Source organism: Nocardia wallacei, assembly GCF_029868745.1.
Taxonomy (GTDB): domain Bacteria; phylum Actinomycetota; class Actinomycetes; order Mycobacteriales; family Mycobacteriaceae; genus Nocardia; species Nocardia wallacei_B.
Genome location: NZ_JARWOP010000131.1, coordinates 1 through 54311, shown reverse-complemented (window position 1 = coordinate 54311; position 54311 = coordinate 1). Strand labels below are relative to the sequence as shown.

The following is a 54311-nucleotide window of genomic DNA, read 5'->3' as shown; positions in this document are numbered from 1 at the left end:
ATCCCGCCTCGATCGATGAGCTGTTCGCCACGGTGCCGGACGTCGACGCGGTGATCTGCTGCGCGGCCAGTGGCAAACTCACGCCGCTGGATTCCGACGACGACTTCTACCGTGGCATTCAGGGCAAGCTGTTCGGCCAGGTCCATCTGGTCCGCACCGCGTTGCGCCGGCTGCGCGACGGCGGCTCGATCACCGTGACCTCGGGCGTCTTCGAGCGGGTGGAGACCGGGATGTCGTTCGGCGCGCTGGTCAATGCCGGGCTGGAGTCGTTCGTGCGGGCGGCGGCCGTCGAGATGACGCGCGGAGTGCGGGTCAACGCCGTCAGCCCGGGCTGGGTGGCCGAGACCCTCGAGTCGATGGGTCGCGACGGCGCCGACGGCACTCCGGTCCGCGACGTGGCCCGGGCGTACGTCGAGGCGGTCGAGGGATCGGGGCAGGGACAGGTGCTGCGCCCGAGCCGGACCGGCGTGCGGGTGGTCTGATCAGCCTCGGACGCGCTGCAACTTCGGTGCGTGGCGCACCGGCCGGAGCGTCTTGTCCAGGTTGGTTCGCATGGTGGTGGCCGAGTCGATCAGGTAGTTCTGACGCACTCGCCACGGGTGCCGGTCGCCCTGGCGCGGGAAATCGCCGATCGAACGCTGGATGTAGCCCGACGCCAGATCGAGCAGCGGATGCTGCTCCAGGTGGCCCTGCGGCTCGGGCACGACCGCCCGATAGCCGCGACGGTCCATGTGCGCCAGCACTTTACAGACCAGCCGCGAGGTGAGGTCGGCGCGCAGCGTCCAGGACGCGTTGGTGTAGCCGATGCACACGGCGAAGTTCGGCACGCCCGTGAGCATGGCGCCCTGCCAGACGAACTGGTCGGACAGCTCCACGGGCACACCGTCGACGGTCAGCGCGATACCGCCGAACGCCAGCAGTTTCAGCCCGGTGGCCGACACCACCACATCCGCCGGCAGCACCCGGCCCGAGCGCAACCGAATCCCTTCTGGCACAAAGGTTTCGATGTGATCGGTGACCACCTCGGCCTTGCCCTTCTTCATCGATTTGAAGAAGTCGGCGTCGGGGACGGCGCAGAGCCGCTGGTCCCACGGGTTGTACGAGGGCGTGAAATGCTCGGCGACCAGCCGCTCGTCTTTCAGGATGCGGGTGGACAGGTCCGTCAGCAGCTTGCGCGCCGCCTCCGGCCGCCGTCGGCAGTACTGGTAGAAGCCCACGTTGAACAGGATGTTCTTGGTGCGGATGAGCCGATGCGCGAGCTGCGGGGGCAGCAGATCGCGGATCCGGTCGGCGTATTTGTCGCGACCCGGGACCGGGGAGATCCAGGAGGGCGAGCGCTGCAGCATGGTGACCAGTTCGGCCTGCTCGGCCATCGCCGGGACCAGGGTCACCGCCGTCGCGCCGCTGCCGATCACGACCACGCGCTTACCGGCGTAGTCGAGATCCTCCGGCCAGAACTGCGGGTAGATCACCTGACCGGAGAACGATTCCACACCGGGGAATTCCGGCGCGTGGCCCTCGTCGTAGTCGTAGTAACCGGCGCAGCAGTAGAGGAAGCCGCACGTCAGGGTGTGCCGCTCGGTGCCCTGCTGCATGGTGACCGTCCACCGGGCGTCGTCGCTGGACCATTCGGCCCCGACCACCTTGGTGCCGTAGCGGATGTGCTGCCCGATGCCGTACTGGTCGGCGGTCTCCCCGATGTAGCGCAGGATCGACGGGCCGTCGGCGATGGACTTGGCGTCGCGCCACGGCTTGAACGGGTAGCCGAGGGTGAACATGTCCGAATCGGAGCGAATGCCGGGGTACCGGAACAGGTCCCAGGTACCGCCCAGCGCCTCGCGCGCCTCGAGGATGGCATAGCTGCGACCGGGGTGTTCGGACTGCAGTCGATAGGCCGCGCCGATCCCCGAGAGACCCGCCCCCACGATCACGACGTCGAGATGTTCACCTGCCACGGTCATGGTTCCAGTGTGCGCGGCGCAACGGCGTGCTTCTTGACTTCACACGACAACTATTTGATTCTGGACGACATGTCGGTGATCCGGTCCGCGGGCCTGCGCGGCTTCCGCGCCACAGTGGCCGAGCTGGGCGGCGACGCCGAGGAGTTCGCCGCCGCGGCCGGGCTGCCGATCGCCGCGCTCGACGCTGACGATCTGCTGGTCGCCGACGAGGCGATGGCGCTGGTGCTGGAGATCGCGGCGGAGCAATTGCGCTGCCCGGATCTCGGATTGCGCATCGCGAGGCGGCAGGACCTCGGCATGCTCGGCCCGCTCGCGCTGGCCATCCGCAGCTCCCCCACCCTCGCCGACGCGCTGGAGTGCACGTCCCGCTATCTTTTCGTGCACGCCCGGTCGCTGAGTCTCACCCTGGAACCCGATCCGTACGGCGACCGCGGCGTCACGGCGCTGCACTACGGCGTGCGGCCGGGGCTGCCGATTCCCGTGCAGGGCACCGATCTCGGGCTGGGTTTCCTGCACCGGGCGCTGTGGCGGCTGGCGGACGGGCCGTACGGGTTGCGCACGGTGGAACTGCCCTACCGGCCGATGGCGGCGCGCGGTGTGTACGAGGAGTTCTTCGGCGCTCCGGCGCGATTCGAGCGTCCGGCCGCCGTGCTCCGGGTGCCCAGCAGCCTCACCTCGATGGCCGTGGCAGGCAGCGACGAGACGCTGCGCCGGTTGGCGATGGCCTTCCTCGCCGAGCTGTCGACCGGCGCGGGATCGGCCTACGAACCCAGGGTGCGCGCGGCCGTGCGCCAGCTGCTCGGCACCACGACGCCCGAATTGACCGCTGTGGCACGGCTTCTCACCACCCATCCGCGGACCCTGCAGCGCCGCCTCACCGCCGAGGGCACGTCGTTCGCGACCATCCTCGACGATGTCCGCCGCACCGAGGCCCGTCGCTACCTCACCACGACCGACCTGCCGATGAGCCAGATCGCCTCCCTCATCGGACTGGCCGAGCAGTCCACTTTCACCCGCACCTGCCGCCGCTGGTTCCGCACCACCCCCACCGCGCTCCGCCGCGGGCAGCACACGGCGAACAACACGGCGTGGTGAGCCGCGAAGTCCTTGCAGGCCAGGCAAATTCACGTGAGGTCAGGACGCGGCGGGCGCCCAGTGGTTGGCCGTGAGGGTGAAGCCGGGTAGGGCGGACAGCGACATGGTGGCCTCGTACAGCCGTTCGTAGCCGGTATGCGCGATGCGCCACTGCCCGTCCGTCTTCCGGTAGCGGTCTTGATAGTAGGCCGCGCCCCGGATCGCCACGTCGAACTCCGGCACGATCACCGTGTCCTCCATACACCAACTGCCCGTGGCATTTTCGCCGTCCACCACGATCTCCGGATGGCTGCTCACATGCACGGTGATGATGTTGCGGTCCAGTGTGCCGCGCATGTAGTCCACGATGGCGGCGCGCCCGGTGAACTGCAGCGGCCGACCGCCCGACGGCGACCCGTAGTCACCGGTCGCATCCTCGGTGAGCGTGTCCCCGAACTCGTCCCACCGCTTCAGGTCCAGCGCCCGCAGATAGCGGTATTTGACCGCACGAATCTCTTCCAGCGCGTTCAGATCCACGCGCCACCTCCTAGTATTGCCCGCCGCCCACTCTAGAACACGTTCTCATTCCACTCGGGCGGTTTCGCCGACGGCGAGCGATTCTTCGCGGCCGTTCGAGACCGCGGAGACCAGCAGACCGGCGGCGTCGGCGGTGACGCGGACGGTGTCGCCGGGTTCGAGCTCCCCGCCGAGGACGAGGGTGGAGACGCGGTTCTCCAGCTCCTTCTGGACGGTGCGCCGGAGCGGGCGAGCGCCGAATTCGGGCTGATAGCCGTTGTCCGCCAGCCAGTCCCGGGCCGCGTCCGAGACGTCCAGCTCGATGTCCTGAGCGCGCAGGCGCCGACGCGGGCCGTCGAGCACCAGATCGACGATGTGGCGCAATTGCTCCTGATTCAGCCGGTGGAAGACGATGGTCTCGTCGATCCGGTTGAGGAATTCCGGCCGGAAGTGCTGCCGCAGCCGCTCCATCAGCTTCGGGGTGAGTGAATCGACGTCTCCCGCAGGGGCGTTCAGGATCAGGTCCGAGCCGATATTGCTGGTCATGATGACGATGGTGTTCTTGAAATCCACCGTCCGGCCCTTGGCGTCGGTGACGCGGCCGTCGTCGAGAAGTTGCAGCAGCACATTGAATACGTCGGGGTGCGCCTTCTCCACCTCGTCGAACAGGATCACCGAATACGGTTGCCGCCGCACCTTGTCGGTCAGCTGGGCGGCGTCGTCGTAGCCGACGTATCCGGGCGGCGCGCCGACCAGCCGCGACACCGTGTGCTTCTCCTGGAACTCGCTCATGTCGAAGCGGATCATCCGGTCCTCGTCGCCGAATACCGCCTCCGCCAACGCTTTCGCCAGCTCGGTCTTGCCGACGCCGGTGGGCCCCAGAAACAGGAACGAGCCGATCGGCCGGTTCGGGTCCTGCATGCCGGCCCGGGCCCGGCGCACCGCCTCGGCGACCGCGGTGATCGCCTCCTCCTGCCCGACCACCCGCTTGTGCAGCACATCCTCCAGGCGCAGCAGCCGCTGCTTCTCCTCCACCGTCAGCTCCGACACCGGGATGCCGGTCTGCTTCGACACCACCGCGGCGATGTCGTCGACCGTGACGTGCGGGAGATCGTCCGCGTCGTTCCCGAGGTGATCGACCCGTTCCCGCGCGGCGGCGATCTGATCCTTGAGTGAGTCGGCCCGCGCGTAGTCCTCGGCGGCGACGGCGGCGTCCTTCTCCCGCTTCAACCGGGCCAGCTCCTCCTCCGCCTCGCGCCGGTCCGGTCCGGGCATGCGGGTGCGCAACCGGACCCGGGCCCCGGCCTGATCGACCAGATCGATGGCCTTGTCGGGCATGAAGCGGTCGGTGAGGTAGCGATCCGAGAGTTCGGCCGCAGCGATCAGCGCCTCGTCGTCGTAGCGGACCTGGTGGTGCTCCTCGTAGACATCGGCCAGCCCGCGCAGGATCTCGACCGTGTCGGAGACGGAGGGCTCGGCCACCAGCACCGGCTGGAAGCGGCGCTCCAGGGCGGCGTCCTTCTCGATGTACCGGCGGTACTCGTCCACCGTGGTCGCGCCGATGGCATGCAGCTCACCGCGCGCCAGCGCCGGTTTCAGCAGGTTCCCGGCGTCCATCGAGCCCTCGCCACCGGACCCGGCGCCGACGATGGTGTGCAACTCGTCGATGAACAGGATCAGCTCGCCGGAATGTTCGCGCACCTCGTCGAGGATCTTGGTCAGCCGTTCCTCGAACTCGCCGCGATACTTGCTGCCCGCCACCAGCGATCCCACATCCAGCGCGATGACCCGGCGGTCGGCGAGGGTCGAGGGGACGTCGCCGTTGACGATCCGCTGCGCCAGCCCTTCGACGATCGCCGTCTTGCCGACACCCGGATCGCCGATCAGCACCGGATTGTTCTTGCGCCGACGCGACAGGATCTCGACGGTCTGTTCGATCTCCTCGGCGCGGCCCACGACCGGGTCCACCTTCCCCGCGCGGGCCTCGGCGGTGAGATCGCGGCCGTACTCGTCCAGGGTCGGCGTATCGCTGGACGGCTGCTGACCTTCGGCCTGCGGCAGTTTCGCCCCCGACAGCGCCTGCGCGGCGGTGCTGTCGCCGGCGGCGAGGCCGAGCAGGATGTGCTCCGGACCGATGTAGCTGGACCCGGCCTCGGCGGCGCTGCGCTGAGCGTTGCGCAGCACGAGCTTGGCGGCCGGACTCAGCACGATACCCCCGTCCGCCGTCGTGGCGGAGGCCGCGCCGCTGCCCGCCGCACCCCGCATCTGCGCCCCGACCCGGTCCGGGTCGAGATCCAGCTGGGCGATGACGCTGCGCGACGGCTCCACCTCGGTCGCCGCGTAGAGCAGGTGCTCGGGTGTGATCTCGGCATTGCCCCACTCCCGCGCCGCGTCGCGGGCCTCGGCGACCAAGGTCTTGGCGTTGTCGCTGAGCAGGCGCCCGAGGTCGATGCGCTGCACCGGAGGCTGGGCGGTCAGCCCCGACGAGCCGAAAAATCGATCGAAGATGTCGTCGAACGAACCGAGAGAACCAGGCCACGCTGCGGTCATATCCACACCTCGTCGTCTGTCGGCGCCGCGCCCGCGACGCACTGCCAAGGACACCGGGCACCGGCGAATCCTCGGCTACCTTGGCACCCGGTGATCGAACTCCACCGTACTCCGCGATGCAACCCTCACAGCCAGGCACCGAATCGCTGCCTAGCGAACTTTTGGCGACCGACCGGGCTCGCCATTCGGGCCAATTGATCTCCGCGCGGTGCCACACTCGAAACCGGTTGGGCTCGAGGAGAATCTGTGGCTACAGCATCGTCTCGCGGCGCCGCCGAGATCGCCGCCGTCAGGCCGTTTCCCAGCCATCGTGTTCGCCACCTTCGGCGGCATCTATTTCTGGTTCCCCAAGATGACCGGGCGCTTCCTGGACGAACGGCTGGGCAGGCTGCATTTCTGGTCCACGTTCTTCGGTTTCCACCTGACCTTCCTGGTGCAGCACTGGCTGGGCGCGCAGGGCATGCCGCGCCGGTACGCCGATTACCTGCCGACGGACGGATTCACCACGCTGAACACCATTTCCACCATCGGATCGTTCGTACTGGGGTTGTCGATGAACTGCCTCGAATATGTTCCGAGCGAACGGCTTTCGAGCTGCACTATCCGCACATGGTGGAGCGGATGCGGACCGAGGCACAGGTGGGCTGGGGCGCGAAGTGATCGGGTGAAGATCGGTATCGTCGACGTGTGCGCGCACTCCGACGAGCCGTGGTGACGCTCGTCGTCCTCGCCGCCGCGATCGCGGCGCTCGCGGTGGCGGGCGTGCCGGTGTACGTCCATCCGCAGATCGACCCGCTGCGCCCCGCCGACGCCATCGTCGTGCTGGGCGGAACTGCCTACGAGCGCTTCGACATCGGGCTCGACCTGGCCGCGCGCGGCCTGGCGCCCGAACTGCTGATCTCGCGGTCGACCGGCGCCGACGACTCCGTCATGGACCGCTACTGCGACGGCGGTTATCCCTTCCACGTCGACTGCTTCGTGCCGGACCCGTGGACGACGCAGGGTGAGGCGCAGGAGATCGCCCGGCGCGCAGAACGTTTCGGCTGGCATCACCTCATCGTCGTGACCAACACACCGCACGTCTCGCGCGCCCGCTACATCGTCGGCAACTGCTTCCACGGCGAGCTGACCATGGTCGCCAGTCCCGCGGAATCGGGTGTGCGGTACTGGGCGTGGATGTATGTGCGCCAGTCGGCGAGCTATGTGCGCGCCTTCTTCGCCTCGGCGTGCTGACGCGGCGGTTACGCTGTTGCGGAGCGTCCTTGTCGGGGTGGATGCGGGCGGAAGGACGCTGGCATGCGCATCGACTCCCTGCGCGAGGTCCCGGACATCGACCTCGAGACCGATATCTGCATCGTGGGCTCCGGTCCGGCGGGGCTCACCATAGCCGCGGAGCTGGCCGGAACACCTTGGCGGGTACTGGTTTTGGAGAGCGGTGGGTGCCTCCGCGATCCGGACATCGACCGGCTCAACGACATCGAGAACGTCGGCGCGGCGCGGGCGCGACCGCATCGCGACGCCCGCAACCGGGTGCTGGGCGGCAGCTCCGATACCTGGAGCGGTCGCTGCGGCTATCTCGATGAGATCGACTTCGCCTGTCGCCCCTGGGTTCCCGGGTCCGGTTGGCCGATCCGGGCCGAGGAGGCTGCTGGCGTCGCGACGCATCGTGCCGCACGGCGTGGGCAACCGTAACGACCTCGTCGGGCGCTATCTGATGGATCACCGCTGCGGCGCGGTGGGCGCCTTCGACACCACCACGTCGGCCGCCGTATGCGACCGCTTCGGCAAGTACGTCGTGCGGTCGCCGCGGGGCACCCACACCTTTCTGCACGGCCTGGCGCTGTCGGAACGCGTCCAACGCGCGGAGGGACTGCTGCACTGCGCCTTGTGGATTCAGGAGATGCCCGCCGACGACGACCCGTGGGACGCGCTGAAGCGGATGCTGCGCGGGCGGGCCGACCGGCACGACGCGCGGGTCGTGCTGGGCAACCCCGGCCTGCTGCTGGCGGGCGCCCGGCGGCGGTGGATCCAGCGCGCCGGTCTGCCGCATCGGCTCGCGGGCGTGGAATTGCGCTGCATGGTCGAGCAGCGGCCCGATCCCGACAGCCGGATCACCCTCGCCGACCACGATGACCGGCTCGGAATGCCCGTGGCCCGGATCGATTGGCGGACCAGCGCGCTCGAGGACGCCACGGTGCGCCGGGCGGCCGAGCTGGCGGTGCGCGAATTCGCGCGCCTCGGGTACGCCACTCCCGTCCTGTCCGACTGGGCTCGGACCGGCAGCACGGCGCCGGTGCGGCTCACCGACTGGGCGCACCCCACCGGGACCACCCGCATGTCCGCGGATTCCCGGCACGGCGTCGTCGATCCCGGCTGCCGCGTGCACGGTGTCGACAATCTTTATGTGGCAGGCAGTTCCGTGTTCCCCACCAACGGCCACGTCAACCCGACCCTGACGATCCTCGCCCTGGCCGTGCGCCTCGCCGACGCGCTCGGGACAGGATCCGGGACCCTGCGCACCCCGCCCGCCCGGGCTTCCTAGCCGAAACTTGTCGTACCCCTCCGGCATACTGATCTCGTCGGACGCCGATCCGGTTGCACCGCAGAGTAATCCGCAACCTGAGGAGAGGCATGTACATGGCCGAGTTCTACTCGTCGACGTCCGACGACCGCGCCGACGATCGGCTGGCAGCCGAGATCGAGCGGCATCGGGAACTGCTGCGCAAACCCGTCGCGGAGCACTGGCGACGGGTGGACCTGCGGATCCGATCCGCCGCGCCGGCGGTGCAGTACCTGCTGGTGAAGCAGGCGGGGCGGCTCGTCGACGGTCTGCTGATCGACGCCGAGCGGCATCGCGACCTCGACGTGGACGCCTACCGGGCCGTCCGCGACGGGGTGCCGCTGCGCTACGACGCGCGGCGGCGGGTCTTCGTCGCCCTGCGCGGGCGGCAGGAGATCCTGATCCGTCCCGACAGCAAGGAGCGGCGACTGGGCATCATCGCCCGGTTGGCCGCCGACCGCGTGGACGTGGACCAGATCCTCACCGTGGCCACGGTGGTGGTCTCCCACCCCGCGTACCCGGGCGTAGCGCCCGCCCGGGCACCCCGCCGTGACGACCCGATCCGGCAGGCGCACAGCCGGGCCACCACCGGCCGGTGAGCCGAGCGCCGGGGCGCATTGCTGGACTGCGCCCCGGCCCCGGTGCGAACGCGGGAGGGTGAGCGCGGGTGCGGGCTTTGCCAGGCACGGTGGGGATTTCGTCGTTCCGGCGTGTTTGTGGCCGGAACCCGGGTGGTGGATCCCGGCCACAAGCATGCCGGGATGACGTCTGGAGAACAGGCGGGCGTGGGTTGGATCGGTGTGCGTCGGTTCAGTCGGGGGCGCTTTCGGGGCGGGGGGATGGGGTGGCGAGGGAGCCGAGGCGGCGGTGGATCAGGTGTTGTTGCGCGAAGGTCCAGGTGTTGCTGGTGGCGAAGTAGACCAGGATGCCGACCGGCATGAGCACACCGGCGAGCGCCGCGCCCAAGGGGAACACCCAGAGGGTCAGCCAGTTGATCACACGGGTCTGCGGGGTGGTCTCGGTCTGCCGGGCGATGGCGGAACGCGCGGTGAAATGGGTGGCGACACCAGCGATCAGAACCAGCGGAATCACTACGGCGAGAACGGCGGTCAACGATCCGCCGGAGGTCGCGAGCGTCGCCGACAGCGGCGCGTCGAGCAGTTTCGCCTGGAGAAACGATTGCACCTGTTCGGGCGAGAACACATAGTTGGCGGTGGCCGCGTTCTCGGCGGCGGTCATCGAGGTGGAGTTGCCGAGCAACGGCACCTGTGAGACCGGCCCGGTGCGGTCGAACGAGCGCAGCACGTGGTACAGCCCGAGGAACAGCAGCAGCTGCCCGACCATCGGCAGGCAGCCGCGCAGCAGGCTGAAGTTGTGCTCCTGCTGCAATTTCCGGGTTTCGGCGACCAGTTTCTCGCGGTCGTCGGCGTACTTGGCCTGCAACTCGCGCACCTGCGGTTGCAGCACCGCCATGGTCCGGGAGAACCGCACCTGCGCCAGGAACGGCCGGACCAGCAGCATCCGCACGGTGACGACGAGCAGGACGATCGCCAGCACCCAGGCCAGGCTGCTGCCGGCGCCCAGCACGGCGGCGAATCCGGTGTGCCACAACCACAGCACGGCGGACACGGGGTAATACACGAAATCGAGCATGGGACAGCACCTCACGGTGGGGCGCCCCGCGGAGGGGCGAGGGGGAACAGGGTCAGCGAAGTCGCCGACCGCGTCCTACGACGCGGTCAGGCCCCGTGCCCCGGCGCCCTGGGCCGCGCCCGGCCCGCGGTGTCCGGATTGCTCTGGCGCAGAAAAGATCCCCGGCGGCGGCGCTGCGCGGAAACCGGCGGCCCGGCGTGGACGACGACCGGCACCAGCGTGGCCCGCGCGGTGTGCGCGGCCACCACGGCCAGCGCCACCACGGCGGCCGCGCCCACGGCCACCAGCGCGTTCGGCTCCCCGACCGGCATCACCAGGGCCGCCAGCGCGGACACGACCAGCGCGCACAGCACCAGCGCGGCCGACCGGATCCGGGAAGTCATGCCACGAGAGTACCGAACCCGTGCCGCCCCACCATGTCCTATCGCTCGGTCTACTGCTTGGGCAGTGCGCCGTTCATGCCGCCGACGTCGGTGACCTTCCAGCCGTCGGCCGGGTCGATGTCGACGGTGTAGGTGACGGTGGTCTGCGCGCCCTCGGGGGTCTGGGAACTGGTGGAGGTGACGTTCAGGAAGACGTTCACCCGGTAGTGGCCGTTGTCGGTCGACATCACCTTGGCGGTGATCGGCGTCGCGCTGGAGGTCCACTTCAGCGGGACCAGAATCTCCTGGAGTTTCGGTGCGGTGGCGTCGAATTTGGTCGCCAGTTGCGGACTGGTGTTCGCCTTCAATTTGGCGACCCAGCCGTTCACGTCCTGAAAATTGATGTTGGACGCCCCGACCGAGTAGTCGGTGGCGACCTGCTCGGCGTGCCGCTCGTCGGCGGCCCGGGTGTCGCGATCGTGCAGCGTGCCGCGCGCCGAAAGCCACAGCGCTCCGAACACGGCGGCCAGCGCGATCAGCGCCACGCCCGCGAGGGCGGTCGCGACCGTCGACAGCCGGACGGACACCGTGCGCGGATTCTCGGTACCACTGTCGTTCGACATCGATTCTCCTCTACTTGACGTTCACTCGCACGCGCACGGCCCCGTCGCTGTCGACGTCGTCGAGGGCCTGCGTGATCAGGCTGGAAATATCGATGCGCGGCGCCGCCGAGGTCCCCGCGTCGGTCAGCGGTTGCAGCGCCGGCGCCAGGGATTTCAGCTCCGGCCCCAGTTCCCGCAGCGCCGCGGTGAGCCGGTCCAGGAACGGGACCAGGCCGGTGCCCTCGGTGTAGGCCGTGGCCGGCTGGGTGTCCACGAGCCGGCCGACCGCGCCCACCAGGTCGTTCAGGGTTTGCGTGAACCGCACGAATTCGGGGGCGGCGGCGCTGGTCGCCGGTCCCGCCCAGTCGATGTCGGCGGCCGCGGCCTGGAAACTGTTGAGCAGGTCCGCGATTCGCGGGCTGCGGCTCATGATCGCCGCCGCGAGCAGATCGCCGGAGCGGGCCAGATTCGGGATCGCGGCGTCGGTGTCCTCGAACACCTGGCTCGCCGTGCCGACCAGGGAGCCGACGACCTTCGGATCGAGCTGGTTCATCGTCTTGGTGACCAGCCGCGCGACCTCCGGGATCGACAGCGGCGTACGGACATTCGCACTCGCCAGCCGCTGCCCGTCGCGCAGATACGGTCCGGCGCCGGTGCGTGGCCGGAACTCGACGTAGGGCTCACCCAGCGCGGACAGGTGCTCGATGGTGACCACGCTGTCGGTCGGCACGCTGCGGTCGGCGTCCACCCGCAGCCCGACCTCCACGCCGTCGGCGCTCTTGCGCACCGAGGTCACGCGGCCGACCTCGATGCCGGACAACAGGATCGGCGAATCGGCGCCCAGCCCGCCGGAATCGGCGAGCACCATGGTGGCGCGGGTGTACTCGGCGAACGGATCGGCGCGCACCACGCCGAATGTCAGGTAGCTCGCACCGAGCACGGTGATGGCGGCGATACCGCCGAGCGAGGCCAGCGCACCGATCCTCATCGCACCGCTCCGATCATCCGGAGAGTGCCGACGATCCGATCCGCCTGATCCGCGGCCGAAACATCGTTCGCGGCATCGGTTTTCACGCCGACGATGTTCACCTTGGGACCGTGCTCGAAAAACGGGATCACCTTGTCGCGCAGCAGTGCCACCAGCGTCTGGAGATTCGACGACCGACTCAGATCCAAGGGTTGCGATGACGTGAGCAGCGGCAGGAACGCCTGCGCCGCCCCGTCGGCGCCCTGCAGCACCGGACCGAGCCAGGTGAGCGACGTGCCGACCGGCCCGAGCAGGTCGAAGATCTTCGTCACGCCCACGATGGAGGCGACGATGCCGTTCATTTCCGCCACCGACTTCTCGCTCAGGATATTGTCCAGTTCGGGCCGGATGTCATGCAGCACTTGGGCATTGGTCCCGAGTCCGTCGAGCAGGGCATCGACGCTGTCGAGGTCGGCGGCCAGATCGACCACGTCGTCGGCCATGGTCTTCGAGATCTGTGCGGTGCGCGCGGGGTCACGCGGCAGGACGCCGTTGATCTGGTTGATGGTGTCCTGCAACTGCGTCACCGCGCCGCCCTGGGTGAACGCGGCGATGGCGGCCATCGTGTCCTCCAGCTGAACCGGCGGCTTGGTCTGTGCCAGTGGGATGGTGGCGCCGTCGGACAGCACCGTGCCGAACCCGTCCGGCGGAGTGAGGAGAGCGACGTGGATATCGCCGAGCACCGTGTTCTGTCGCAGTTCGGCGCGGGTGGTCGCGGGCAGCCGCACCGATTCGGAGAGGTCGGCGTCGACCACCACGTAACCGCCGCGCCCGCCCGACTGCGCCGCGCTCACCACGGAGACCCCGGAGACCGTGCCCACCTGCGCCCCGTTGGCCATCATCTTGGCCCGCGCGGGCAGATTCAACGCATTCGCGAACTCGATCCGCACGTGATAGGTCGGCCCCGACACGGTGGTGCCGGGCACGGGCACCGAGGAGGGATCGAACGCGCATCCCGCGGCGGTCGGAGTCGCGGCGAGCGCCACCGCGAGGCACGCGACGAGACGCCGCCTCGCCACCCGGCCACACGCGTGAGATGTCGGTTTCGCGATCCGAATCCAGCTCATCGGGCAGCCGCCAATCCGAATACGAGGGTGGCGGCGTCCATCTTCACCATGCCGCCCTCGGCGGTGCACTTGCCCGGTGCGAGGGCCTCGACAGCCGCGCACACCTGGTCCGCATTCTGTTGCGGCACCGCCACTTTGGGTGGCGCGTAGGAGATGCCCTCGCCCGCCACCGCGCGGAAGGCCTGGGTGAGCACGGGCGTCATGCCGATCACCTGGGTCAGCGAACCGACGTGCGCGCGCAGGAATTTGACCAAGGGCACCGTCGCGTCGAGCGTCTTCATGATCGGGTCGCCGAGGATCGTGGTGAGGTCGTTGAGCATGGGCACGACCTGCTGGAGCCCGTCGAACAGCCGCGCGCCCGGTCCGATCAGGTCGGTGGTGGCGTGGTCCAGCACCGGAGCCAGCCGGGTGAGCATGGATTTCAGGTCGCCCCAGTGCTGTTCGACCTTCTTCGACACCGAGGCGAAGGCGTCGAAGATGCCGACCAGGTGCGCGATGTCGGCGTCGGGCGTCGCCAACGCCGCACTCAATTTTTTCACGATGGCGTTGATCTGCGGCCCCGTGCCGACGGTCGCCGAGTCCAGCGCGGACAGCCCGCGGGCCAGCGCGTCCGGCGAATCCGGGTCGGGCCCTCGGATTTCCGAGGACAACTGCGCGAGCGCGTTCAACGTCTCGCTGATGCTCTTGGGGGTGAGGGTCTTGGTGATGCACCGGCCGGGATTCCAGCGCGCGGTGTCCTTGCCGCTGGACACCACGGCGAGTTGCCGCGCGGCGACGATGCTGTCCGACAGCGTGGTGGCGCCGGCGTCGGCGTACACGGGCTTGTCGGCCTCGACATCGAACTCGACCCGCACCGAATCACCCTGCGGTGCAATCGAAGTGACCGTACCGACGGGAATGCCACGCATGGTGACCTGGTTCCCGGTGTACAGCCCGACACTGTCGGGCATGATCGCGCAGTAGCTCGCGGTCGGCTTCGCCGGATCGAATGCGACGAAATATCCGGCGACGGTGAGCGCGACCAGCACCACGGCGCCACCGATCGACATCAGCCAGCGCGAGCCGAGCACACGATGCAACATCAGCAGTCCTTCCCCGGCACCGGCACACACACCCGCGCCTCGGGAGCGGGCGTCGGCACGGTGATCGTCGAACCGGATCGGTCGATCGTCACGCCGCCGTCGGTCAGCTCGACCAGCTTCTGCCCGAGGCTCTGCACCGCCGCGAGCACCGGTTCGAGCTGCGCGCCGAGGTTCTCCAATTGCGGTACGGCGTCGATCAATTGCCGCAGCTTCGGCTCCAGCGCCGAGTCCCAGGTAGGCGCCAGCCCGGCCACCCGATCGATGACCACGCGCAGCAACCGCACCCCTTCACGCAGTTCGGCGCGCTTGTCCAGGACGAGGGTCTCCATCAGGTTCACGTTGTCCATCAACCGGCCCAGATCGGTCTTGGCGCCGTCGTACATGGTCACGTACTCGTCGGCGACGGCGACCGCGTTCGACACCTGGGTGCGCTGCCGGTTGAGCGCGTCGATGTAGGCGCCGAGGGTGTCCAGGGTGGTGCGCAGCGCATCGGGCGCCTGCTCGAGGGAGCTGTCCAGCGCGGACAAGTTGCGCCGCAACGTGTCTCCGTCGATCTGTTGCAGGGGCTGTGCGGCGTCCTGAAAGGTCTGCACCAGGCTGTAGGGCAGGCGGACGCGCTCCGCCGGAATCGGCTTGTCGCCCAGCGGTTTACCGCCGGACGGGAACAGCGCGACATAGTTGCCGCCGACGATGGTCAGCATGCGCACGTCCAGCGACGACTCGCTGCCGACGAACACCTTCGAGTCGACGGTGAATCGCATCAGCACCCGATCCGGTTTCAGCTCCAGCGATTTCACGTTGCCTACCGGTACCCCCGCCACCCGGATGTCGTCGCCCGCCTTGACCGACTGGGCCTCCGACAGTTCGGCGGTGTAGGTCTTCTTGCCGACCGGCACGACGTACAGCACACCCGCCGCGATCGCGAGTGCCGCCACCAGCACCACACCGATTATCCCGTAACGGATTTCGCGCCGGTGCCGGGTCGCCTCGTCGGCCACCGCCCGGTCCCGGGGCAGGAACCGGCCCAGCCTCAGCCGTTGCATATCGCCACCTGCTGTCCCGCGATCAGCACGCCGAACACCTGCGGCACATCGGCGGTTCCCTTGGAGCACTGCGGTTTCCAGCCCGCCACGGACTTCGGGATGGCGGCGTCGAGCCCGGCCAGCAGACCCGGCAGCCGGTCGAGCACCTCCAGCGCCTGCTGCGGGTCCGGGAACAGGTTGCGCAGCAAGGCATCCACGTCGTCGCCGGTTTGCAGGCCCAGGGCGTCGAACAGGTTGTCCAGCGGCCCGAGCACCGACGGTGCGGCCATGGCGAACTGCGCCAGTCCGCCGATATTGGTCTGCAACGCCTGGAAGATGTCGGTGAGCCGAGCCAGCAGCGGCACCAGGTGGTGCACGCGGCCGCCGACCTTCTCCGACAGATCGGACATGTTGTGGATGAGCGTGCCGATCACCTGCTGCCGATTGTCGACATAGGCGGCCAGCTTGCCGATCGCGTCCAGCGCCGGTCCGACACCGCTGCCGTCGCCCTCGATGAGCGCGACCATGCTCGCGCTGAACTGGTTGATCGCCTCGGGAGATATGGTGGCCAGCACCGGTTTCAGGCCGTTGAACATGCTGGTGACGTCGAAGGAGGGCACGGTGCGCTCGGCGCCGATCGTCGCCCCGGCCGGGATGCGCGCACCCGGCTGCGGCTGCTGTTGCAGGTCGATGTAGCGCTGCCCGGTGAGGTTCTGATACCGGATGGCGAGCCGGGAGTTGTCGTAGACGGGCGCATCGGTCTTCAGCGACAAGTGGATTCGCGCCTGCGCGCCGTCGAGCGAGACGCCCTCCACCTTGCCGACCTGCACCCCGAACAGGCGCACGTCGTCACCCACCTTGAGCCCGTTGGCATCGGTGAACAGGGCGTCGTGGGCCTCGGTGTCCCCCGACACGGGCCGCTTGATGGCCGTGAACACCAGGGCGAGGACGACGACCATCACTCCGGCGAACAGCACCAGCCGCCACGCCGCGGCCCCGACCTTCATCGCGCACCTCCCAGCAGTGGCGCCAGCACGGGGACGCCGCGCAGGTCGATCTCGGCGTCGAGGACGGGGCCGTCCGGGGTGTCGGGCATCGCCGCGCGCAGTCGCCGCATCAGTTCGGCCAGTTCGGTTCCCGACTGCTGCGGACGCGGCACCATCTGTCCGAGCAGTGCGAGGACGGGCGCCAGCAGGTCGGTGGTGCCGGACAGACCGGCCCCCGCGGCCCCGCCGAGGTTCGCCAGTCCGGGTAGCAGCTGATCGGTCAGGACACGCACCCCGGCGTCATAGGGTTGCCGATTGTCTTGCAGCCGTGGGAGATCGCGGATCAGATCGAGCACCTGGATGGTGGCGCCGGCGAACTTGCCGCCGCCGTCGAAGGCGGGCCCGAGGCGGCCCACCAGTTCGGAAGGGGGCATCTTCTGGTTGTCGGTGATGGTCTGGGCGACGGTGATCATCGCCTGCGCCAGCGGGGTGAAGGCCTCGACATCGGTGGAGAGCTGCGCGATCACGGTGGCCATCTGCGGTGTCAGCACCGCGTCGCCGGTCTGCGACAGGCTGCGCAGCAGGCTTCCCATGGTGGCGTCGAAGAGTGCGGCGGAACGCTTTCCGGTCAGGTCGACGGTGCCGTTCTCGCGCAGCGGCGCACCACCGGGTCCGCGCCGCAGCTCGATCTCGCTGATACCGAACAGATTCGCCGGTGCGTAGTCGAGCTGGAGACTGTCGTCGATGCCGAACAGCTGGGAACGGTCCAGCCGCAACGAGATTCGCTGGGTACCGCGCTCGTCGGGCACGATCTCGGTGACCTTGCCGACCTGCACCCCGTCCACTCGCACCGGGGTGCCGGCCAGCACGCCGTCGCCGATCTGCTCGGTGTGCAGGGCGATGTGCAGTCCGTCGTCGTCGCGCAGTCCGCGATACAGCGACGCCGCGACCACCACGGCCGCGATCACGCCGAGCGCGACCGCGCCGATCAGCAGCGACCTCTTCTTGTCCACGGCGACGCCGGGCATTCCATATTTCGGCATCCGCTATCCCGTGAAACTGATCGTCGCGTTGAAACCCCACAGCGCGAGGGTGAGGACCATATCGATGGCGACGATCGCCACCGACGAGGCCCGCACCGCGCGACCGGAGGCGATGCCGACGCCCTCGGGGCCGCCGGTGGCGAAGAAGCCGTAGTAGCTGTGGATGAGGATCACCACGGTCGCGAACACGGCGACCTTGAGCACCGCCGCGATCACGTCGAAGCCGGAGACGAACTGGAAGAAGTAGTGGTCGTACACGCCCGCGGACTGGCCGTGCACCAGCGTGATCAGGCCGCGGCAGGCCAGATACGACAGGATCAGCCCGATCAGGAAGGTCGGCACGATCGAGATGGCGCCCGCGATGACGCGGGTCGTCACCACGAACGGCACCGACCGCAGCCCGAGCGCCTCGATGGCATCGATCTCCTCGGAGATGCGCATCGAACCGATCTCGGCGGTCATCCGGCAGCCCGCCTGCGCGGCGAAACCGATCGCGGCCACGATCGGGGCCAGCTCACGGGTGGTGGCGTAGGCCGACACGATGCCGGTGACCGGGCCCATGCCCAGCATGTTCAGGATCGTGAAGGACTCCACGGCGACCGAGGCGCCCATCACCAGGCCGAGCACGATCATCATCGGCACGGTGCCGCCGCCGACGATCACCGAGCCGCGACCCCAGGTCATATCGGAGATGAGCCGCAGTGCCTCGTCGCGATATCGCTTGAGCGTCAAGGGAATCGAGGACAGCACCTGCCACACGAACGCCAGCACGAAGCCGACGCCCTCGACCCGCGCCGAGACCAGCCCGCGCCGCCGGTAGAGGCGCGCGAACCAGCCCAGCCCTTTCGGGAAGTAGGTGGAGACGGCCATCAGACCAGCCTCGTGGGCAGGAACATCTCGACCACCTGGGTGACGCCGAGATTGACGATCGCGATGGACACCACCGACAGCACCACGGCCGCGTTGACGGCGTCGGCCACGCCGCGCGGCCCGCCCTTGGCCTCCAGCCCGCGCTGGCAGGCGATGACCACCACCAGGAAGCCGAAGACGACCGCTTTCAGCAGCGACACCCACACGTCGGCGGCCGTGGTGAACGACCCGAACGTCGCCCAGTAGCTGCCGGGCGTGACGTTCTGCCCGCCGACGGCGACCGCGTACCCGGCCACGATGCCGACGAAGATGATCAGGATGTTCAGCAGCGGCGCGACGAAGATCATCGCCGCCAGCCGCGGGATCACCAGCCGGTGAATCGGGCTGATGCCCATGGTGTTCAGCGCGTCGATCTCCTCGCGGATGGTGCGCGCGCCCAGGTCGGCGGCGATCGCGGCCGCGCCCGCCCCGCCGAGCAGGAAGCCGGTGGCCAGCGGGGCGCCCTGTTTGATGACGCCGAGGCCGCCGGTGGCGCCCAGCAGCGAGTCCGCGCCGAGGGTGTGGATGAGATTGCCGACCTGCACCGAGACGATGACGCCGAACGGTATCGCGATGAGGACCGCCGGAATGGCGGTGACGGTCACCAGCCGCCACGCCTGCAGAACGGCCTCGCGCCACTGGAATTCGCGCCGCGCGACATCGCTCGCGGTACCGACCACCGATTCGCGGGCGATATCCACGGCCCGGCCGAAGGTCCGCAGCGCCGACACCAGCGTGTCGGAGAAGTTCTTGCGAACGATACGAACGGCTGCTCGCTTGTCGGATATCGCGCTCGAGGGAGCCCGAGTCACCGGCGCCATGGGCGGTTCCGGTGTGGTCGATGTGTCTCGGGATTCAAGTCGCTCTCTCCGTGATCGGCAACACTGCCAACATGAAGCTAATCGTTACAACTAGTTACAGTAAAGTCGATCACGGTGTGAGCATCGCCTCGAAAGCGGTCGCTCGGAGCTTGCCCAACCGGCAGGTCGGAGCGCGACAATGGCCTGCCGACAACGATTCTGAAACGTGTTATCAGCGCAGATCCGCTATCGCTATGACGGCCGACACAGCCATGCAGTTAACGGATAGCGCACTCACGGGCTGACGGCTAGGAAGACGAATCCGGCGAACAACACGAGGTGAACGCCGCCCTGCAGCAGGGTGGCACGGCCCGGGACAACGGTCAGCACACCGACCACCACGGTCAGCGCCAGCAACACCATATACGGCGGCGAGGGGGGAACTCAGAGCATGCGGCGCGGGTGCAGCATGAGTCTGGCGCGGCGCACCGAGATCCGCGACCACACCGCCTGCTGCACGGCCAGCGTCGCCCAACCGGCCAGGGCCATGCCCGCCACGTTCACCAGCAATTGCAGGGAACTCTCCGCGATCGCCGAGCCGACGCCGAAGGCGATGCCCAGCGCGATATTTCCCGCGGCGGGAACCGTCGTCACGGAGATGAACACACCGGCCAGCCCGGTCGCCTTCGCGGAGGTCAGCGACAGCACCCCGGCGGCGCCGGCGACCAGCGCCACGATGAACGACCACTTGTCCGGGGAGTAGATGAAGGCCGTACCCGGCCGCGGGCCGACCACATCGTCGAGGGTGATCCAGCCCAGCGCCCGGCCGAGCACCGCCAGCAGCAGTGTGACGGCGATGGCCGCGACGAAGCCGAGCACCAATGTCCGGAACGCGAGCACGCCGAGCACGAACCGCCGCCGCACCATCGCCACGCCCAGTGCGGCGATGGCGCCGAACTCCGGGCCCAGCACCATCGCCCCGATGACGAGCACCTGCGAGTCGTTGATGATGGCGATACTCGCGATCACCGTCGCCAGGGTCATGAAACTCAGGTACGTCCAGTTGAGTTCGGTGGCCTCGTAGGAACGCTGCGCGACATCCGCCCACACCACCGAATCGGCGGCGCTACCCGGACAGCGCACCTCGGCCTCGAACCCGCCGCGCGACAACCAGGTGGGCACCGACTGGATCTCGATGCTCCCGCGCTGATGCACACCGAGGCCGCGCAGCCGGTCGACGATGTCGTTGGCCGCCTCCCGCGCGACATCCGCCATCACGACATCACCGGCCGGCCGCAGCGCCGCGCCGCGCATGACCGCCAGACCGCTGACGCCGTCGTCGCTGTCGAGGACACCGAGCACCCCGTCGGTCAGGTCGGCCGGCGCCAGAATTCGCAGGTGGAGCATGCCCCCAGTCTGCCGCGCAAACACCCGCTCCGCGCCGAACTTCGACCGACGACGCGCCGCCGAGGCCGGTGCGGCTCAGGCCAACTCGGCGACCGGGCCGAGATGGATCGCGCGGTAGACCGCGTTGCGCAGGGCGTTCGCCTCGGCATCGGTGAGCGTGCGAGTGAGCGGCCGGATGGTCACGCGGACCAGCGCATTGGTCTGGCCGGGCCGAATGGCGAGGCGGGCGCGGGCGCGGTCCGGCAATTCGGCGTACGGGGTGCGGGCCCGCACATGAACGGATTCGATATCGCCGGACCGCTCGCCCAGGGCGCCGCGCACGGCGTCGCCCAGGGTCTCGTCGTCGGTGTCGTCGGCGATGACCACCGACAGGTCGCGGCGCACCGGCGGCATGGCCGAGACCGGCCGCCACGGGCTCAGGTCACGCAGTTGCGCGGCACTGCGGGGATCCTCGGCGCGCAGATATCGGATGTCGGGAATGCTCTTGCGCAGCATGAGCGCTCGATCCACACCCATCCCCAGCGCCAGGCCGGACCAGCGCGCCGGGTCCAGACCGGCGCCGCGCAGGACACGGTCGGCGATCAGGCCACACTCCCCGAGCTCCAGCCATTCGCCACCGTGCCGGACGTCGATCTGACGGCCGTCGCGAGTGTAGGGATGTCGCGCGGCGACCATGCGCCAGCGGGCGCCCGGCAGCACGGCCTCGACCACGCGGGCGACCATGTCCCGCAACGTGTCCGCGCCCAGCGTCGAGCCCGAGCACAGCCGCCACAGGTCGACCTGCTGAGGTTCGCCGACGTGGATGCGGTCCACGACGTCACGGCGGTAGACGAGGCCGGGTAGCGCGATCAAGTCGTCGACCGAACAGTGTTGCGGCACAGCGGAATAGCCGCGCAGTACCGCCGGTATGTCCGCAGAGGTGTGGCTGCGGAGCATCGTGGTCGGGCTGAGATAGCGGGTGTAGCGCGCGTCGCGGGTGACGTCGGCGGGGTCGTAGCCGAGCAGGTCGTAGTTGTCGGCAATCGACACGACGGGCGGGTTGCGGACGATTCGTGTCCGCGCGGCGGGCCAGGCGACAGCGAGCGCGGTGAGCACGCCGTCCAGCAGCAGTTGCGTGGCGTGCGGTCCCTGCGCGGGGTCGGTGAGGTCCCGCACACTCAGGGCACGAGACAGCTCGGCGGGGGTGAGATAGGTGGGCATCGGGAAACTCCTTGCGGTGGACGGGATTCGGGCTGCCCCCGGCCGGTCCGCGGAGTTACGCGATCAACGCGTGCGGGCATACCCGCGGCCTGCCGGCCGGGGGTGCGGAAATCGCCTGCTCGTCTGCATGTGTCCAGAATACGTGCGGCCGCATCCGATTTTCCTCACGGCTGCGTCTCGCCGGTGGGTAGCAGCGCCAGGAAGTTGCGGACCAGGGGGCGGTCGTCGGCTACTCGGTGCGCGACGTAAACCGTTGTGGTGGCTTCGGTTTCGATCAGGGGCACGATGCGGACGGTCTGCGGGGCGGTGAAGGTCGCGCTGCGCGGTGCGACCGTGATGCCCAGGCCCTCACCGACGAGGTGGAGGATGGTGGTCCAGTTGTTGCCCTCCTGCACGATGCGGGGGCGGTGACCGGCTTCGATGAGGGGCCGGAGGTTCTTGTCGTGGGCGTGGCCACCGGCGGCGCGCGGGAAGAACACCAGTGGCTCGTCGGCGAGTTCGGCGCCGGTGAGCGCGTCGCGGCCCGCGAGCGGATGGTCGACGGGCAGCACCGCCATGAACGGCTCGGTGGCCAGCGGGGACACCACGGCGCCGGATTGCTCGTCGGGGTCACGCACGATCACCATGTCGAGTGCGCCGTGCCCGAGCTGCGCCATCATGTGCGTGGTGTAGCCCTCGACCAGGTCGATCTGCACCAGCGGATAGCGATCCCGGAACCGCCGCACGCTGCGCAGTGGCTGCAGCGGCAGCACCGACGGAACGAAGCCGAGATAGAGCCGCCCCTGGCTGCCCTGGCCGATCCGCGCCACCTCGTCGAGGTCGCGGCTCGCGTGCCCGAGGATCGCCGCGGCCCGTTCGCGCAGCACCTCCCCCGCCGGAGTGAGCGCGACGCTGCGAGAGGTGCGGTCGAACAGCCGGGTCGCCAGCAGTGTCTCCAATCGCTGGATCTGCTGGGTCAGGGCGGGCTGGGCGATGTGCAGGCGAGCGGCCGCCCGGCCGAAGTGCAGTTCCTCCGCGACCGCCAGGAAGTAGCGCAGATGACGCAGCTCCACACCGTCGTTCATAAGTTCAACGTATCAATCCGACCTATCAAGTATTGGACGTGATGATTCACGCGCGGGCATGCTGGCGGCGTGACACAGCAGATCGAATCATCCGCAGGGACCGGCACGATCGTGGTCGAGCCGATGTCGGGCCCGGCCGACGCCCGCGCGTTCAAGGAACTCAACGAGGCGTGGATCGTCGAGTTGTTCGCCCTGGAACCCGCCGACTCCGTCAAGCTCGACGATCCCGAACGCGAGATCGTCGGCAAGGGCGGGCAAGTGCTCATCGCCCGCGACGGCGCCGACATCGTCGGCTGCGTGGCACTGGTGCCGGAGGGGGACGGCGTCTTCGAGCTGTCGAAGATGGCGGTGGCCCGGGAGCGGCGCGGGCGCGGCCTCGGGCGCGTCATCCTGCGGGCGGCGATCGATTACGCCCGTCGCAGTGGGGCCACGGCGCTGTTCCTGGGCAGCAACAGCAAGCTGGCCGATGCCGTGCACCTCTACGAATCCATGGGTTTCGTGCACGTACCGAGCGACCGGATCGGGCCGATGCCCTACGCGCGGGCCGACGTGTTCATGCGTTACGACCTGGTCTGAGCTCGTCCAGGAAGTCGGCGATCGCGCGGGCCGTCCCGGCCGGGTCGTCGTCGTGAATCCAGTGGCCCGCGCCGGGGAACTCCACCAGGCGGCTGCCGGGGCGGCGGGCGACCATCCGGGTCGCCAGGTCCGCGGGCAGCAACGGGCTGTGCTCGCCGTGCAGAACCAGTGCGGGACAACTGGATTCGAGCCAGTCCGGCCACCAGTCGCCGACTCCGCCGGTCTGCACGGCCATCATGTCGTCCCAGTCGAACAGCAGCCGCCAACCGTCGTCCGCGGGTTCGGCGCTCTGCATGAAGTAGCCGGGATCGGGGACTCCGCGAGCCCGGATCGCCTCGGTGAGTTGCTCTTTCGTGGGCGCGGCGGCGGGCCAGCCGCGCACGTCGAGCACCGGGTGGGCGATCTCCGGCGCGCGCATCACCGGGCCGACATCCTCGATGATCAACGCCGACACCAGGTCCGGGCGGCGCGCGGCCAGCCGGTAGGCGGTGATGCCGCCGTGCGAATGCCCGAGCACCACCATCGGTCCCAGTCCGAGGCGCTCGATCAGCGCGGCGGCGTCCGCGACGAAGTCGTCGGCGGTGTAGGTGGCGGTGCGGCCGCTGTGCCCGTGGCCGCGCTGGTCGGGGGCGAGCAGGCGGGCCCGGCCGTCGAGTTCGCGGGCCAGCCCGGCGAATACCGCCGCGCGCCCGAAACTTCCGTGCAGCGCGAGCACCGGCGGTCCGTCGCCCCCGAAGTCCGTCACCCTGATCGGAACGCCGTCGACCGTCATCGTCGCAGAATCACACACCCGACCATCCTCACCGCGGGCGCAAGCGAATTTCGCCCCGGCGGTCAGCGGTTCTGGTACCGCGCAAGGGCTTCGGACAGGACTCGCAGCCGTTGGTGCCGGAACTCGGGCAGGTCGTGCTCCTGGGCGTGCAGCACGTCGAGGGCGGGGTCGGCGCAGGCCCAGAAGCGCAGTTTGGCCTCCGTGCGCGGGGTGAGTTCGGTACCGCGGCAACGTTGTACGCGGCCGACGAAGTCGTGCCCGGCCTCCGGGTACAGGTAGCACAGGTCGTAATCCGGGTCGCCGATCGTCACGTCGCCGAAGTCGATCAACCCGGTGATCTCGACGCCGGTGACGAGCAGGTGATCCAGGCTCACATCGGCGTGGATGAGCGTGGGGCGATAGCCGAAGTTCGCGTCGTCGTCGAGGTAGCGTTCCCAGGCGGCCAGCAGCAGCGCCGCGTCGGACCGATCGAGCAGCGGGATCACCTCGGCGCGAATGGTTTTCAGATCGTCGGCGAATTCGCCGCGCAGATCCCAGGTTCGGATGCCCAGCTCGCGCGCCCGGTCGACCGGGAAGGCGTGCACACCCTCGAGCGATTCCGCGATGCGGCGGTGGATCTCGGGTCGGTCGAGCAGTCCCCGCTCGTGCCACTGCTCCTCGGAGAGCGATTCGCCCGGGACGGCCGGGTAGACACAGAACTCGCCGGGGCCCAGTGGATTCGGCGCGGTGAACAGAAACCGCGGGATCGGCAGCGGCAGCCGAGCGGCCAACTCCGGCAGCAATCGGTGCTCCCGCGCGATGCCCTCGGCTCCGTGCGGATCCTGCGGCAACCGCAACACATACTCGCCCTCACCCCATTCGACCAGCAATGCCACGCTGTCCATCCCGGCGCCCAGCAGCTGCAACTCCCCGTCCGCCAACTCCGGCCGCGGCGACCCGGCCAGCGCCTCCCGAACCCGACCCGCCCAGCCGTCGGGAAGCACCACACTCGCACTCATATCCACCCCCGAATCCTACGGGCCGATAGGGCTCAGGCTGGGCGGGCGACGAGTAGGTGAGCGGGGATGGGTCCGTTGCCGAGGGGGCGGTCCTCGACGGTGAAGCCGGCCCGTTCCAGGGCGTCGATCAGCTCCGGGACGGGGCGCAGCCGGAAACCGTAGGCGGTGAACGGCATTCGCGCCATGGCCGCGGGGTCGCCGATGCCCACGACGAGACGGCCCTCGGGGCGCAGCACGCGCGCGAGTTCCGCGCAGGCGCGGTCCAGTTCGGTGACGAAGTACACCGTGTTCACGGTGATCGCGGCGTCCAGGCTCGCATCCGCCAGCGGCAGGTCGGTCAGTGAGCCCTCGAGGGCGCGCAGGCGACCCGTGCCGATATCGGCGGAGAAGCGGGACTTGGCCCGCGCCAGCATGTCCGGTGAGATCTCCACCCCGTGCACGGTGCCGTTCGCACCGACGCGTTCGAGCAGCAGCGACAGCCCGACGCCGCCACCGAAGCCGATATCGGCTGCGGCCGAGCCCGAGCCGACCTCCGCGGCCGCCACAGCCGCCTCGATGACCGGACGATTGCCGCGATTGAGCATCGCCGCCACACCCTTGCCCAGCACTCCGTGCGGATTGCCGAGCTGACCTGCGACGGTGGACAACACGCGACCGACAAGGGGATTCACTCCACGCATGCTACCGGTGCCGCCCGCACGAGCGGTTCCGCGCGGCTTAGAGTCCGGTGCATGACGGATCTGTCGATCGGCGATCTGGCCGCACGATTCGGGATCGCCACCCACGTGCTGCGGCATTGGGAGGACATGGGCCTGTTGTCGCCGCGGCGCGACTCCGGCGGCCGCCGCCGCTACAGCCCGGCGGATACCGAGACGGTGGGGCTCATCCTGGTCGCCAAGCGGGTCGGGATGTCGTTGGACGAGATTCGCGCCCTGTCCACCGCCACCGCGGATCGCGAGTCCCGCCGGAAACTGCTTCGCGCGCATCAGGACCGGCTCGAGGAGCAGATCGCCTGGGCACAGGCGGCGATGGCGACCATCGGGCACGCCGCGGACTGCACTGCGGAGAATCTGCGCGAGTGCCCCAACTTCCGCGCGCTGCTGGCGCGGGCCGTGCCCGAGCGCTGAACCGTCCCTTCCCCGGCGCCGCTGCCGCGCCCGCCTACTGTTTCGGTCGTGGACGACAACCGCACGCATCCGCACGAACCGCACACCGAGGGGCTCGCGTCGAGGCTGAACTGGCTGCGCGCCGGGGTACTCGGCGCCAATGACGGCATCGTGTCCACCGCCGGGCTGGTCGTCGGTGTCGCGTCGGCGACCACCAGCACCGGGCCGATCCTCACCGCGGGCGTGGCCGGGCTGGTCGCGGGGGCGATCTCGATGGCGGCCGGGGAGTACGTCTCGGTGAGCACCCAGCGCGATTCCGAGAGGGCGCTGCTGTCGAAGGAGAAGCGGGAGCTGGCCACGGAACCGGACTACGAGCTGGCCGAACTCGCCGAGATCTACCGGCGCAAGGGCCTGTCCACGGCGACCGCGCGCAAGGTCGCCGAGGAACTCACCGCCTACGACGCCTTCGCCGCGCACGCCGAGGCCGAGCTCGGGCTGAACCCGAAAGAGCTGACCAATCCGTGGCAGGCGGCGCTCTCCTCGGCGGTGGCCTTCACCTGCGGCGCCCTGCTGCCGCTGCTGGCGATCCTGCTGCCCCCGGCAACGTGGCGGGTGCCGGTGACGTTCACGGCGGTGCTGATCGCCCTCGCCGTCACGGGTTCGGTCAGCGCCCGGCTCGGCGGCAGCGACCCCCTGCGCGCCACCGCCCGCGTGGTCGTCGGCGGAGCGCTCGCCATGGCCATCACCTACGCCGTCGGCCAGATCCCCGGCATGTCGGGCCACTGAAGCGCTGGCCCGACCCCCGCCCCACTGCCAGAGTGGAGGCCATGACCGAGCGAAAAGGACTGTTCTGGGACGGCGTCGAGGGCCGCGCACCGATCCCGCGGGCGGCGCAAACCCTCGGCTTCGAATTCCTCGAGGCCGATATCCCCAGTGGCACAATCGAACTCGCCTTCACCGCGACCGAGGCGTTCACCAACCCGCTCGGCGAGGTGCTGGGCGCCTTCGTCGCCGCGATGCTGTACGACACCGTGGGTCCCGCCCTGCTGGCAACGCTGGGTCCCGACGAGTTCCAGTCCACCCTCGACCTGCAGGTGAGTTTCCTGCGCCCGGCCCGCACCGGCCGGTTGCGCGGCACCGGCCGGGTAGTGCGCCGCGACGGCGACATCGCCTTCCTCGCAGGCGAATTGCGCAACCCGGACGGCGAATTGATCGGCACCGCCACGGCCACCGCCCGGGTAATCCCCTTGGACCACTGATCTCCCGGTGCCGAGGACCAGTGATCCTGTATTGGATCTGTTTCGGGGGTCCAGTTGTGGACCATGCTGGTGCGATGTTGTTCCGCCGACTGTGTGCGCTGTATGCCGGGCTGTGGTTGTACGGGTTCTCGATGGCCGTGATGATCCGGGCGGCGCTCGGGCTCGATCCGTGGGATGTGTTCCATCAGGGTGTGGCCGGGCAGGTGCCGCTGAGCTTCGGGACCGTCACCGCCGTGACCGGCGTGGCGGTGCTGCTGGCCTGGATCCCGTTGCGGCAGAAGCCGGGTCTGGGCACGATCAGCAATGTCGTGGTGATCGCGATCTCGGTCGACGCCGGGTTGTGGTTGCTTCCGCAGCTCCACGCGCCGGCCGTGCGGGTGGGCGCGATGGCGGCGGCCGTGCTGCTCAACGCGGTCGCGACCATGCTCTACATCGGGGCGGGCATGGGCCCCGGACCCCGCGACGGCCTGATGACCGGTCTGGTCCGGCGCACCGGGAAACCGGTGTGGGCCATCCGCACCGGCATCGAGGCGACGGTGCTGGTGACGGGCTGGCTGCTCGGCGGCAGCGTCGGAATCGGCACCCTGGTGTACGCCTTCGGCATCGGGCCGCTGATCCACCTGCTGATCCCACTCGCCGACCGCTGGCTGCCCGGCTTCCGCACCCCGGAATCAGTTGTCGCGCACGATGATTCCAGCCGCCCGCGCGAAGGCCGGGGCCAGGTCGAACAGCTGCACGGGGCTGATGGTGGCGCCTCGTAGCGCCTCGATTCCGGCCGTGATGTCCAGGGTGACCGCGCCGCGCAGATCGACCTCGCGCAGCGTCGCCCCGTGCAGCGCGACCTGATCCAGCCGCGACCCGGGGAAACTGACGCGAGTGAGCTTGGCCTCGCCGAAATCGGTGTCGCGCAGGACGCAATCGGCGAAGGTGACATCCTGCAGCGCGGCATTACGCAGGTTCACCGAATCGAATTTGCAGCCCTCGAACCGGATCCGCCGCAGCCCGGCGCCGACGGCCTCCACGCCCGACAGCGCGGAATCCACGAATTCACTGTTCAGCCAACTGGTTTGGCCGAGGTTGGTGCCGATCAACCGGACGTTGCGGAACCAGACGTCATCGAAGCGGGCATACCGCAGCATGCCGCCGCTGAACACGGCCTGGGTGAACGCCGACTCGGTGAATCTGGCGCCACGGGCGTCGATCGCCTCGAAGGTGGCCGAGTCGACGTGCACGCTCTCGTACTCGGTGTCGGATTCGGGTTCGGCGTCGAAGCCTTCCAGGAAGCGGGCGTACGGCAGATCGGCTAGGTCGCGGGGCACCCCTGCACCCTAGGCGACGGCGATCCGCCGTTTCGCGCTCAGTCCAGATCGACGCGCACGGTGAGCAGGTCGGTGCCCATGATCCCGACGACCGCGCTGTTGCCGCGCGGCAATTCGCGCAGCCGCGCGCGGGCGTCGTCGTCGGGTACCGGATGGGCAGTGCCGGTGTGCCAGTGGCCGTGCAGCCGCAGCCGCACCCGGTTGTCGGCCCGGATATTGCGGACGTACTGGGAGCGCTCGCCGAATTCGGAGACGAACCAGAACGAGTTGCCGACACGTCGCCCGCCGATCGGGGTCGTGCGCGGCTCGCCACTCACTCGGCCGGTCGTCTCCAGCAGGGTCTGCGCACCCAGTCGCCGCAGGAGGGGATTGCCGATGTTGCGCTGGAAGGTCGTCACTACTCGGTGCTGGATATCGCGACGATTCGCCATGCGCCGACGGTAACACCGGCACCCGGAACGGGCATCCCGACACGGTGTGCGCGGGGTGCCCGGATTCCGGCCCGGCGCACCGCCAAAGACGCAGCGTGGCAACGTGTTCGGCCTCAGTCGCCCCGCGCCGCGGGCTTGACCACCGCGAGCACGTGCGTAGGATCAGTACCTCGACAGGCCCGGCCGATGTCGGGACAGGAGGGGCGGACGATGGGGAGACAGGCGGGCGGTCCCCGGCGAGGGAGCGCGCACGAGCCCCTGCCGGTCGGACGCATCCTCCAGCGCTGGCGTCAGGACGCCGCCCTGGATGTGACGGAACTGGCCGCCGCGGCGCATCTGTCCGAATCCTTGCTGCGCAAGGTCGAGTCGGGGCACCGGCCCGCGACCAGGAACACGATCGCCGCGCTCGCGCCGGTGCTGCGGATCCCGGCGGCCGACACCCGGCAACTGCTGTCGCTGGTCGACCCCGCGCAGGCCCCGGCGTCCCGGTCCGAGGCGCCGCGCGCACCGACGCCACGGGAACTGACCGTGCTGGACACCGATCCGTTCCCGGCCTGCTACATGATCACCCCGGCGGGACGGGATCTGATCGAGGGCGCGCTGCACCGGGTCGTCGCGACCAACGAGGCCTTCGACCGGTTCTTCCCCGGTCTCGGGCCCGGTGCGGGCGTGGTCGAGTACGAGGTGCTCACCCCGGCGGCGCGGGACGTGTTCGTGCGCTGGGAGGAGGACACCCACCATCTCGTGCGCGCGTGCCGCACGCAGCTGACCGGCTTCGCCCCCGAGATTCGGATCGAGGAGGTCAAGGCCCTGCTGCGGCAGAACCCGGACTTCGAGAACATGTGGGACACACCGTATCCCGCCGACCTGGACGATCGGGACACGGTGTGGGTGCGGGACATCTCCGACGGCACCGATTTCGAGATGGTGTTCCGGATGTCGCACGACGGGAGCCCGTTCCTGCACTGGGCGCTGCGGCCGGTCCGGCTCGCCGAGTACCTGAAGCGCTACCCGCCCGAGATCTACATGCCCCGATGACCGCCGCTCACTCGGGCGTTCTGCGGGTGAGGAGCATCGGCAGCGGCGGCGGGCGCAGACTGGCGGCGAGCCGAGGCCGCGGCGGACGCTCCACCAGAGCTGGGGTGGGCCGCAAACGCCAGCGCGCGGCGATCGACGCCAGCGCGAGAGTCAGCTCGGTCATGGCGAAGTGCTCGCCGATACAGCGCCGGGCACCCTGGCCGAACGGCAGGTACGCCCCCGCGGGCAGGTCGCGGTCCCACTCCCACCGGCCGGGATCGAACCGGGCCGGACCCGGGTACAGGTCGGGCCGGTGGTGCACCAGATACGGGCTGACCACGAGCGTGGCCCCGGCGGGGATCCGATACCCGCCGAGCACCGTATCGGTCATCGCGGTCCGGGTGAGGATCCATACCGGCGGATATTTGCGCAGCGTCTCCACGGCCACCTGCCGGGTGTAGACCAGGCGCGGCAGGTGCTCGTGCGTGGCCACGTCGCCGGACAGCACGGCGTCGACCTCGGCGTGTAGTTGCCGCTCGACGTCGGGGCGGGTGCCGATCAGCCAGAGCGCCCAGGCGAGAGCGGTTGCGGTGGTGTCGATTCCGGCGATCTGGAACAGCAGCAGCTGGTCGACGATCTCGGTGTCGGACAGGCCGGTCTGCCCGTCGCGGGCCGCCAGGAGCACCGACAGCAGATCGGCGGTGTCATCGCCCGCGGCCCGTCCCTCGGTCGCGGCGGTGGCGATCAGGGTGCGCAGCCGCACGCTCGCCGCGTGGTAGCGGCGGTTGTCCGGCGTCGGCAGGCGGCCCAGCGCGGCGGGCAGCACCATGCGTTTGGCCGCGACCGCGACCAGGATGTCGATATCCTCGAGCACCTGCCGCAGTTCGGCGGGTGCGAGCGCGGCGCGCTGAAACATCGTGCGGGCCAGGATCTTCGCCACCACGGTCATGGTCTCGGCGGTGACGTCGACGGTGGTCTCCGGCTGCCACCCCGCACACATCCCGGCGATCTCGTCGCTCATGTGCGCCGCGTAGCCGACCAGGCGCTGCTTGTGGAAAGCCGGTTGCACCAGGCGTCGCTGCCGCCGGTGTTCGTCGTGCCGGCAGGTGGTCAGGCTGTTGCCCACCACCTCCTTGGCGCGCTCGAAGAATTGCCCGCCCTTGTCGAAATCCTCGCCGCGGCGCAGGATCTCGTGCGCCAGATGCGCCGTGCACGCCACCAGGACCTCGGCCGGACCCATCCGCAGCGACACGAGATCGCCGGACGCGGGCAGGGTGGTCAGGAAGTCCAGGAAGTGCCGCATCCGGGGCAGATGACCGAGTACGGGGACCGCGCCGGGAGCGGCCGGAACAGCGGAAACGGCCGGTTCGGCCGCCGGAAAACGTTCGGACACTGCACTACTCCCAGAATTTCACGCCGAGCGTGGAAAACACCCGGCAATCGCCCTCCGCCCCGCCGGAAACCACTTGCCTTCCTTGCCGGATCAGTCAACCGCCGACGTTTCCGAGGTGTCAATTCACACCTTGTGCAAATCGTGCACCCGATTGCCGAACCGGGGTTCCCCCAGGCATTTTCACAAGATGTGCATTGACGTCCCGATGGTCGCGGCAGTTGACTGGTAACGCACGGACGGTAGCGATTTCGCGGTTCCGGAAGTGGGACCGTCCGGCCTCGGTACAGCCGTCTCGCCCGACGAGCCACACCGGCCTTTCCTACCGCACCCTCGGCGATTCGAGGGGTTTGCCGAAGACGTGGAGTGCAACCATGACCGTGTCCGATACGCTGCCCGGCCACCGCGCCGCGCAGACCGCCACTCTCGCGCTGCCCACGCGGCGCGAACAACCTTTCGTCATCGGTTACCTGCGCACCGATCTCTGCCCGCCTCGCACCAGCATGCGCTGGGGCGCGGCCGAAGACGACGCGGAACAAGCGATCCGAGCCACGGCGGCCCGGCACGACTGGCACCTGCTGTACATCCTGCGGGTGCAGCCGCAGCCCGATGTCATCGCCGAGCCGATCGAGCATCTGCTGAACTTCGCGCACATGATCGCGCCCGACGCGATTGTCGTGCCGAAACGGCTGCACCTGCGCGACGCCGGGGGTTCGGACTGTCTCGACGAGGTGTGCCGCGTGTGCCGGGTGGTGACGGCCGCACCGGAGAAGCTGTGGCCCTGCACGGGATCCGATATCGCGTTCGACGACGGTGCCGACACCGATCCGACGGGGACCGCGTGGTGATCGGCTCGCCGTTCGGCTGTCCGGAGGGGAACAGCCGAACATCCGGGCGGGCCGAAAGTTATTGCACCGGTTCGAAGTCCGTCTTGCCGGTGTCGGTGAGGGCGTAGATTCCCGAGGCCAGGTCCAGCGCCGTCACGGTGCGGGCCGCCGCCTCGTCGATGTGGATGCGCGGCGGGTCCGGGTAGTCGCTCGGGTCCGGGTAATAGGTGTCGGGGCCGTAGAACTGGCCGTAGCGCAGGACCACGCCGCCCGCGCCGAGCACGGCCTCCTCCAGATATTCCTGGCCGGCCTTGCCCTCTCCGGTCATCTCCCACGCGACGCTCTGCGCCAGTACGCGTTTCGTGCCCGCGGCCCGCGCCGCCGCCAGCAGGTTGGCGGTGCCCTCCCGCCGGATGCGCGCGTTCGCCGACCGTCCGGTGGGGAGGTCGGCGCGGTCGTCGGGAAGGTCCGTGAGCTGATGGATCACCATGTCGGGGGCGAAGGCGCGCACCGCCTGCTCCAGCCCCGCCGCGTCGTACACGTCACACACGACCGGCTCGACCCCGAGTTCGGCCAGCTTCGACGCCTTGGCCGGGGATCTCGTCATCCCCGCGACCTCGCAGCCCACCGCGACCAACAGCGGCGTCAGCCGCACACCCAGCACACCACTGGCACCCGCCAAGAAGACTCGCACAGTCGCCACCATAACCGGTCGCACTCCGGCGACATCCTCACAGCAGGCAGAGCAGGATCCCCGACGCCGCGGTGGCGGCGATCAGCAAGGGACCGCTGACACCCAGCGCGATCCCGGTGAGCAGCCCGGCGCGGGCCTGGACGTGCCATCCGGCGCGCGGCGCGGCCAGGCGTTCGGCGCGGGCCAGCACGTCGGCGCCGCTCGCGGCGAGCGCACCCGTGGGCGCCGTGCCGGAGAGCGCGAGCAGCCCCGACAGCAGCGGGGCGCGGCCGTGCCGGCGCACGGCGGAGTCGTCGGCGCACATCTCCAGCAGCCGGGCCACCTCGCGCGCGCCGACGGTGCACAACCGCAACCGCGGGAACGTCGTCGCCAGGCCGCGCATGATCGTCAGCAGCAGCGGATGCCGGTGCCGCAGGTGCGCGTGTTCGTGCGCGAGCACCGCGGCCAGCTCGTCGTCGGCCAGCGCTGCCAGCGCGCCGCTGGTCACCACGACGACATTCGGGACGCCTTCCACGCAGTAGGCCGCGCGCTCCTCGGACTCCAGCACCACCACATCGGCGACCTCGTGCCGGTGCACCCGGCGACCGGTCAGCCGCAGCGCCTCGGCGTGTTCTCGCGCGCGCAGCCGCATCCGCCGATGCAGCCGGGTCAATCGGACGCCGAGCACCAGCGCCGCCACCGTCAGCGCGCCGGTCACCGCCATCAGGCCGAGCTGGGCCGCGAAACCGGCGTGGCCGACCGCGATCTCCTCGGCTTCGTGCAGTCCGGACAGCACCGGCCCGTCCGGCCGGAACCAGGAGTGCGTGAGATCGGCCAGCGCCACGACCAGCGCGACGCTCCAGGAGCCCAGCACGCTCACGATCAACGTCAGCCAGGCCAGCACGCCCAGCCGCGGCAGCACCCCGTGCCGCGTCAGTCGCGGCAGCAGCCGGGGCGCGGCCGTCGCCACCACGACGGCGTAGAGAAACAGCCCGATCGCGACGCTCACGCCCGCACCTCACCGGTCGGCGCGAGCATCCATCGGACGGTTCCGAGCGAATTCATGTTCCCCTCGCCAATCTCCGCAGTGCCGCACGCAGCCGATCGGACTCCTCGGGTCCGATCTGCTCGACGAAATGGGCCAGCACCAGTTCCGAGCGGCCGCCGTCGTCCAGCGCCTCCCGCATCAGCCGCGCGCTGTGTTGCTCGCGGGTCAGGGTGGGCCAGTAGCGGAACGCCTTGCCCTCGCGGCGGCGCTTCAGCCAGCCCTTCCGGTGCAGGTTGTCCATGGTCGACATGACGGTCGTGTACGCGATATCGCGTTCCCGCGTCAGTTCGTCGAACAGTTCCCGGACGGTGGTCGGATCGCCGTCCCGATTCCAGAGACGGTCCATGACCACCGACTCGAGTTCCCCGAATCCGCGCGTGCGCACCGTACCTCCTCGTCGTGCCGCCGCTCCGGCGACCGGACGGCTTACTGGACATAGTATCTACGTACTTAGACAGTAAATAGGCCCGCGAAACCGGCGATGCCACTTGACCCACTCGGAAACCGTCATCTACTGTCTACGTACGTAGATAGTAGAACATGCTTCGGCGGATCGCTCCCTCAGGCGACCGCCGGGGGTCACGACGCGACCGGCCGGTCGTGCACACGGTATTCCGGGCTTCCCTCATCGTCCCGGGCCGCCGTCGGCGCCAGGGGACAACAAGTGCGCCGCGCACTCGGTCACCGCGTTCGCGACCAGCACCGCCCCGGGCTCCCGCGCCGGCACGCCGGACCCCGGGGCGGTCGCATGCCCGGACCACTGTGCGCCTCCGCGCCATTCCCCGCAGGGAATGGCGCCGCCCCCGCACGACGGTGAGGATGGGCTCCATGACAACCACCGTGGCCGATCCCGGCCCGTTCGCCCGGGAGTTGCGCCGGTGGCGCGGACTGCGCCGCTGGAGTCAGCTGGACCTGGCGCTGCGCGCCGACACCACCCAGCGCTACCTGAGCTTCCTCGAACAGGGTCGGTCCCGGCCGGGCCGCGAGATGGTGGTCCGGCTGGCCGAATCGCTGGAACTGTCACTGCGCGAACGCAATGCGCTGCTGATGTCGGCCGGCTACGCCCCTGCCTTCGATGAAACCGAGTGGCGCGCACCGCGACTGGAGCCGGTGCGGGAGGCGCTGCGCGGCATCCTCGACGGGCACATGCCGTATCCCGCGCTGATCGTGGACCGGCACAGCACGCTGATCGAATCCAACGCCGCCTTCGACATCTTCTTCGAGTACTGCGCGCCCGAACTACTGCGGCCGCCGGTCAATGTGCGGCGCCTGGCCCTGCACCCGGACGGCCTCGCACCGCGGGTGCTCAATCTGCCCGAATGGGGCCGGCACGTCACCGAGTCGCTGCACCGCCGCCTGCGCACCAGTCCCGACCCGGAACTCGAGGCCTTGCTCACCGAACTGGAGAGCTACCTGCCGCCGGTCACGCCCGGCCCCGGCTACCTCGGTTTCGCGGTGCCGCTGCGGCTGCGCGGCGACGACGGCGAATTGCGGCTCATCACCACCCTCACCTCGTTCGCCACCGCGACCGACGTCTCCCTGTCGGAATTGCACCTGGAGGCGTTCCTGCCCGCAGACGCGGAGACCGCACGGATACTGCGCGAGCGCGCCGCGCGGTAAGGCGTCGGCCGGGCAGCCGCGCTCACCGCGGCTTCCGCGCGGTCAGGATTCCCGTGCCGTACCGGCTCGCGCGGAATTCCGGCGTCTGGAATCCCACGCCGACGAGGGTGTCGGCGTAGCGGCGGATATCCACGTCGAGAAACGGGTCACGCTGCGCCGCAGCCTTTTCGGATCCGTTGCGGGCGCGCGACACCCGGACCATGACGTCGGCGACGGCCCGCATCAGACCGGTCGGATGGGCATCGGCGAGCAGCAATCGCCCGCCGGGCCGCAGCACCCGGTACATCTCGGCGAGCGCGTCCGCCCGCCGCTCGGCCGCGACGTGGTGCATGACGAAAGTGCAGGTCACTACGTCGAATTCGGCATCGGGCACCGGGAGTGACTGCGCCGCACCGACTTCGAAGCCGGTATTCCCCGCGGCCGCGTGCGCCCGGGCGTAGTCGACCATTGCCCGGGACGCATCGACGCCGAGCACGCTGCCGTCCGGGCCGACCGCCGCGGCCAGCGCGGCAGCCAATTTGCCAGGCCCACTGCCGATATCGAGTACGCGATCACCGGGTACCGCGCCGCCGACGGCGACCAACTCGGACAGCAGGCGACGGTGCCGCCCGCCGAAGAGCACCGCGGTCAAGGCGTTGTAGCGGCGCGGACTGGTGATCAGCAGCCCGTTGTCGTCGGAAACGGTCACGGGAAACAGCTGTATGTTTCGGGACATGTGTTCATCATCGGAACGGCGTGGCGGCCGGACCAGAACCGAAACCCACGGATCCGTCCGGTTCGGCACGATTCCTCGAATTCTGTCCGGGAACACCGGGAGACAGCGATGACCGAGCCCGCCGCCCGGCGTGTGCGCCGCACCCGCCGGGCGCTGCACCAGGCCTTGATCGGCCTCATGCTCGAGCGCGGTTACGCCCGAATCACGGTGCAGGACATCCTCGATCGCGCCGATGTCGGCCGCTCCACGTTCTACGCCCACTTCCGGAACAAGGACGACCTGCTGGTGGGCAGCAGCACCGACTACCTGCGCCAGGCGGTGGCCGAGACCGTGCCGCGCACCGCGCCGCCGCTGGCTCCGGCGCGCACCCTGCTGCGGCTCGCGGCCGAACATCCGGACCTCTATCGCGCGCTGATCGGCCCCAAGAGCGGCGCCGTCCCGTTGCGCGCGACCCAGCAGATGATCGCCGGAATGCTGGACGACCACCTGCGCGAGCGCCTCGACCTGCCCGACGCCGAATTCGCCGACACCGTGGCATTCCTGTCCTGGGGACTACTCGGGATGATCGGCGCGGTGATCGACCCCCGGCATCCCACCCCGCCCGACACGGCGTTCCGCCGCCTCGAAGGACTGGTAGGCCCCAGCCTGGGATGAACGCATACTTGCCCACGAATACTCGTAGACGTATATTCGTACACGAGTAAGGAGGTGTGATGGCCAAGAAGCGGAAGGTGGGAAACCTGCTCGCGCTCGCGGTGCTCGCGGTGCTGTTCGAGCGGCCGATGCACCGCTACGAGATCGCGGCCACGCTGAAACAGCGCGGCAAAGAGCGCGATATGGACATCAAGTGGGGCTCGCTCTACACCGTGGTGCAGAACCTGGAGAAGCACGGCTTCCTCGAGGTCGTCGGCAGCGAGCGCGACGGCGCCCGGCCCGAGCGCATCATCTACCGCATCACCGAGGCGGGCCGCGCCGAACTCGACGACTGGACCCGCGAACTGGTCGCCACACCCGAGCCCGAGCACCACCGGTTCGTCGCCGGCCTGTCCATCCTGGGACTGCTGCCGCCCGATGACGTGATCGCCCTGCTGAGCGAGCGGCTGCGTCGGCTGGAGACCATCATCGCCGGTGAGCGCGAGTCGATCGCGGCGCAGCGCGCGGTCATTCCCCGCTTGTTCATCGTCGAATCCGAATTCCAGCTCGCGATGCTGGAGGCCGAGGCCCGCTGGGCGGCGGCACTGCGCGACGAGCTGACCGCGGGCGTCTTTCCCGATATGGACCTGTGGCGGCGCATGCACGCCGAGGGCGTCGAACCCGCCGAGATCGTCGAAATGGTCGAAAGGGGGGACTTCACGCTGTCGACGGACACCTGATCACCAGGCGTCCCTACCGAACCGGGCCCGGAGAGGTGCGGCAACACCCCGCCGAGCCCGATCTCTTCACCGTCTCGAACCGCATTCGCGCAGGCGAACCCGGCCCAAGTGTGGCAACTACAGGATAACGGGGCACCCTGCGCGCGGATCGGTTCGGGCAACCGAACCCACCAGGGAGAACACTTATGTCCATTCGGACCGCACTGGTCATCGGCGGCGGCATCGCCGGTCCGGTGACCGCCACCGCGTTGCAGCGAGTAGGCATCGAGGCCCGTGTCTACGAGGCGTATCCGGGCCCGGCATTCAATATCGGCAGCGCGCTCGGTTTCGCACCCAACGGGCTGACCGCGCTCGACATCATCGGCGCCGGCGACGCCGTGCGCAAGGTCGCGCTGCCGATGACCGACACCGTGATGTCGCTGGGGCGCAAGCAGATCACCATGCCCGCGCTGCCCGGCGTGGAGCCGTTGCAGGTGGTCGACCGCAGCAGTCTGCACGAGGTGCTGCACGACGCCGCGGTCGCGGCGGGCGTGGCGTTCGAGTACGGCAAGCGGCTGGTCGGCGTCGACGAGCACGCCGACGGCGTGACCGCCCGCTTCGCCGACGGCTCCACCGCCACCGCCGACATCCTGGTCGGCGCGGACGGCATCAAGTCGCTGGTGCGCACCCTGATCGACCCGCAGGCCCCGGCCGCCGACTATCTCGGCATGCTCGGCTTCGGCGCCTACACCCGCTGCTCGTTCGACCTGGCACCGCAGACCATGGTGTTCGCGTTCGGCAAGAACGCCTACTACCTGTACTGGTCGCTGCCCGACGGCCGGATCGGCTGGGGCGTGAATCTGCCCCACAAGCAGTATCTTTCGCTGTCGGAGGCCCGCCGGGTGCCTGCCGAACAGTGGCTGCGGATCCTGCGCGAGACCTACGCCGACGACGTCCCCGGCGGCGAGCTGGCCCGCAGCACGGCTCCGGAGGATCTGGCCGTGACCGGCGCCCTGCACATCATGCCGCCGGTGCCGACCTGGCATCGCGGCCGGATGGTGCTGGTCGGCGACTCGGTGCACGCGCCGTCGAACAGCACCGGGCAGGGCGCGTCCCTGGCCATCGAGAGCGGCATCCAGCTGGCGCGCTGCCTGCGCGACTGCGACGATCCCGCAACGGCTTTCGCCACCTACGAGCGGATCCGGCGGCCCCGGGTGGAGCGCATCGCGGCCCGGGGCGCGAAGATCAGCCACAGCAAGACCGTCGGCCCGGTCATGCGCCGGATGATGCCGGTGCTGATGCCGCTGGCGGGCAAGCTGATGAAGCTGGAGGAGACCATGATCCGGGAGCAGAGCTACGCCATCGACTGGGACGCGCCGGTCGATGTCGGGGACGAACTCGCCCGCGCCTGAGCATGATTCGCGTATCCCGCCCGCTTCGAGCGGCGGGCGGGATCGCGGTCAGCGCGCGTGAGCGGCCGGGAGCACGTCGGGGCGCTCGGTCTCGTCGAGCAGTTTCGCCACGATGTTGTCCAGCGCCCGGTCCAGCAGGACCCGGTCGTCGGGATCGGCGCAATCCCAGTCGTCGACGTACTCGCACAACCAGCGGCGCCAGGCCGCGAAGATCCGATCGAATTCCGCCTGCCCGGCGTCGGTGAGATCCAGTAGCGCACCGTCGAATTCGACGTAGCCGTTGCGAACGGCCTTGTCGTACACCGGTTCCAGCACCTCCGGCGGCATCCAGTGGGCGCGGGCGATCGCCGCCAGCGTCGCACCGCCCCGCACCCGGTTCAGCATCTCCACCTGCCCGATCGCCCACGCCTGATCGCGCGAGAGAGTGCTGTCGGCGGCGGCCAGGATGCGCGGATCGGGCAGTTCGTCGTCGCGCAGCCGGCGCAGCACGCTGGCCAGCGAATGTTCCAGCCGCACCGCGCGATCCGTGGAATCCGGCACGGCGAAGCCGCCGCCCACGTCGGTGGCCTCGGCGCGGGCGCTGTCGCGCAGCGGCACCTGCCGCAGGAACCACGCGACGAGAAATCCGAGCACCGCCACCGGAACCACCCAGCGGAACACGTAATCGATGGTCTGAGCGTAGGCGTCGACGATCGGGATGCGCTGCGCCTCCGGAAGTTTGTGCAGCAGTTGGGGACTGCCCGCCGCGGCCGGCGGCACCCCCGGATCCTGCGCGAGCGCCTGCTCCAGGTTCGGCCCGATCCGGCCGCTGTAAAGGGTCCCGAAGATCGCGGTGCCGAAGGTGCTGCCGACGGTCCGGAAGAAGGTCACGCCCGAGGTCGCGGTGCCGAGATCGGTGTAGGGCACGGTGTTCTGGACCACGATGGTGAGCACCTGCATGGCCAGCCCGATACCCAGACCCAGGATCAGCATGTACAGCGACTCCAGCCAGACACCCGTGGTGCGGTCCATGGTCGACATCAGATACAGCCCCAGCGCCATGACGGCGGTGCCGGCGACCGGAAAGTACTTGTACTTACCGGTTTTCCCGACCACCTGGCCGGAGATGATCGACGTCGTGAACAACCCCACCACCAGCGGCAGCGTGCGCACGCCCGACGCGGTCGCCGACACTCCGTTCACATACTGCAGATACGCGGGCAGATAGGTCATCGCGCCGAGCATCGCGAAGCCGACGATGAAGCTGAGGATCGAGCAGACGGTGAACACGTTGCTGCGGAACAGGTGCATCGGCAGCATGGGCTCCGCCGCCCGCAACTCCACGAAGACGAAACCGGCCAGCAGCGCCACCGCCGCCGCGAACAGCCCGATGATCGTCGCCGAGCCCCACGGATACTCCTGCCCGCCCCATTCCAGCCCCAGGATCAGGCAGCTCACCCCGACCGCCACCAACGCAATCCCGGCATAGTCGACCACGGGCCGCACCGCCGCGCGCACTGCCGGAATCGCCCGCGCCGCAACGACAATCATCAGGATCGCGAGCGGCACGTTCACATAGAAGCACCAGCGCCAGCTGGCGTGGTCGGTGAACAATCCGCCCAGCGTCGGGCCGACCACGGTGGTGACACCGAAGACCGCGCCCAGCGCGCCCTGGTATTTCCCGCGCTCCCGCAGCGGGATGACATCGGCGATCAGCGCCATCGACGTCACCATCAGCCCGCCCGCGCCGACGCCCTGAATCGCGCGCGCGATCACCAGCAGCGTCATGCCGTGCGCCAGCCCGGCCACCATCGAACCGACGATGAAGACCAGCCCGCTGAGCTGGAACACCAGCTTGCGGCCGAACAGGTCGCCGAACTTTCCGGCCAGCGCGGTCGCCACCGCCTCCGCCAGCAGATACGAGGTGACCACCCAGGCCATGTGCCCGGCGCCGCCGAGGTCGGCGACGATCGTCGGCAGCGCGGTGGACACGATGGTCTGATCGAGCGCGGCCATGAGCATGCCCAGCACGACGGTGCCGAAGACCACATTGGCGCGGGCGTGGCTCACGGGTTCGGGGGCGTCGGCGACTGCGGCGGCAGCGGTCATTAGCTCAGTATGTGCCGGGAGGCCGTATTCTTCCGCAGACACGGCAGCGAGCCAGCTCGACGCGGGTCAGGGATGTTAGCCATGAAGTATCAGCACGTCAGCCGTGTCGGATGCTGTTCCCGGAACTTACTCTGGAGTAAGGTCGGGGTGAGAGAATGCACCGACGCTTCTCGTACACGGTAGGGCAGTGAGGTCTCGACATGGCGTGGAACCCCAGCGAAATTCCGGACCTGACCGGGCGGACGTTCGTGATCACCGGAGCCAACGGCGGCATCGGCAAGCACACCAGCAGGGCGCTGGCCGCCAAGGGCGGCACCGTGATCATGGCCTGCCGCAACACCGCCAAGGCTCAGCAGATCGCCGACGGCCTCGCGGGTGATGTCCGGGTGGCCGCGCTGGATCTGGCCGACCTCGCCTCGGTGCGCGAATTCGCCGACCGGACGGGTGAATTCGATGTGCTGATCAACAACGCCGGGCTGATGAACATCCCGTTCTCCCGCACCAAGGACGGCTTCGAAACCCAGTGGGGCGTCAATCATCTCGGCCACTTCGCGCTGACCGGCCTGCTGCTGGACCGCATCGGGGACCGGGTGGTGTCGCTGTCCAGCATCGCGCACAAGCAGACCCCGAAGCTCTGGGTCGACGACCTGAACTACGAGCGGCGCAAGTACCAGCGCAACCTCGCCTACGCGCAGGCCAAGCTGTCGAATCTGATGTTCGCCCGCGAGCTGCAGCGGCGGCTGGCCGAGTCCGGCTCGGCGAAGAAGTCCTACGCGGTGCACCCGGGTGTCTCGGCGACCGACCTCTTCACCCGGACCGAGACGCCGATCGACAAGGTCGCCAAGCCGTTCATCGCGACGGTCGGGCACTCCCCCGCCAAGGCCGCCGAGTCGAGCCTGTTCGCCGCCACCACGCCCGACGCCGATCCGAACACCTATTGGGGCCCGACCTGGATGTTCGGCGCACGCGGCCCGGTCAAGCCCTCGCCGTCGAACAAGCTGTCACAGGACCGTGAGTTGTGGCGGCGGCTGTGGGAGGAATCCGAGCGGCTGACGGGCATCACCTACAAGTTCTGACGGCCGCGGACTCGGGAGGGCCTGCCACTACGTACCGCGTAGTAGACGAGTACCGTGGTGGGCGTGTCCGCTCCACACCGCCGCCCGGCTCTGATCACCCTGGTGATCGTCGCCGCGCTGGTCTGCCTGGCGCTCGGCTGGTGGCAGTGGGGGCGGTTCGAATCATCGACCGGCACGGCGCAGAACCTCGGTTACGCCCTGCAATGGCCGCTGTTCGCGGGGTTCGTGGTGTTCGCCTACTTCCGGTTCGTGCGCCTGGAGCGGGAGACCGCGGCGGAGGAGGCGGGCGAGGAGAGCATTGCCACGCCGACCGACAAGAGCGCGAAACCCCTACCGCCACGCGAGATTCCGCCCGGCATCCTGCCCGCACGGCCGACCGCGCGCCGCGACGACGACCCGGTCCTCGCCGAATACAACCGCTATCTGGCGGAGCTGAACGCTCAGGACATGCGGCAGCAGCTCGACACCGCCGGGCTCGCCGGGCGCAGCACGGAGACGAGCAGCCGGTGAGCACGAACCACCGCCGCCTGAGCGGCCCACCCGGCGCGAGGTCCACGCCGTCTCCCCCTCCTTCATCCATCGCCTCATTCGAGAGGAGCGCCGGTTGAGCGCCGCCGAGAACTCCACCGACACCACCCCGGACACCGAGCCCGCCGACGCCACTCCGGGCGCCACCGACACGTCAGCAGTGACGACCGCGGCCGCTGCGACGTCCGCCGACAATTCCGCCACCGGCACGACGGCGCAGCCGCGCGCTGCTGCTGCGAGCACGGCGCGGATCCGTTCGGCGCTCACCCGCTACCGGGTGCTGGCCTACATCACCGGTGTGTGGCTGCTGCTTCTCTGCGCCGAGATGGTCTACAAGTACCTGCTGCTCGAGGACAGCAGCACGGCGCCGCACTGGTTGTTCTACGTCGGCCAGATCCACGGCATCTTCTACATGCTGTACCTGGTGTTCACCATCGACCTGGCGATCAAGACCCGCTGGAAGCCCGGCACCACGGTCGTCACCGCCCTCGCCGGCACCATCCCGTTCCTGTCCTTCGTCTGCGAGCACTACCGCACCCGCCAGGTGCGAGCCGCCTACAACCTCTGACCGTTCAAGTCCGAGCCGCCCACAACCTCCGAGCGTCGGGCGCGCGCCACACCGCCAGGTCGCCGATGCGATACATCCGGGAGCCGGCCGCGCCGTACGGGTTTCAGGCCCGAGCCGCCTACGGCATTTGCATTGCCGGTCAGTGCCCGGCGAGTTCGGCGAGGGCGGGGAGCAAGGCGCGCAGGGCGCGGCCGCGGTGGGATGCGGCATCCTTTTCGGCGGCGGTGAGCTGGGCCGAGGTGCGAGTCTCGGCTTCCGGGACGAACAGGGGGTCGTAGCCGAAACCGTTGTCGCCGAGGGGCTCTCGGCGGATCACCCCGGGCCATTCGCCGACCGTGACGACCTCGCGGCCGTCGGCGACCAGAGCACACGCGGAGACGAACCGTGCCCCGCGGCGCTCGTCGGGGACGTCGGACAACTGCGCCAAGAGCAGGCTGTTGTTGGCGGCGTCGTCGCCGTGCCGCCCCGACCAGCGCGCCGACAGCACCCCGGGCATGCCGTTGAGCGTGTCCACCGCGAGACCGGAATCGTCCGCGACACAGGCCAACCCGGTGGCCGCGGCGCCGTCGCGCGCCTTGGCCAGCGCGTTCTCCTCGAAGGTCGCGCCCGTCTCGGGGGCCTCCGGGTAGGGCGGCACCTCGTTCAGGCCCACGATCTCCAGGCCCTCGATACCGGCTTCGGCGAGGATGCGCCGCAATTCGTCGAGCTTCTTGGCATTGCGGCTGGCGACCAGCACGCGCCGCCGCTCGGTCATTTCCGCTTCTCCGGCTCCGGCAGCACACCGGGATACGGCAGCGCCAGCGCCTCCTTCTGCACTGCGAACAACTGCTCGCAACCGGCCAGCGCGGAATCGAGCAGTTTGTCCAGCGTGGAGCGGGGGAAAGTAGCGCCCTCGCCGGTGCCTTGGATCTCCACCAGCGTTCCGGTGTCCGTGGCGACCACGTTCATGTCGACCTCGGCGCGCGAGTCCTCCTCGTACGGCAGGTCCAGCCGCACCCGGCCGTCGACCACGCCCACGCTGACCGCGGCGATCATGCACGAGATCGGTTGCGGGTCGGCCAGTTGCCCGGCCGCGCCCAAGTAGGTGACGGCGTCGGCCAGCGCCACGTACGCGCCGGTGATGGCGGCCGTGCGGGTACCGCCGTCGGCCTGCAGCACGTCGCAGTCGAGGGCGATGGTGTTCTCGCCGATCGCGGCCAGGTCGATGCAGGCGCGCAGCGACCGCCCGACCAACCGGCTGATCTCCTGGGTGCGCCCACCGACCTTGCCCTTCACCGACTCTCGTCCGCTGCGGGTGTGGGTGGCCGCGGGCAACATCGCGTATTCGGCTGTGAGCCAGCCCAATCCGGAGTCACGCCGCCACGGCGGCACGCCCTCGGTGACGCTCGCGGTGCACATCACCCGCGTCTGCCCGAACTCCACCAGCACCGATCCCGCTGGATGCGTGGTGAACCCACGGGTGATCCGGACCTCGCGGAGTTCGTCGTCCGCCCTGCCATCGGCTCGTCTCGACACGAGGAGCAGCCTAGTGGGCCGGTTAAATCTCGAAGACCTCGCCCGGCGACACGGCGTGCACGGGGCCGCTGAACTGTTCCTTCGCCTCCGCGATCACGTCCTCGCGCGAGGTCCACGGCGGGATGTGGGTCAGCAGCAGTTCGCCCACGCCGGCGCGGGTGGCGATCTCCCCGGCCTCAGCGCCCGAGAGGTGAATACCCGGCGGGCGATTGGCCGGGTCGTGCGTCCACGACGCCTCGGACAGCAGGACGTCCGCGCCCTGCGCGAGTTCGAAGACCGCCGGGCACAGCGCGGTGTCGCCGGTGTAGACCAGGACCCGGCCGGACGCGGTGGTGAGCCGCAGGCCATAGGACTCCGGCGGGTGGAACATGCGCCGAGCGAGCACGGTATGCCCCTGGCCGAAGGGGATTTGCTCGCCCTCCGACCACGGCCGCATATCGATGACATCGGACCAGTCGTCGCATTCGCCGCCGATCTCGGCCGAGGCGTTGCCGATGCGCAGCGCGGAATCCGACGGCCCGTACACGACCGCGCGACCACTCGGCGGATTCGGGTGATAGCGCCGCCAGACCAGCAGGCCCGGCAGATCCAGGCAGTGATCGGCGTGCAGATGGGTGAGGAAGATGTTCACCTCACCGGGATCCAGATGGCGCTGCAGCGCGCCCAGGATGCCGGGACCGAAATCGATCACCGTCGGTGTCATGTCCGGACCGGTGAGCAGATAACCCGACGCGGGGGAATCCGGGCCGGACACACTGCCCGAACACCCGAGGACGGTGAGGCGCATTCCCCCATGCTGCCACGCTGAATTCTCACTCAAGAGGGGATCCCCCAAACACCGGCCGGGCTCCGCGATCATCCCGGCGACGCGGGGCGGCCGACACTACCCCCGCGGCGACGACGACGTTCATCCCCAGAGAGTACCCAGCCGGCAACCAGTCCACCCACCGCCCCGAAAAGATGCCCTTGCCAAGAGATTCCGGGCTGTCCGGGCAGTACTCCCCACAGAATCGACCCGTACAGCAATCCCACGACCAGGCCGATCAGTATCTGCCAGAGGTTACGCGCGAAGAACCCGCGGGAGATCAGATAGGTGAGCCACCCGAAGACCAGCACCGACGCGCCGACGTGTATCGAGTTCGGATCCGCGATCAGCCAGGTCCCGAAACCGCCGATCAGCCAGACGATGGCGGTGGCCGCCAGACCGCGGCCGATCCCCGTGAGCAGTGTCAGCAGGCCGAGCACGAGCACCGGCAGGGTGTTGCCGATCAGGTGCGCCCAATCGCCGTGCAGCAGCGGCGCGAACAGGATTCCGGTCAGCCCGTCGGTGCTGCGCGGGTGCACGCCCTCCTGCTCGAGCCGGTCACCGGTGGCGGTGTCGACGCCCTCGATGCCGTAGAGCAGCACGACGAAACCGAGCGTGATCGCGATAGCGCGCTGCCACAACAACTTCAGCGCCGCCGACGAGGTGCCCCGCTGCGCGAGCGGCGATTTCCCCTGTTGCCCGCGCCAGGCCGCGATCCGATCGGGATCGAACGACGAGCCCATTCCTGCGGTCACCGGCCATCACCTCCTCGCGAAGACCTCGGGCCGGTAGCGGCCCATACGCGACCGGACTCCGCACCCCCGAGCGTACCGATGAACCCGCCGGACCCGCCGCGTCCTCGTGCCTGCCGACTCGGCTCAGGCCCAGAGCTGGCCGTCCAATTTGTCCTCGGCCTCTTCGAGCGTGCCCTCATATGCCCCGGTCGACAGGTATTTCCAGCCGCCGTCGGCGACCACGAACGCGATGTCCGCCCGCTTCCCCGCCTTCAGCGCCTTGGCGCCCACGCCGAGCGCGGCGTGCAGGATCGCGCCCGTGGAGATGCCCGCGAAAATGCCCTCCTCGCCGACCAGTTCCCGGGTGCGCCGCACGGCGTCGTAGGGGCCGACGGAGAATCTCGAGGTCAGCACGGATTCGTCGTACAGCTCGGGCACGAATCCCTCGTCGAGGTTGCGCAGCCCGTAGACGAGTTCGCCGTAGCGCGGCTCGGCGGCGACGATATCGATGGACGGCACCTTCTCACGCAGGAATCGCCCGGTGCCCATCAGCGTTCCGGTGGTGCCCAGCCCCGCGACGAAGTGCGTGATCTCCGGCAGGTCGGCCAGGATCTCGGGGCCGGTCCCCTCGTAGTGCGCCAGCGCGTTCGCGGGATTGCCGTACTGGTACAGCATCACCCAGTCGGGATTCTCCGCCGCGATCCGCTTCGCTTGCGCCACTGCCTGATTGGAGCCGCCGGCCGCGGGCGAGTCGATGATCTCGGCGCCGAACATGGTCAGCAGCTGACGCCGCTCCACCGAGGTGTTCTCCGGCATCACGCAGACCAGGCGGTACCCCTTCAGCTTGGCCGCCATGGCCAGCGAGATACCGGTGTTGCCACTCGTCGGCTCCAGAATCGTGCAGCCGGGCCGCAGCGTCCCGTCGGCCTCGGCGCGCTCGATCATCCGCAGCGCCGGGCGGTCCTTGATGGACCCGGTCGGATTGTGGTCCTCGAGTTTGGCCCATAGCCGCACGTGGTCGTCGCCGTCCCATTTCGGCGACAACCGGCGCAGGCCCACCAGCGGCGTATTACCGAGGGTGTCGATCAGGGATTCGTAGCGCGCCACGGGAAATCAGCCGCCGGCGACGGCGGGCAGGATCGTCACGGTGCCGCCCTCGGGCACCTCGGCCGCGAGACCGCCGGCGAATCGCACGTCCTCGTCGTCGACGTAGATGTTGACGTAGCGGTTCAGCTTGCCGTCCGACAGCAGCCGCTCCTTCAGCCCGGAGTAGTTGTTCTCCAGGTCGTCGATCACCGCGGCGAGGGTGGCGCCGGTGGCCTGCACGCGCTTCTCGCCACCGGTGTGGGTGCGCATGATGGTCGGGATGGACACGGTTACCGGCATGAGGTACTCCTTGCTTCCTGTCGGGACGGTGTTCCTGGTGCGGACGGGCTCAGACGGTCGAGTACTCGGGCACGATCCGCACCGGTTCCTCGGTCACCACCCCGTCCACGATCCGGTAGCTGCGCAGTTCGTGCTCTTCCGGGTCGCGGGTGGAGACCAGTACGTAGTGGGCGTTGGGCTCGGCGGCGTAGGAGATGTCGGTGCGGCTGGGATAGGCCTCGGTCGCGGTGTGCGAGTGGTAGACGACCACCGGTTCCTCGTCGCGATCGTCCATCTCGCGCCAGACCCGCAGCTGCTCGCCGGAGTCGAACCGGTAGAACGTGGGCGATCGTTCGGCGTTCAGCATCGCCACGAATCGCTCGGGGCGGTCGGATCCCTCGGGCCCGGCGATGATGCCGCAGGCCTCGTCCGGGTGGTCGGCGCGAGCGTGCGCCACCATCGCGTCGACGAGGTCGGCCCTGATCACCAGCACAGTCGAAATCCTTCCGCTCACACCCGACGCACACGCCACGAGGTCGAAACGCTGTCGTCAACGGCCCAGAATATGCACCTATTCCCCGACCGACGGCCGCAGCCCCCGAATTTCCCGCGCCGGATCGGGAAATGTGCTAGTCGACGTCGCTGTCAATAGTTATCCGCAGCGAGATTCGAATTCTGCTCACGGCGCGAGGGCTTGCAGGAGGGAATCCTGCATCCAGGTGAGCCAGTGATAGACGTCCAGATGCGGGGCCCGCGGGTCGTCGGGAGCGAGTTGCTCCGGGGTGTCGTTCTCGATGCCGAGGGCGGTGCCCAGCGCCAGCCGGACATCGTTGAGGGCGCTCAGCCAGGCATCGGCCTGCTCGGGGGTGAGCACGACCTTGCCGCCCGTCGCGGGCAGCGTCTCGAGCACCACGCTGCCCGCCGCCACCTTGGCCTCGATGATGTCGGGTTCGTGCAGGCCGCGCAGGGCGCTGTTGAGATCGGCGCGGTCGGCGTCGGGCGAGCCGGGCTCGGGCCGGTGGAAGTCCGGCAGCAGCCGCGCCAGCCGCGGATCGTCCGGGGGACTCGTGTTGCCGCTGCGTAGCCCGGTCAGCTCGGCGAGATCGTCCTCGGGCGCCGACTGCGCCCGGTCGCTCAGCAGGCCGGTCACCGCGCCCACCAGCGAGCGCAGCACCTCGGCCTCCCGCGCTTCCATCTCCGACCGCAGCTTGAGCCCGCTCAGCGAGTTCTTCCTGCTCCACTTGCGCACGGGGCTACGGTAGTCGTCCCGATCAGTCGTCACGCTGCATGGTGGCCCACAGTCCGGCCGCGTGTAGTCGCTGCACGTCGTGTTCCATCTTGTCGCGTGAACCGGACGAAACCACCGCCTTACCCTCGTTGTGCACCTTGAGCATCAACTCGGTTGCCTTGGCTTTGCTGTAGCCGAACAGCTTCTGAAATATGTAGGTGACGTAGTGCATCAGGTTCACCGGATCGTCCCACACCACCGTGACCCACGGCCGGTCCTCGGCCTCCAGGATCTCGGTGGCCTCGACGGTTTCCGGAGTCGCCTGCGGCGCCGACAGCCGCACGGTGGCGATGCTCCCGGGGCCCGGCGTGTGCACCGCGGTCACGTTCGCGCCGACCGGACCGGCAGCGACCCGGACAGCGTGGTTCATGCACAGACCCATAACCCTCAGGGTACGACTCGACCCCGGATAAACAACACCCGCCGGTAGCCGATTCGTCCCTGTCCCCAGCCACATCCGGGACCCGCGCGGGCGAGCCGCCTGGCTACAGTGGCGGCGTGGACACCGCCTCGGCACCCAGCACCGCGCTGCTGACCGACCAGTACGAACTGACCATGCTGGCGGCCGCGCTGGCCGACGACTCGGCCCGGCGGCAGTGCACCTTCGAAGTGTTCGCCAGAAGATTGCCACACGGTCGGCGCTACGGCGTGGTCGCGGGCACCGGCCGGTTGCTCGAGGCCCTGGCCGAATTCCGTTTCGGCCCCGCCGAACTCGACGTCGCCGCCGGTTTCCTGGACGACCGCACGCTGGAGTGGCTGCGCGACTACCGGTTCTCGGGCGATATCGACGGCTACCGCGAGGGCGACCTGTACTTCCCCGGCTCGCCGATTCTCTCGGTGCGGGGCGAGTTCGCCGAATGTGTCGTCCTGGAGACGCTGATCCTGTCGATCCTCAACCACGACAGCGCGATCGCGTCCGCGGCCGCCCGCATGGTCAGCGTCGCGGACGGCCGCCGGATGATCGAGATGGGCTCCCGGCGCACCCACGAACTGGCCGCGCCGGCCTGTGCCCGCGCCGCCTATCTGGCCGGTTTCGACGCCACCTCGAATCTGGAAGCGGTGCGCCGCTACGGCGTTCCCGGAGCGGGCACCAGCGCGCACGCGTTCACCCTGCTGCACAGCGGGCCGGACGGCCAGCACGAGGCGGCGGCGTTCCGCAGCCAGCTCGAGGCGCTCGGCATCGGCACCACACTGCTGGTCGACACCTTCGACATCACGCAGGGGGTGGCCACCGCGATCGAGGTGGCCGGACCCGAACTCGGTGGGGTGCGGATCGATTCGGGCGATCTCGGCGTGCTGGCCCGGCAGGTGCGCGACCAACTCGACGCGCTCGGGGCGACCCGGACCCGGATCGTGGTGTCGGGCGATCTGGACGAGTACTCGATCGCCGGGCTGCGCGCCGAGCCGGTGGACGCGTACGGCGTCGGCACCTCTCTGGTCACCGGGTCCGGCGCGCCGACCGCCGGGATGGTCTACAAGCTGGTCGAGGTGGAGGGCGTGCCGGTCGCCAAGCGCAGCAGTCACAAGGAGTCGCGCGGCGGCACCAAACTGGCGATGCGGTTGTCGCGCGAAACCGGGACGATCGTGGAGGAGATCGTGTATCCGGCCGCCGGGCCGCGCCCGGATCCCGGCGGCTTCGAGGCGCGCGAGCTGCTCGTTCCGCTGGTCCGCGCGGGTGCGATCGCCGACGACCGGCCCGGCCTGCGGGAGGGGCGAGAGCTGGTCGCGCAGGGCCGGGTCAGCCTGCCCTGGGAGGGTTTGAAACTGTCGGCCGGGGAACCCGCGATCCCGACCACCTTCCTACAATGAGAGCACCGAGCCAGAGGTGCGAAATATGACCAGAGCACTCATCGTCGTCGACGTGCAGAACGATTTCTGCGAGGGCGGTTCGCTGGCGGTCGCGGGCGGCGCCGCGGTGGCCCGGCGGATCAGCGAGTACCTGGACGTCTCCGATTACGCCGCCGTCGTGGCGACCCGCGACCACCACATCGATCCGGGCGCGCACTTCTCCGACAACCCCGACTACGTCGGCACCTGGCCCCCGCACTGCCGCGTCGGGACGCCCGGCGCCGAGTTCCATCCGAACCTGAATCTCGCCCCGATCGAGGAGATCTTCTCCAAAGGCGAATACAGCGCGGCCTATTCGGGTTTCGAGGGCGCCGCCGCGGACGGCACTCCCCTCGCGGACTGGTTGCGCGCCAACGACATCGATACCGTGGACGTCTGCGGCATCGCCACCGATCACTGCGTCCGCGCCACCGCCCTGGACGCCCGCGCCGCGGGGTTCGAGACCCGGGTGCTGCTGGGTCTCACCGCCGCCGTCGCCCCCGGCACGGCCGAGCAGGCGCTCGACCGGATGCGCGGGGCCGGCGTGGAACTCGCGGGCGAGCTGGAGCACTGACGGTCTACGTCAGCTTCGCGAAGAATCCGCGAATGTCGGCGGCCAGGATTTCGGGCACCTCGTAGGCGGCCCAGTGCCCGCCCTCGCTGTACTCGTTCCACTGGACGATATTGGCGTGGTCGCGTTCGGCGAACTTGCGGGGCGCCCGGAAGTCGTATCCGAACGAGGCGAGGCCGAGCGGGACCGTGGTCGGTTCGGTGGCGTGCGCGCCGTGCCCGTCCTCGAAGTAGAACCGCGCGGAGGACGCCGAGGTGTTGGTGAACCAGTAGAGCGCGACATTGGTGAGGATGTCGTCGGGATCCAGCGTGCCCAGCAGCTGACCGCTCCAGGCCAGCTGGCCGACCGGGGAATCCGAGAGCCCGTGCGCCAGCGTCTGCGGCTGTGCCCGCTGCGCGAAGTCGTGGATGGAGTGTTCCAGGAACTTCTGCCCGAACCGCACACCCATCAGTTCCTGCTCGCTGAGTCCGTCCAGTTCGCCCGGCTCGCCCTGCGGGAAGGAGAAGATCTGGTTGACGTGCACGCCGATCACGTTGTCCGGGGCCAGGCGGCCGATTTCCGGGGAGACGATCGCGCCGCCGTCGTTGCCGTGCACGCCGTAGCGCTCGTATCCCAGCCTCCGCATCAGTTCGACGTAGGCGGCGGCCATCCGCTCACGCGCCCATCCGATGTCGGCGGTCGGACCGGAGCAGGTGAAGCCCGGGTACGACGGGATCACCAGGTGGAACTCGTCGGTGAGCAGTTCCACCAAGCCCAGGAACTCCACGAAAGAACTCGGCCAGCCGTGCGTCAGCATCAGCGGCGTCGCCGCCGGATTCGCCGAGCGGATGTGCAGGAAGTGAATGCTCTGCCCGTCGATCTCGGTGACGAAATGCGGGTACGCGTTCAGCTTCTCTTCCACTGCCCGCCAATCGAATTCGTCGCGCCACCGCTGAACCAACGTGCGCACGAACTCCCCCGGCACCCCGTACTCCCACCCCGCCGGCACCGGAATGCCCACATCGACCTTCCCCGCCACCCGCTCCGCCGGCAGCTCGTTCGCGAACCGCGCATGCGCCAGCCGATAGCTCAGGTCATCCAGCTCGGCCTGCGGAATCTCGATCCGGAAGGAACGAATCTCACTCATACTCTTCTCCTCACTCACCAGAACGGAATGCTTCGTTCTGCTCTACGATCAGAGTAGCAGAATGGATCGTTCCGTTCCAACGCCAATCCGAAGAAGCCTCATCCGCTGGCCAGGAACTCTGTCAGGGCTGTGGCGGTGGCGTCGGGTTTTTCGAGTTGGGGGTAGTGGCCGGTGTCGTCGAGGACTGTGAAGGTGGCTCGGGGGAGGCGTGGGAGGAGGTTCGCCCCACCCGCCCCGCATTCCGCGAGAGTCCGCGCGTGACTGTCGGACCGGCGCAGTAATCTGCCTGAGTGCCCGAACTCCCGCCCGTCCCCACCCTGCTGGCGACCGCTGTCGACGCGCTCGGCGGCGCGGCGCGCAAGGGTCAGCAGACCATGGCGGCCGCGGTCGCGCACTCCATCGACACCAAGGAGCACCTGGCCGTACAGGCCGGTACCGGCACCGGCAAGTCGCTGGCCTACCTGATACCGAGCCTGCGGCACGCCGTGCAGACCGGCCGCACGGTGGTGGTCTCCACGGCCACCATCGCCCTGCAACGCCAGCTGGTGGACCGCGACCTGCCGCGCCTGGCCGAGGCGCTGGAGCAGCCGCTCGGCCGCCGGGCGCGGTTCGCGATCCTCAAGGGCCGCAACAACTATCTGTGCCTGAACAAGATCAACAGCGCCGTCCCGGACGAACCGGCCGACGCCGAACTGTTCGACGCATTCGCGGTGTCCCGCCTCGGCCGCGAGGTGCAGCGGCTCAACGACTGGGCCTCCGACACCGAGACCGGCGACCGCGACGAGGTCGCGCCGGGCGTCACCGACCGGGCGTGGCGGCAGGTCAGCGTGTCCTCGCGAGAATGCCTGGGCAAATCGCGCTGCCCGTTCGGCACCGACTGCTTCGCCGAACGCGCCCGCAGCGAATCCGGCCAGGCCGATGTGGTCGTCACCAACCATGCGCTGCTGGCCATCGACGCCATCAGCGGCATCCAGGTGCTCCCGGAACACGATGTGGTCGTCATCGACGAGGCCCACGAACTGGTGGACCGCGTCACCGGCGTGGCGACCGCCGAGCTGTCCACCGCCGCCATCACCGCCGCCGCCAAACGCTGCGCCAAACTCGCCGACGAACAAGAGGTCGACCGGCTCGAGGGCGCCGCCGACGCCTGGCACGACCTGCTCGAGGACCTGCCGCCGGGCCGCTGGGACGCCCTGCCCGACGGCGTCTCCCCCGTGCTCGCGCTGGTCCGCGATGCCGCCTGGAATCTCCGCACCGCGCTGGCGCCGCCGGGTGTGTCCGTCCCGCAAGGTGATCCGGAGTCCGGGGGGGGGGGGGGGGGGGGGGGGGGGGGGGGGGGGGGGGGGGGGGGGGGGGCGGGGGGGGGGGGGGGGGGGGGGGGGGGGGGGGGGCGCGCGGGGGGGGGCGGGGGGGGGGGGGG

61 protein-coding genes and 2 pseudogenes (1 of these 63 running past the window's edge) are annotated in these 54311 nt (G+C 69.4%); 24 read left to right on the top strand and 39 right to left on the bottom strand.

Features of this window, described 5'->3' with window-relative positions; translation table 11 throughout:
* Nucleotides 1–482, top strand: partial view of a short chain dehydrogenase gene (locus QH470_RS10760; RefSeq protein WP_280272158.1) — the 3' portion only. It extends 124 nt beyond the left edge of the window; 482 of the gene's 606 nt are visible here — the last part of the coding sequence; its start codon lies beyond the left edge, outside the window; it ends in the stop codon at nt 480–482.
* Here the strand turns inward: QH470_RS10760 and QH470_RS10755 are convergent, their stop codons facing one another.
* Nucleotides 483–1961 carry a flavin-containing monooxygenase gene (locus QH470_RS10755; protein ID WP_280272157.1) on the bottom strand — a complete coding sequence of 493 codons (1479 nt, stop codon included), beginning with the start codon at nt 1959–1961 and terminating at the stop codon, nt 483–485. It abuts the gene before it with no gap.
* A gap of 33 nt (nt 1962–1994) precedes the next feature.
* Here QH470_RS10755 and QH470_RS10750 point away from each other — a divergent pair, with 33 nt between their 5' ends.
* Entirely contained in the window at nt 1995–3056 is a 1062-nt protein-coding gene (locus tag QH470_RS10750; protein ID WP_280272156.1) for an AraC family transcriptional regulator, read from the top strand.
* Between the two features lie 39 nt (nt 3057–3095).
* Here the strand turns inward: QH470_RS10750 and QH470_RS10745 are convergent, their stop codons facing one another.
* Both QH470_RS10745 and QH470_RS10740 read right to left on the bottom strand, forming a co-directional pair.
* The gene (locus QH470_RS10745) at nt 3096–3572 is read right to left on the bottom strand and encodes a nuclear transport factor 2 family protein (protein WP_280272155.1); all 477 of its coding nucleotides are present in this window, start codon (nt 3570–3572) and stop codon (nt 3096–3098) included.
* A 45-nt stretch (nt 3573–3617) separates the two neighbouring features.
* A complete protein-coding gene (locus tag QH470_RS10740; RefSeq protein WP_280272154.1) occupies nt 3618–6101 on the bottom strand; it encodes an ATP-dependent Clp protease ATP-binding subunit in 2484 nt (827 codons plus the stop codon).
* Nucleotides 6102–6399: 298 nt separating this feature from the next.
* On the opposite strand from QH470_RS10740, the pseudogene QH470_RS10735 reads away from it, so the two are divergent.
* From QH470_RS10735 to QH470_RS10715, 5 genes and pseudogenes are all read left to right on the top strand, one after another.
* A pseudogene (locus QH470_RS10735) lies at nt 6400–6761 on the top strand (cbb3-type cytochrome c oxidase subunit I); the annotation flags it as partial.
* Between the two features lie 48 nt (nt 6762–6809).
* Entirely contained in the window at nt 6810–7334 is a 525-nt protein-coding gene (locus QH470_RS10730; RefSeq protein WP_280272167.1) for a YdcF family protein, read from the top strand.
* Nucleotides 7335–7397: 63 nt separating this feature from the next.
* A complete protein-coding gene (locus QH470_RS10725) occupies nt 7398–7793 on the top strand; it encodes an NAD(P)-binding protein (RefSeq protein WP_280272153.1) in 396 nt (131 codons plus the stop codon).
* Nucleotides 7780–8643 (top strand): GMC family oxidoreductase, encoded by an 864-nt coding sequence (locus QH470_RS10720; protein ID WP_280272152.1) that lies wholly within the window; start codon nt 7780–7782, stop codon nt 8641–8643. Before QH470_RS10725 ends, QH470_RS10720 begins: the two co-directional genes overlap by 14 nt.
* Before the next feature lie 95 nt (nt 8644–8738).
* On the top strand, nt 8739–9260 hold the full coding sequence (locus tag QH470_RS10715; RefSeq protein ID WP_280272151.1) for a hypothetical protein: 522 nt from the start codon (nt 8739–8741) through the stop codon (nt 9258–9260).
* A gap of 211 nt (nt 9261–9471) precedes the next feature.
* Here the strand turns inward: QH470_RS10715 and yidC are convergent, their stop codons facing one another.
* The 15 genes and pseudogenes from yidC to QH470_RS10640 form a co-directional block, all read right to left on the bottom strand.
* Nucleotides 9472–10314, bottom strand: coding sequence for a membrane protein insertase YidC (gene yidC / locus QH470_RS10710; protein ID WP_280272150.1), 843 nt, complete (start codon nt 10312–10314; stop codon nt 9472–9474).
* 86 nt (nt 10315–10400) lie between these two features.
* Nucleotides 10401–10697, bottom strand: coding sequence for a DUF6412 domain-containing protein (locus QH470_RS10705; RefSeq protein WP_280272149.1), 297 nt, complete (start codon nt 10695–10697; stop codon nt 10401–10403).
* 50 nt (nt 10698–10747) lie between these two features.
* Entirely contained in the window at nt 10748–11299 is a 552-nt protein-coding gene (locus QH470_RS10700; protein ID WP_280272148.1) for a hypothetical protein, read from the bottom strand.
* A gap of 10 nt (nt 11300–11309) precedes the next feature.
* The gene (locus QH470_RS10695; protein WP_280272147.1) at nt 11310–12266 is read right to left on the bottom strand and encodes an MlaD family protein; all 957 of its coding nucleotides are present in this window, start codon (nt 12264–12266) and stop codon (nt 11310–11312) included.
* Nucleotides 12263–13324 (bottom strand): MlaD family protein, encoded by a 1062-nt coding sequence (locus QH470_RS10690; protein ID WP_280272146.1) that lies wholly within the window; start codon nt 13322–13324, stop codon nt 12263–12265. The genes QH470_RS10695 and QH470_RS10690 overlap by 4 nt, the downstream gene beginning before the upstream one ends.
* Nucleotides 13325–13368: 44 nt before the next feature.
* A complete protein-coding gene (locus QH470_RS10685) occupies nt 13369–14454 on the bottom strand; it encodes an MlaD family protein (protein ID WP_280272145.1) in 1086 nt (361 codons plus the stop codon).
* On the bottom strand, nt 14454–15497 hold the full coding sequence (locus QH470_RS10680) for an MlaD family protein (RefSeq protein ID WP_280272144.1): 1044 nt from the start codon (nt 15495–15497) through the stop codon (nt 14454–14456). Before QH470_RS10680 ends, QH470_RS10685 begins: the two co-directional genes overlap by 1 nt.
* The gene (locus QH470_RS10675; protein ID WP_280272143.1) at nt 15485–16483 is read right to left on the bottom strand and encodes an MlaD family protein; all 999 of its coding nucleotides are present in this window, start codon (nt 16481–16483) and stop codon (nt 15485–15487) included. The genes QH470_RS10680 and QH470_RS10675 overlap by 13 nt, the downstream gene beginning before the upstream one ends.
* Nucleotides 16480–17505, bottom strand: a complete 1026-nt coding sequence (locus QH470_RS10670; RefSeq protein WP_280272142.1) for an MlaD family protein — start codon at nt 17503–17505, stop codon at nt 16480–16482. Before QH470_RS10670 ends, QH470_RS10675 begins: the two co-directional genes overlap by 4 nt.
* 3 nt (nt 17506–17508) lie before the next feature.
* Nucleotides 17509–18375: an ABC transporter permease gene (locus QH470_RS10665; RefSeq protein ID WP_280272141.1), complete on the bottom strand. Its 867-nt coding sequence runs from the start codon at nt 18373–18375 to the stop codon at nt 17509–17511.
* Nucleotides 18375–19235: an ABC transporter permease gene (locus QH470_RS10660; RefSeq protein ID WP_280272140.1), complete on the bottom strand. Its 861-nt coding sequence runs from the start codon at nt 19233–19235 to the stop codon at nt 18375–18377. Before QH470_RS10660 ends, QH470_RS10665 begins: the two co-directional genes overlap by 1 nt.
* Nucleotides 19236–19508: 273 nt before the next feature.
* Nucleotides 19509–19637: pseudogene (locus QH470_RS10655) on the bottom strand (ionic transporter y4hA); the annotation flags it as partial.
* A gap of 21 nt (nt 19638–19658) precedes the next feature.
* Nucleotides 19659–20621, bottom strand: coding sequence for a DUF389 domain-containing protein (locus QH470_RS10650; RefSeq protein ID WP_280272139.1), 963 nt, complete (start codon nt 20619–20621; stop codon nt 19659–19661).
* Nucleotides 20622–20696: 75 nt separating this feature from the next.
* Nucleotides 20697–21821: a PheS-related mystery ligase SrmL gene (gene srmL / locus QH470_RS10645; protein WP_280272138.1), complete on the bottom strand. Its 1125-nt coding sequence runs from the start codon at nt 21819–21821 to the stop codon at nt 20697–20699.
* A gap of 164 nt (nt 21822–21985) precedes the next feature.
* Nucleotides 21986–22885 carry a LysR family transcriptional regulator gene (locus tag QH470_RS10640; RefSeq protein WP_280272137.1) on the bottom strand — a complete coding sequence of 300 codons (900 nt, stop codon included), beginning with the start codon at nt 22883–22885 and terminating at the stop codon, nt 21986–21988.
* A 69-nt stretch (nt 22886–22954) separates the two neighbouring features.
* Here QH470_RS10640 and QH470_RS10635 point away from each other — a divergent pair, with 69 nt between their 5' ends.
* Nucleotides 22955–23461, top strand: coding sequence for a GNAT family N-acetyltransferase (locus QH470_RS10635; protein WP_280272136.1), 507 nt, complete (start codon nt 22955–22957; stop codon nt 23459–23461).
* Here QH470_RS10635 and QH470_RS10630 read toward each other — a convergent pair.
* The 3 genes from QH470_RS10630 to QH470_RS10620 form a co-directional block, all read right to left on the bottom strand.
* The gene (locus QH470_RS10630) at nt 23439–24233 is read right to left on the bottom strand and encodes an alpha/beta fold hydrolase (RefSeq protein ID WP_280272135.1); all 795 of its coding nucleotides are present in this window, start codon (nt 24231–24233) and stop codon (nt 23439–23441) included. The two genes, QH470_RS10635 and QH470_RS10630, sit on opposite strands and share 23 nt — an antisense overlap.
* A 62-nt stretch (nt 24234–24295) precedes the next feature.
* Nucleotides 24296–25231 (bottom strand): phosphotransferase family protein, encoded by a 936-nt coding sequence (locus QH470_RS10625; RefSeq protein ID WP_280272134.1) that lies wholly within the window; start codon nt 25229–25231, stop codon nt 24296–24298.
* Between the two features lie 32 nt (nt 25232–25263).
* Nucleotides 25264–25911: a class I SAM-dependent methyltransferase gene (locus tag QH470_RS10620; protein WP_425302646.1), complete on the bottom strand. Its 648-nt coding sequence runs from the start codon at nt 25909–25911 to the stop codon at nt 25264–25266.
* A 51-nt stretch (nt 25912–25962) separates the two neighbouring features.
* Between QH470_RS10620 and QH470_RS10615 the strand changes: the two genes are divergently transcribed.
* The 4 genes from QH470_RS10615 to yczE all read left to right on the top strand — a co-directional run bounded on the left by QH470_RS10615 (nt 25963) and on the right by yczE (nt 28357).
* Nucleotides 25963–26358 (top strand): MerR family transcriptional regulator, encoded by a 396-nt coding sequence (locus QH470_RS10615; RefSeq protein WP_280272132.1) that lies wholly within the window; start codon nt 25963–25965, stop codon nt 26356–26358.
* 48 nt (nt 26359–26406) lie between these two features.
* Nucleotides 26407–27123, top strand: a complete 717-nt coding sequence (locus QH470_RS10610; protein ID WP_280272131.1) for a VIT1/CCC1 transporter family protein — start codon at nt 26407–26409, stop codon at nt 27121–27123.
* A gap of 41 nt (nt 27124–27164) precedes the next feature.
* On the top strand, nt 27165–27596 hold the full coding sequence (locus tag QH470_RS10605; RefSeq protein ID WP_280272130.1) for a PaaI family thioesterase: 432 nt from the start codon (nt 27165–27167) through the stop codon (nt 27594–27596).
* 74 nt (nt 27597–27670) lie between these two features.
* Entirely contained in the window at nt 27671–28357 is a 687-nt protein-coding gene (gene yczE / locus QH470_RS10600) for a membrane protein YczE (RefSeq protein WP_280272129.1), read from the top strand.
* On the opposite strand, the gene QH470_RS10595 is transcribed toward yczE, so the two are convergent.
* The gene (locus tag QH470_RS10595; RefSeq protein WP_280272128.1) at nt 28268–28915 is read right to left on the bottom strand and encodes a pentapeptide repeat-containing protein; all 648 of its coding nucleotides are present in this window, start codon (nt 28913–28915) and stop codon (nt 28268–28270) included. The two genes, yczE and QH470_RS10595, sit on opposite strands and share 90 nt — an antisense overlap.
* A gap of 38 nt (nt 28916–28953) precedes the next feature.
* On the bottom strand, nt 28954–29346 hold the full coding sequence (locus QH470_RS10590) for a nitroreductase/quinone reductase family protein (RefSeq protein WP_280272127.1): 393 nt from the start codon (nt 29344–29346) through the stop codon (nt 28954–28956).
* A gap of 210 nt (nt 29347–29556) precedes the next feature.
* On the opposite strand from QH470_RS10590, the gene QH470_RS10585 reads away from it, so the two are divergent.
* Entirely contained in the window at nt 29557–30384 is an 828-nt protein-coding gene (locus QH470_RS10585; protein WP_280272126.1) for a helix-turn-helix domain-containing protein, read from the top strand.
* A gap of 7 nt (nt 30385–30391) precedes the next feature.
* Here QH470_RS10585 and QH470_RS10580 read toward each other — a convergent pair whose 3' ends face one another.
* Nucleotides 30392–31756, bottom strand: a complete 1365-nt coding sequence (locus tag QH470_RS10580; protein WP_280272125.1) for a cytochrome P450 — start codon at nt 31754–31756, stop codon at nt 30392–30394.
* Nucleotides 31757–32127: 371 nt separating this feature from the next.
* On the opposite strand from QH470_RS10580, the gene QH470_RS10575 reads away from it, so the two are divergent.
* Nucleotides 32128–32601 (top strand): hypothetical protein, encoded by a 474-nt coding sequence (locus QH470_RS10575; RefSeq protein ID WP_280272124.1) that lies wholly within the window; start codon nt 32128–32130, stop codon nt 32599–32601.
* A 58-nt stretch (nt 32602–32659) separates the two neighbouring features.
* Here QH470_RS10575 and QH470_RS10570 read toward each other — a convergent pair whose 3' ends face one another.
* From QH470_RS10570 to QH470_RS10560, 3 genes are read right to left on the bottom strand one after another with little or no spacing between them, the layout of a single operon-like run.
* The gene (locus QH470_RS10570) at nt 32660–33274 is read right to left on the bottom strand and encodes an NAD(P)H-binding protein (RefSeq protein ID WP_280272123.1); all 615 of its coding nucleotides are present in this window, start codon (nt 33272–33274) and stop codon (nt 32660–32662) included.
* A gap of 37 nt (nt 33275–33311) precedes the next feature.
* Entirely contained in the window at nt 33312–34262 is a 951-nt protein-coding gene (locus tag QH470_RS10565) for a M48 family metalloprotease (protein WP_280272122.1), read from the bottom strand.
* A 52-nt stretch (nt 34263–34314) separates the two neighbouring features.
* Nucleotides 34315–34686: a BlaI/MecI/CopY family transcriptional regulator gene (locus QH470_RS10560; protein WP_187684930.1), complete on the bottom strand. Its 372-nt coding sequence runs from the start codon at nt 34684–34686 to the stop codon at nt 34315–34317.
* A gap of 443 nt (nt 34687–35129) precedes the next feature.
* On the opposite strand from QH470_RS10560, the gene QH470_RS10555 reads away from it, so the two are divergent.
* Nucleotides 35130–35921: a helix-turn-helix domain-containing protein gene (locus QH470_RS10555; RefSeq protein WP_280272121.1), complete on the top strand. Its 792-nt coding sequence runs from the start codon at nt 35130–35132 to the stop codon at nt 35919–35921.
* A gap of 22 nt (nt 35922–35943) precedes the next feature.
* Here QH470_RS10555 and QH470_RS10550 read toward each other — a convergent pair whose 3' ends face one another.
* Nucleotides 35944–36609, bottom strand: coding sequence for a class I SAM-dependent methyltransferase (locus QH470_RS10550; protein WP_280272120.1), 666 nt, complete (start codon nt 36607–36609; stop codon nt 35944–35946).
* Between the two features lie 135 nt (nt 36610–36744).
* Between QH470_RS10550 and QH470_RS10545 the strand changes: the two genes are divergently transcribed.
* The 3 genes from QH470_RS10545 to QH470_RS10535 all read left to right on the top strand — a co-directional run bounded on the left by QH470_RS10545 (nt 36745) and on the right by QH470_RS10535 (nt 39400).
* Nucleotides 36745–37290, top strand: coding sequence for a TetR/AcrR family transcriptional regulator (locus tag QH470_RS10545; protein ID WP_280272119.1), 546 nt, complete (start codon nt 36745–36747; stop codon nt 37288–37290).
* A gap of 59 nt (nt 37291–37349) precedes the next feature.
* A complete protein-coding gene (locus tag QH470_RS10540) occupies nt 37350–38009 on the top strand; it encodes a PadR family transcriptional regulator (protein ID WP_280272118.1) in 660 nt (219 codons plus the stop codon).
* Between the two features lie 185 nt (nt 38010–38194).
* Entirely contained in the window at nt 38195–39400 is a 1206-nt protein-coding gene (locus QH470_RS10535; RefSeq protein WP_280272117.1) for an FAD-dependent oxidoreductase, read from the top strand.
* Between the two features lie 48 nt (nt 39401–39448).
* Here the strand turns inward: QH470_RS10535 and QH470_RS10530 are convergent, their stop codons facing one another.
* Nucleotides 39449–41488: an MDR family MFS transporter gene (locus tag QH470_RS10530; protein WP_280272116.1), complete on the bottom strand. Its 2040-nt coding sequence runs from the start codon at nt 41486–41488 to the stop codon at nt 39449–39451.
* A gap of 200 nt (nt 41489–41688) precedes the next feature.
* Here QH470_RS10530 and QH470_RS10525 point away from each other — a divergent pair, with 200 nt between their 5' ends.
* The 3 genes from QH470_RS10525 (at nt 41689) to QH470_RS10515 (ending at nt 43660) form a co-directional block, all read left to right on the top strand.
* Nucleotides 41689–42564, top strand: a complete 876-nt coding sequence (locus QH470_RS10525) for an oxidoreductase (protein WP_280272115.1) — start codon at nt 41689–41691, stop codon at nt 42562–42564.
* Nucleotides 42565–42621: 57 nt separating this feature from the next.
* Nucleotides 42622–43074, top strand: coding sequence for a transcriptional regulator (locus QH470_RS10520; RefSeq protein WP_425302645.1), 453 nt, complete (start codon nt 42622–42624; stop codon nt 43072–43074).
* Nucleotides 43075–43252: 178 nt separating this feature from the next.
* Nucleotides 43253–43660, top strand: a complete 408-nt coding sequence (locus QH470_RS10515) for a DUF3817 domain-containing protein (RefSeq protein WP_425302647.1) — start codon at nt 43253–43255, stop codon at nt 43658–43660.
* 139 nt (nt 43661–43799) lie between these two features.
* Here the strand turns inward: QH470_RS10515 and rdgB are convergent, their stop codons facing one another.
* The 9 genes from rdgB to clpS all read right to left on the bottom strand — a co-directional run bounded on the left by rdgB (nt 43800) and on the right by clpS (nt 49737).
* Nucleotides 43800–44414: an RdgB/HAM1 family non-canonical purine NTP pyrophosphatase gene (rdgB, locus tag QH470_RS10510; RefSeq protein ID WP_280272113.1), complete on the bottom strand. Its 615-nt coding sequence runs from the start codon at nt 44412–44414 to the stop codon at nt 43800–43802.
* Nucleotides 44411–45175, bottom strand: a complete 765-nt coding sequence (gene rph, locus QH470_RS10505) for a ribonuclease PH (RefSeq protein WP_280272112.1) — start codon at nt 45173–45175, stop codon at nt 44411–44413. Before rph ends, rdgB begins: the two co-directional genes overlap by 4 nt.
* A gap of 22 nt (nt 45176–45197) precedes the next feature.
* Nucleotides 45198–45962 (bottom strand): cyclic nucleotide-degrading phosphodiesterase, encoded by a 765-nt coding sequence (locus QH470_RS10500; protein WP_280272111.1) that lies wholly within the window; start codon nt 45960–45962, stop codon nt 45198–45200.
* Nucleotides 45963–46030: 68 nt separating this feature from the next.
* Nucleotides 46031–46723, bottom strand: a complete 693-nt coding sequence (locus tag QH470_RS10495; RefSeq protein ID WP_400182994.1) for a rhomboid family intramembrane serine protease — start codon at nt 46721–46723, stop codon at nt 46031–46033.
* Nucleotides 46724–46858: 135 nt separating this feature from the next.
* On the bottom strand, nt 46859–47821 hold the full coding sequence (locus tag QH470_RS10490; protein ID WP_280272109.1) for a PLP-dependent cysteine synthase family protein: 963 nt from the start codon (nt 47819–47821) through the stop codon (nt 46859–46861).
* A 6-nt stretch (nt 47822–47827) separates the two neighbouring features.
* Nucleotides 47828–48100, bottom strand: a complete 273-nt coding sequence (locus QH470_RS10485) for a MoaD/ThiS family protein (RefSeq protein WP_280272108.1) — start codon at nt 48098–48100, stop codon at nt 47828–47830.
* Nucleotides 48101–48149: 49 nt separating this feature from the next.
* Entirely contained in the window at nt 48150–48572 is a 423-nt protein-coding gene (locus QH470_RS10480; protein ID WP_280272107.1) for a M67 family metallopeptidase, read from the bottom strand.
* A 186-nt stretch (nt 48573–48758) separates the two neighbouring features.
* Nucleotides 48759–49328 (bottom strand): oxidative stress transcriptional regulator AosR, encoded by a 570-nt coding sequence (aosR, locus tag QH470_RS10475; RefSeq protein ID WP_280272106.1) that lies wholly within the window; start codon nt 49326–49328, stop codon nt 48759–48761.
* 22 nt (nt 49329–49350) lie between these two features.
* Nucleotides 49351–49737, bottom strand: coding sequence for an ATP-dependent Clp protease adapter ClpS (clpS, locus tag QH470_RS10470; RefSeq protein ID WP_280272105.1), 387 nt, complete (start codon nt 49735–49737; stop codon nt 49351–49353).
* A gap of 128 nt (nt 49738–49865) precedes the next feature.
* Between clpS and QH470_RS10465 the strand changes: the two genes are divergently transcribed.
* Nucleotides 49866–51176: a nicotinate phosphoribosyltransferase gene (locus QH470_RS10465; RefSeq protein WP_280272104.1), complete on the top strand. Its 1311-nt coding sequence runs from the start codon at nt 49866–49868 to the stop codon at nt 51174–51176.
* A 25-nt stretch (nt 51177–51201) separates the two neighbouring features.
* Nucleotides 51202–51768, top strand: coding sequence for a nicotinamidase (locus tag QH470_RS10460; protein ID WP_280272103.1), 567 nt, complete (start codon nt 51202–51204; stop codon nt 51766–51768).
* 4 nt (nt 51769–51772) lie between these two features.
* Here the strand turns inward: QH470_RS10460 and QH470_RS10455 are convergent, their stop codons facing one another.
* Nucleotides 51773–52891 (bottom strand): epoxide hydrolase family protein, encoded by a 1119-nt coding sequence (locus QH470_RS10455; RefSeq protein ID WP_280272102.1) that lies wholly within the window; start codon nt 52889–52891, stop codon nt 51773–51775.
* 290 nt (nt 52892–53181) lie between these two features.
* Here QH470_RS10455 and QH470_RS10450 point away from each other — a divergent pair.
* The coding region (locus QH470_RS10450) for an ATP-dependent DNA helicase (RefSeq protein ID WP_280272101.1) at nt 53182–54311 on the top strand (1130 nt) is incomplete at its 3' end.

Excerpts from the sequence above, each read along its gene's own strand:
- QH470_RS10640 (WP_280272137.1), bottom strand. The coding sequence starts at position 22,885 with ATGAACGACGGTGTGGAGCTGCGTCATCTGCGCTACTTCCTGGCGGTC.
- QH470_RS10705 (WP_280272149.1), bottom strand. The coding sequence starts at position 10,697 with ATGACTTCCCGGATCCGGTCGGCCGCGCTGGTGCTGTGCGCGCTGGTC.
- QH470_RS10495 (WP_400182994.1), bottom strand. The coding sequence starts at position 46,723 with ATGGGCTCGTCGTTCGATCCCGATCGGATCGCGGCCTGGCGCGGGCAA.
- yczE (WP_280272129.1), top strand. The coding sequence starts at position 27,671 with ATGTTGTTCCGCCGACTGTGTGCGCTGTATGCCGGGCTGTGGTTGTAC.
- rdgB (WP_280272113.1), bottom strand. The coding sequence starts at position 44,414 with ATGACCGAGCGGCGGCGCGTGCTGGTCGCCAGCCGCAATGCCAAGAAG.
- QH470_RS10485 (WP_280272108.1), bottom strand. The coding sequence starts at position 48,100 with ATGCCGGTAACCGTGTCCATCCCGACCATCATGCGCACCCACACCGGT.
- QH470_RS10695 (WP_280272147.1), bottom strand. The coding sequence starts at position 12,266 with ATGAGGATCGGTGCGCTGGCCTCGCTCGGCGGTATCGCCGCCATCACC.
- QH470_RS10530 (WP_280272116.1), bottom strand. The coding sequence starts at position 41,488 with ATGACCGCTGCCGCCGCAGTCGCCGACGCCCCCGAACCCGTGAGCCAC.
- QH470_RS10585 (WP_280272126.1), top strand. The coding sequence starts at position 29,557 with ATGGGGAGACAGGCGGGCGGTCCCCGGCGAGGGAGCGCGCACGAGCCC.
- QH470_RS10575 (WP_280272124.1), top strand. The coding sequence starts at position 32,128 with ATGACCGTGTCCGATACGCTGCCCGGCCACCGCGCCGCGCAGACCGCC.
- QH470_RS10685 (WP_280272145.1), bottom strand. The coding sequence starts at position 14,454 with ATGTTGCATCGTGTGCTCGGCTCGCGCTGGCTGATGTCGATCGGTGGC.
- QH470_RS10590 (WP_280272127.1), bottom strand. The coding sequence starts at position 29,346 with ATGGCGAATCGTCGCGATATCCAGCACCGAGTAGTGACGACCTTCCAG.
- QH470_RS10675 (WP_280272143.1), bottom strand. The coding sequence starts at position 16,483 with ATGAAGGTCGGGGCCGCGGCGTGGCGGCTGGTGCTGTTCGCCGGAGTG.
- QH470_RS10665 (WP_280272141.1), bottom strand. The coding sequence starts at position 18,375 with ATGGCCGTCTCCACCTACTTCCCGAAAGGGCTGGGCTGGTTCGCGCGC.
- QH470_RS10670 (WP_280272142.1), bottom strand. The coding sequence starts at position 17,505 with ATGCCGAAATATGGAATGCCCGGCGTCGCCGTGGACAAGAAGAGGTCG.
- QH470_RS10660 (WP_280272140.1), bottom strand. The coding sequence starts at position 19,235 with ATGGCGCCGGTGACTCGGGCTCCCTCGAGCGCGATATCCGACAAGCGA.
- QH470_RS10555 (WP_280272121.1), top strand. The coding sequence starts at position 35,130 with ATGACAACCACCGTGGCCGATCCCGGCCCGTTCGCCCGGGAGTTGCGC.
- QH470_RS10755 (WP_280272157.1), bottom strand. The coding sequence starts at position 1,961 with ATGACCGTGGCAGGTGAACATCTCGACGTCGTGATCGTGGGGGCGGGT.
- QH470_RS10605 (WP_280272130.1), top strand. The coding sequence starts at position 27,165 with ATGACCGAGCGAAAAGGACTGTTCTGGGACGGCGTCGAGGGCCGCGCA.
- QH470_RS10650 (WP_280272139.1), bottom strand. The coding sequence starts at position 20,621 with ATGCTCCACCTGCGAATTCTGGCGCCGGCCGACCTGACCGACGGGGTG.
- QH470_RS10615 (WP_280272132.1), top strand. The coding sequence starts at position 25,963 with ATGACGGATCTGTCGATCGGCGATCTGGCCGCACGATTCGGGATCGCC.
- QH470_RS10455 (WP_280272102.1), bottom strand. The coding sequence starts at position 52,891 with ATGAGTGAGATTCGTTCCTTCCGGATCGAGATTCCGCAGGCCGAGCTG.
- QH470_RS10540 (WP_280272118.1), top strand. The coding sequence starts at position 37,350 with ATGGCCAAGAAGCGGAAGGTGGGAAACCTGCTCGCGCTCGCGGTGCTC.
- QH470_RS10725 (WP_280272153.1), top strand. The coding sequence starts at position 7,398 with ATGCGCATCGACTCCCTGCGCGAGGTCCCGGACATCGACCTCGAGACC.
- clpS (WP_280272105.1), bottom strand. The coding sequence starts at position 49,737 with ATGAACCACGCTGTCCGGGTCGCTGCCGGTCCGGTCGGCGCGAACGTG.
- yidC (WP_280272150.1), bottom strand. The coding sequence starts at position 10,314 with ATGCTCGATTTCGTGTATTACCCCGTGTCCGCCGTGCTGTGGTTGTGG.
- QH470_RS10620 (WP_425302646.1), bottom strand. The coding sequence starts at position 25,911 with ATGCGTGGAGTGAATCCCCTTGTCGGTCGCGTGTTGTCCACCGTCGCA.
- QH470_RS10625 (WP_280272134.1), bottom strand. The coding sequence starts at position 25,231 with ATGAGTGCGAGTGTGGTGCTTCCCGACGGCTGGGCGGGTCGGGTTCGG.
- QH470_RS10545 (WP_280272119.1), top strand. The coding sequence starts at position 36,745 with ATGACCGAGCCCGCCGCCCGGCGTGTGCGCCGCACCCGCCGGGCGCTG.
- QH470_RS10700 (WP_280272148.1), bottom strand. The coding sequence starts at position 11,299 with ATGTCGAACGACAGTGGTACCGAGAATCCGCGCACGGTGTCCGTCCGG.
- QH470_RS10525 (WP_280272115.1), top strand. The coding sequence starts at position 41,689 with ATGGCGTGGAACCCCAGCGAAATTCCGGACCTGACCGGGCGGACGTTC.
- QH470_RS10535 (WP_280272117.1), top strand. The coding sequence starts at position 38,195 with ATGTCCATTCGGACCGCACTGGTCATCGGCGGCGGCATCGCCGGTCCG.
- QH470_RS10740 (WP_280272154.1), bottom strand. The coding sequence starts at position 6,101 with ATGACCGCAGCGTGGCCTGGTTCTCTCGGTTCGTTCGACGACATCTTC.
- QH470_RS10500 (WP_280272111.1), bottom strand. The coding sequence starts at position 45,962 with ATGCGCCTCACCGTCCTCGGGTGTTCGGGCAGTGTGTCCGGCCCGGAT.
- srmL (WP_280272138.1), bottom strand. The coding sequence starts at position 21,821 with ATGCCCACCTATCTCACCCCCGCCGAGCTGTCTCGTGCCCTGAGTGTG.
- QH470_RS10460 (WP_280272103.1), top strand. The coding sequence starts at position 51,202 with ATGACCAGAGCACTCATCGTCGTCGACGTGCAGAACGATTTCTGCGAG.
- QH470_RS10680 (WP_280272144.1), bottom strand. The coding sequence starts at position 15,497 with ATGCAACGGCTGAGGCTGGGCCGGTTCCTGCCCCGGGACCGGGCGGTG.
- QH470_RS10715 (WP_280272151.1), top strand. The coding sequence starts at position 8,739 with ATGGCCGAGTTCTACTCGTCGACGTCCGACGACCGCGCCGACGATCGG.
- QH470_RS10630 (WP_280272135.1), bottom strand. The coding sequence starts at position 24,233 with ATGACGGTCGACGGCGTTCCGATCAGGGTGACGGACTTCGGGGGCGAC.